General features: G+C 71.1%; 44 protein-coding genes and 1 pseudogene. 26 read left to right on the plus strand and 19 right to left on the minus strand.

From position 1 onward, the window contains the following. Together C1A38_RS20155 and C1A38_RS20160 are read right to left on the minus strand one after the other, a co-directional pair. Positions 1-2,318: S8 family peptidase (locus C1A38_RS20155; RefSeq protein WP_233196918.1), on the minus strand; the 2,318-nt coding region annotated here is incomplete at its 3' end. Between the two features lie 285 nt (positions 2,319-2,603). Beyond that, the gene (locus C1A38_RS20160) at positions 2,604-3,620 is read right to left on the minus strand and encodes a helix-turn-helix transcriptional regulator (RefSeq protein WP_102659315.1); all 1,017 of its coding nucleotides are present in this window, start codon (positions 3,618-3,620) and stop codon (positions 2,604-2,606) included. A 106-nt stretch (positions 3,621-3,726) separates the two neighbouring features. Here C1A38_RS20160 and C1A38_RS20165 point away from each other — a divergent pair, with 106 nt between their 5' ends. Further along, positions 3,727-4,194 carry a VOC family protein gene (locus tag C1A38_RS20165; protein ID WP_102659316.1) on the plus strand — a complete coding sequence of 156 codons (468 nt, stop codon included), beginning with the start codon at positions 3,727-3,729 and terminating at the stop codon, positions 4,192-4,194. Between the two features lie 284 nt (positions 4,195-4,478). Continuing rightward, the gene (locus tag C1A38_RS20170; RefSeq protein ID WP_102659317.1) at positions 4,479-4,703 is read left to right on the plus strand and encodes a hypothetical protein; all 225 of its coding nucleotides are present in this window, start codon (positions 4,479-4,481) and stop codon (positions 4,701-4,703) included. Between the two features lie 119 nt (positions 4,704-4,822). On the opposite strand, the gene C1A38_RS20175 is transcribed toward C1A38_RS20170, so the two are convergent. From C1A38_RS20175 to C1A38_RS20190, 4 genes are all read right to left on the minus strand, one after another. Continuing rightward, positions 4,823-5,479, minus strand: a complete 657-nt coding sequence (locus C1A38_RS20175) for a helix-turn-helix transcriptional regulator (protein ID WP_158244917.1) — start codon at positions 5,477-5,479, stop codon at positions 4,823-4,825. Positions 5,480-5,874: 395 nt separating this feature from the next. Continuing rightward, a complete protein-coding gene (locus tag C1A38_RS20180; RefSeq protein ID WP_102659319.1) occupies positions 5,875-6,591 on the minus strand; it encodes a cyclase family protein in 717 nt (238 codons plus the stop codon). A gap of 5 nt (positions 6,592-6,596) precedes the next feature. Next, on the minus strand, positions 6,597-7,826 hold the full coding sequence (locus C1A38_RS20185; RefSeq protein WP_102659320.1) for an argininosuccinate synthase domain-containing protein: 1,230 nt from the start codon (positions 7,824-7,826) through the stop codon (positions 6,597-6,599). Between the two features lie 9 nt (positions 7,827-7,835). Beyond that, positions 7,836-8,912 (minus strand): TauD/TfdA family dioxygenase, encoded by a 1,077-nt coding sequence (locus tag C1A38_RS20190; RefSeq protein WP_102659321.1) that lies wholly within the window; start codon positions 8,910-8,912, stop codon positions 7,836-7,838. A gap of 283 nt (positions 8,913-9,195) precedes the next feature. Between C1A38_RS20190 and C1A38_RS20195 the strand changes: the two genes are divergently transcribed. Continuing rightward, positions 9,196-10,041 carry a phytanoyl-CoA dioxygenase family protein gene (locus tag C1A38_RS20195; RefSeq protein WP_146017586.1) on the plus strand — a complete coding sequence of 282 codons (846 nt, stop codon included), beginning with the start codon at positions 9,196-9,198 and terminating at the stop codon, positions 10,039-10,041. A gap of 107 nt (positions 10,042-10,148) precedes the next feature. Here the strand turns inward: C1A38_RS20195 and C1A38_RS20200 are convergent, their stop codons facing one another. Beyond that, entirely contained in the window at positions 10,149-11,255 is a 1,107-nt protein-coding gene (locus C1A38_RS20200; protein ID WP_102659323.1) for an alcohol dehydrogenase catalytic domain-containing protein, read from the minus strand. A gap of 321 nt (positions 11,256-11,576) precedes the next feature. Here C1A38_RS20200 and C1A38_RS20205 point away from each other — a divergent pair, with 321 nt between their 5' ends. Next, a complete protein-coding gene (locus C1A38_RS20205; protein ID WP_158244918.1) occupies positions 11,577-13,055 on the plus strand; it encodes an amidase family protein in 1,479 nt (492 codons plus the stop codon). A gap of 14 nt (positions 13,056-13,069) precedes the next feature. Beyond that, positions 13,070-14,428 carry a preATP grasp domain-containing protein gene (locus C1A38_RS20210; protein WP_102659325.1) on the plus strand — a complete coding sequence of 453 codons (1,359 nt, stop codon included), beginning with the start codon at positions 13,070-13,072 and terminating at the stop codon, positions 14,426-14,428. Between the two features lie 51 nt (positions 14,429-14,479). Here the strand turns inward: C1A38_RS20210 and C1A38_RS20215 are convergent, their stop codons facing one another. Both C1A38_RS20215 and C1A38_RS20220 read right to left on the minus strand, forming a co-directional pair. Next, positions 14,480-16,399 carry a PhoX family protein gene (locus C1A38_RS20215; RefSeq protein ID WP_199180266.1) on the minus strand — a complete coding sequence of 640 codons (1,920 nt, stop codon included), beginning with the start codon at positions 16,397-16,399 and terminating at the stop codon, positions 14,480-14,482. A gap of 44 nt (positions 16,400-16,443) precedes the next feature. Continuing rightward, entirely contained in the window at positions 16,444-17,850 is a 1,407-nt protein-coding gene (locus tag C1A38_RS20220; protein WP_233196919.1) for an aldehyde dehydrogenase family protein, read from the minus strand. Between the two features lie 233 nt (positions 17,851-18,083). On the opposite strand from C1A38_RS20220, the gene C1A38_RS20225 reads away from it, so the two are divergent. The 7 genes from C1A38_RS20225 to C1A38_RS20255 all read left to right on the plus strand — a co-directional run bounded on the left by C1A38_RS20225 (position 18,084) and on the right by C1A38_RS20255 (position 24,381). Beyond that, a complete protein-coding gene (locus C1A38_RS20225) occupies positions 18,084-19,019 on the plus strand; it encodes a 3-oxoacyl-[acyl-carrier-protein] synthase III C-terminal domain-containing protein (RefSeq protein ID WP_102659326.1) in 936 nt (311 codons plus the stop codon). Between the two features lie 25 nt (positions 19,020-19,044). Beyond that, a complete protein-coding gene (locus tag C1A38_RS20230) occupies positions 19,045-20,430 on the plus strand; it encodes a preATP grasp domain-containing protein (protein WP_102659327.1) in 1,386 nt (461 codons plus the stop codon). Positions 20,431-20,551: 121 nt separating this feature from the next. Beyond that, the gene (locus C1A38_RS20235; RefSeq protein ID WP_102659328.1) at positions 20,552-20,842 is read left to right on the plus strand and encodes an acyl carrier protein; all 291 of its coding nucleotides are present in this window, start codon (positions 20,552-20,554) and stop codon (positions 20,840-20,842) included. Beyond that, complete coding sequence (locus C1A38_RS20240; RefSeq protein ID WP_102659329.1) at positions 20,842-21,720, plus strand: hypothetical protein; 879 nt, start codon at positions 20,842-20,844, stop codon at positions 21,718-21,720. Before C1A38_RS20235 ends, C1A38_RS20240 begins: the two co-directional genes overlap by 1 nt. Then, positions 21,717-22,427 (plus strand): acyl-CoA dehydrogenase family protein, encoded by a 711-nt coding sequence (locus C1A38_RS20245; protein WP_102659330.1) that lies wholly within the window; start codon positions 21,717-21,719, stop codon positions 22,425-22,427. The genes C1A38_RS20240 and C1A38_RS20245 overlap by 4 nt, the downstream gene beginning before the upstream one ends. Positions 22,428-22,441: 14 nt before the next feature. Then, positions 22,442-23,638, plus strand: coding sequence for an acyl-CoA dehydrogenase family protein (locus tag C1A38_RS20250; protein WP_102659331.1), 1,197 nt, complete (start codon positions 22,442-22,444; stop codon positions 23,636-23,638). Continuing rightward, complete coding sequence (locus C1A38_RS20255; RefSeq protein WP_102659332.1) at positions 23,635-24,381, plus strand: 4'-phosphopantetheinyl transferase family protein; 747 nt, start codon at positions 23,635-23,637, stop codon at positions 24,379-24,381. Before C1A38_RS20250 ends, C1A38_RS20255 begins: the two co-directional genes overlap by 4 nt. A gap of 74 nt (positions 24,382-24,455) precedes the next feature. Here the strand turns inward: C1A38_RS20255 and C1A38_RS20260 are convergent, their stop codons facing one another. Continuing rightward, positions 24,456-25,748: a type III PLP-dependent enzyme gene (locus tag C1A38_RS20260; protein WP_102659333.1), complete on the minus strand. Its 1,293-nt coding sequence runs from the start codon at positions 25,746-25,748 to the stop codon at positions 24,456-24,458. Positions 25,749-26,097: 349 nt separating this feature from the next. On the opposite strand from C1A38_RS20260, the gene C1A38_RS20265 reads away from it, so the two are divergent. Genes C1A38_RS20265 through C1A38_RS20300 form a run of 8 tightly spaced genes read left to right on the plus strand, consistent with a single transcriptional unit; the run spans position 26,098 to position 34,604 of the window. Next, positions 26,098-26,355: an acyl carrier protein gene (locus tag C1A38_RS20265; RefSeq protein WP_233196920.1), complete on the plus strand. Its 258-nt coding sequence runs from the start codon at positions 26,098-26,100 to the stop codon at positions 26,353-26,355. 37 nt (positions 26,356-26,392) lie between these two features. Continuing rightward, positions 26,393-27,838 carry a class I adenylate-forming enzyme family protein gene (locus C1A38_RS20270; RefSeq protein WP_286047531.1) on the plus strand — a complete coding sequence of 482 codons (1,446 nt, stop codon included), beginning with the start codon at positions 26,393-26,395 and terminating at the stop codon, positions 27,836-27,838. A 1-nt stretch (position 27,839) separates the two neighbouring features. Continuing rightward, positions 27,840-29,183 (plus strand): nucleotide sugar dehydrogenase, encoded by a 1,344-nt coding sequence (locus tag C1A38_RS20275; RefSeq protein WP_102659336.1) that lies wholly within the window; start codon positions 27,840-27,842, stop codon positions 29,181-29,183. Continuing rightward, entirely contained in the window at positions 29,176-30,183 is a 1,008-nt protein-coding gene (locus C1A38_RS20280; RefSeq protein WP_102659337.1) for an NAD-dependent epimerase/dehydratase family protein, read from the plus strand. The genes C1A38_RS20275 and C1A38_RS20280 overlap by 8 nt, the downstream gene beginning before the upstream one ends. Further along, entirely contained in the window at positions 30,180-32,060 is a 1,881-nt protein-coding gene (locus C1A38_RS20285; RefSeq protein WP_102659338.1) for a beta-galactosidase trimerization domain-containing protein, read from the plus strand. Before C1A38_RS20280 ends, C1A38_RS20285 begins: the two co-directional genes overlap by 4 nt. Before the next feature lie 47 nt (positions 32,061-32,107). Beyond that, a complete protein-coding gene (locus tag C1A38_RS20290) occupies positions 32,108-33,148 on the plus strand; it encodes a methyltransferase (RefSeq protein ID WP_158244919.1) in 1,041 nt (346 codons plus the stop codon). 52 nt (positions 33,149-33,200) lie between these two features. Next, positions 33,201-34,100: a hypothetical protein gene (locus C1A38_RS20295; protein ID WP_146017587.1), complete on the plus strand. Its 900-nt coding sequence runs from the start codon at positions 33,201-33,203 to the stop codon at positions 34,098-34,100. A gap of 48 nt (positions 34,101-34,148) precedes the next feature. Then, the gene (locus C1A38_RS20300) at positions 34,149-34,604 is read left to right on the plus strand and encodes a MaoC family dehydratase (protein WP_102659341.1); all 456 of its coding nucleotides are present in this window, start codon (positions 34,149-34,151) and stop codon (positions 34,602-34,604) included. A 49-nt stretch (positions 34,605-34,653) separates the two neighbouring features. Here C1A38_RS20300 and C1A38_RS20305 read toward each other — a convergent pair whose 3' ends face one another. From C1A38_RS20305 to C1A38_RS20330, 6 genes are all read right to left on the minus strand, one after another. Continuing rightward, positions 34,654-34,929, minus strand: a complete 276-nt coding sequence (locus C1A38_RS20305; protein WP_102659342.1) for an acyl carrier protein — start codon at positions 34,927-34,929, stop codon at positions 34,654-34,656. An 85-nt stretch (positions 34,930-35,014) separates the two neighbouring features. Continuing rightward, positions 35,015-36,175: a DegT/DnrJ/EryC1/StrS family aminotransferase gene (locus C1A38_RS20310; protein WP_102659343.1), complete on the minus strand. Its 1,161-nt coding sequence runs from the start codon at positions 36,173-36,175 to the stop codon at positions 35,015-35,017. A 41-nt stretch (positions 36,176-36,216) separates the two neighbouring features. After that, a complete protein-coding gene (locus C1A38_RS20315) occupies positions 36,217-37,320 on the minus strand; it encodes a glycosyltransferase family 4 protein (RefSeq protein ID WP_102659344.1) in 1,104 nt (367 codons plus the stop codon). After that, on the minus strand, positions 37,311-38,114 hold the full coding sequence (locus C1A38_RS20320) for a nucleotidyltransferase family protein (protein ID WP_102659345.1): 804 nt from the start codon (positions 38,112-38,114) through the stop codon (positions 37,311-37,313). Before C1A38_RS20320 ends, C1A38_RS20315 begins: the two co-directional genes overlap by 10 nt. A 70-nt stretch (positions 38,115-38,184) precedes the next feature. Then, on the minus strand, positions 38,185-39,087 hold the full coding sequence (locus C1A38_RS20325) for a YobF C-terminal domain-containing protein (RefSeq protein WP_146017588.1): 903 nt from the start codon (positions 39,085-39,087) through the stop codon (positions 38,185-38,187). 17 nt (positions 39,088-39,104) lie between these two features. Beyond that, positions 39,105-40,016: a class I SAM-dependent methyltransferase gene (locus tag C1A38_RS20330; protein ID WP_158244921.1), complete on the minus strand. Its 912-nt coding sequence runs from the start codon at positions 40,014-40,016 to the stop codon at positions 39,105-39,107. 139 nt (positions 40,017-40,155) lie between these two features. Between C1A38_RS20330 and C1A38_RS20335 the strand changes: the two genes are divergently transcribed. The 4 genes from C1A38_RS20335 to C1A38_RS20350 all read left to right on the plus strand — a co-directional run bounded on the left by C1A38_RS20335 (position 40,156) and on the right by C1A38_RS20350 (position 46,504). Next, the gene (locus tag C1A38_RS20335) at positions 40,156-40,956 is read left to right on the plus strand and encodes a phosphotransferase (protein ID WP_102659348.1); all 801 of its coding nucleotides are present in this window, start codon (positions 40,156-40,158) and stop codon (positions 40,954-40,956) included. A 309-nt stretch (positions 40,957-41,265) separates the two neighbouring features. Next, the gene (locus C1A38_RS20340; RefSeq protein WP_102659356.1) at positions 41,266-43,149 is read left to right on the plus strand and encodes an ABC transporter ATP-binding protein; all 1,884 of its coding nucleotides are present in this window, start codon (positions 41,266-41,268) and stop codon (positions 43,147-43,149) included. Next, positions 43,146-44,921: an ABC transporter ATP-binding protein gene (locus C1A38_RS20345; protein WP_233196921.1), complete on the plus strand. Its 1,776-nt coding sequence runs from the start codon at positions 43,146-43,148 to the stop codon at positions 44,919-44,921. Before C1A38_RS20340 ends, C1A38_RS20345 begins: the two co-directional genes overlap by 4 nt. A gap of 83 nt (positions 44,922-45,004) precedes the next feature. Further along, positions 45,005-46,504: an alpha/beta fold hydrolase gene (locus C1A38_RS20350; RefSeq protein WP_158244922.1), complete on the plus strand. Its 1,500-nt coding sequence runs from the start codon at positions 45,005-45,007 to the stop codon at positions 46,502-46,504. 396 nt (positions 46,505-46,900) lie between these two features. On the opposite strand, the pseudogene C1A38_RS31935 reads toward C1A38_RS20350, so the two are convergent. Then, positions 46,901-47,161 (minus strand): annotated as a pseudogene (locus C1A38_RS31935) (IS110 family transposase); the annotation flags it as partial. Positions 47,162-47,323: 162 nt separating this feature from the next. On the opposite strand from C1A38_RS31935, the gene C1A38_RS31940 reads away from it, so the two are divergent. Then, the gene (locus C1A38_RS31940; protein ID WP_233196922.1) at positions 47,324-48,655 is read left to right on the plus strand and encodes an IS110 family RNA-guided transposase; all 1,332 of its coding nucleotides are present in this window, start codon (positions 47,324-47,326) and stop codon (positions 48,653-48,655) included. A gap of 51 nt (positions 48,656-48,706) precedes the next feature. On the opposite strand, the gene C1A38_RS20365 is transcribed toward C1A38_RS31940, so the two are convergent. Beyond that, positions 48,707-49,579: a glycosyltransferase gene (locus C1A38_RS20365; RefSeq protein ID WP_102659351.1), complete on the minus strand. Its 873-nt coding sequence runs from the start codon at positions 49,577-49,579 to the stop codon at positions 48,707-48,709. Between the two features lie 397 nt (positions 49,580-49,976). Here C1A38_RS20365 and C1A38_RS20370 point away from each other — a divergent pair, with 397 nt between their 5' ends. Next, positions 49,977-50,447, plus strand: a complete 471-nt coding sequence (locus C1A38_RS20370) for a GyrI-like domain-containing protein (RefSeq protein WP_102659352.1) — start codon at positions 49,977-49,979, stop codon at positions 50,445-50,447. Positions 50,448-50,458: 11 nt separating this feature from the next. Here the strand turns inward: C1A38_RS20370 and C1A38_RS20375 are convergent. After that, positions 50,459-50,808 (minus strand): galactosyltransferase-related protein (locus C1A38_RS20375; protein WP_286047529.1); only part of this gene is annotated, 350 nt, incomplete at its 5' end.

Below are 50,808 nucleotides of genomic sequence, written 5' to 3' on the forward strand. Positions count from 1 at the left end.
GTGGTGGGCGGTGGGGTGGTCGGGGGCGGGGTGGTCGGCGGAGGCGTGGTCGGAGGTGGCGTGGTGGGCGGAGGCGTGGTCGGGGGAGGCGTGGTGGGCGGCGGGGTGGTGGCCGGCGGACCGCCGTCGAGTGTCAGCTTCCAGCCGTCAAGCATGCCTGCGTACGGGGCGACATTCTCGACCCGTAGCTTCCAGGTGCCGGGTGTCGGTTTGCTCGACAGATCGAGGATGAAGGCTTCGCGGGAGTGTGCCCGATACGACCCGACGAGGCTTTCCTTGAGCAGGAAGGCCTGTCCGTCCGGCGCGATGAGGGAGAGTCGGAGGTCCCGGTTGTACTGGTGAGTGATGTTGGTTTCGACGTAGCTGGTGGTGGACGGTGCCCGGCCGCAGTCGGTCACGCTGATCGGCGATTCGATCGTGCCGTTCTCCGGGATCCGTACGTCGGCGGTGGCGATACCGCCGCAGGCCGGCGGCGGGAGGTCGACGCCCGCCAGGTTGAGTGTCCACGAGTCGAGGAACCCGGTGCCCTGGTTCATGTTGTCGCTGACGTAGAGCTGCCAGGTGCCGTTCGCCGTCTCCGACGACAGGTCGTTGGTGAACGTGTAGTCGACGCGCGTGGCGTCTCCGCCGGTGTGATCCAACAGGTAGTACCAGTCGCCGCTGGGTGAGATCAGCCGCACGTCGAGTTGACTGATGTTGGCGTGGGCGATGTGCACCTCGATCGTGCTGTTGCGGGCGGCGGCACCGGGACAGCCGGTGATGGTGATGGGGGCGCGCAGGTTGTAGCTCTCGCTGATCACGCGGTCGGTGCCGTCCGATGCGACGCAGCCGGGCGTATTGTCGATGCGCAACTGGTAGGCCAGCGGCCGGATCGCGCTGGTTCCGGTGCCGATCACCGAGATGGTGTAGCTGCCGGCCAGCATGGTCGCTGCGGTGCTGATCGTGAGTGTGGTGCTTCCGTTCGACGAGATGTTCGGTGGGTCGAAGGTGGCCGTCACACCGTCGGGCAGGCCGCTGACCGCCAGTGAGACCGGTTGGGCGGCGCCCCGGGTGACAGTGCCGGTGATCGTGGTCGAGACGGTGCCACCGGGCGTGACGGCGCCCTCGGCCGGGGTGGCGGTCAGGGTGAAGTCGTCAGCCGGGACTGTGGCGCTGACGTGGAGCAGCCGGTTCGGTGAGCCGATGCCCGCGTCGGTCACCACGCCGGGGGTGGCGTCGTCCAGGAGCGCCTGGGTCACCTGCGCCGGGGTGTAGGTGGGGTTGTTGGCCAGGACGAGCGCGGCGGCTCCGGCGACGTGCGGGGCAGCCATCGACGTTCCGGAGGCGGTCCGGGTGGAGGTGTTGCCGTCGATGTAGGCCGAGGTGATGTCGACCCCCGGCGCGAACAGGTCCACGCAGGTACCGATGTTGGAGAAGGCTGCGCGTGCATCGTTGGGGCCGGTGGCGGCCACGGTGATCGCCTCGGGGACAGAGGCCGGGGTGGTTGTGCACGCGTCGGCGCCGTCCTCGTTGCCCGCCGACACCACGTAGGTCACGCCGTCGGCGATCGACCGTTGCACGGCGTCGACCATGGGCTGGTACGCCACGCCGCCGAGGCTCATGTTCGCCACCGCCAGTTCGCCCGGGTCGTGGTCGCCGGTCACCCAGTCGACCCCGGCGATCACCTGTGCGGAGGTGCCCCGGCCGATGCAGTTGAACACCCGTACGGCCACCAGTTGCACGTCCTTGGCCACCCCGTAGGTGGTGCCGCCGAGTGTGCCGGCCACGTGGGTGCCGTGGCCGTAGCAGTCGTTGGCCTCGGCATCGTTGTCGACGAAGTCCCAGCCGGACACGGCCCGCCCACCGAAGTCGGTGTGGGTCGCGTTGATGCCGGAGTCGATGACGTACGCCCGTACGGCCGGTGTGACCCGGGGGTAGGTGAACGAGTTGTCCAGCGGCAACGCGCGCTGGTCGATGCGGTCCAGACCCCAGGACGGGGTGGGGCTCTGCACGTCCGCCACGGAGACCGTGTGGTTCTGCGTCACCGAGGCCACCGCCGGGTTGGCGGCGAGCCGGCGGGCACCGCGTTCGGAGAGTCGGGCCTCGAAGCCCCGCAGGGCGTGCCGGTAGACCTGGCCGACGTTGCCGCCCTGCCGTTCGGCGAGGGTACGGGCGGTGGTGTCCACGGCCTTGGCTCCGACGGCGGCATCCCGCAACACGACGATGTAGGAGCCGGTCACGGCGCTCGGGCCGCCGGCGGCGAGGATCTGCCCCTCGGCCGGGGCGGTCACCGCGGGCGCGGCGGCTGCGGTGAGGGCCAGCACGATCGCTGCGGCCACGATGCCTGAGCGGAGCAGGGAGCGACTACGTTGTCCAGCCGGTGTCATGTCTACCTTCCCTGGCGAGGGCCACGCGCCCAGAACCGACCGCGTGGGGATCGCCCGGCGCTCGTCGGCGAACGACCACCGGAGACGTTGGTCGGTGGGCCCCGGTGTGAGAGGGAGTGCCCCTTCGGCCGACTGTGGCTCAGCACGTCGCGAAGTGACCTGCGTCGATATCACAATCCTTCATGATTGTTTCGCTGTCAACGAAAGATTCTGTGGGTGAGACCAACGACGAAGCGGTCAGAGGCGACGAGCGCGAACCTGATCGAGAGGCCCCACCGAGGGTGGACCGGTGGCCGTCCTGGCGAAGCGGCGGGCCAGGTGGCCGAAGGCATCGGTGAGCTCGGCGGGGCCGACGACCTCGATCTCGGTGTCGAAGCGGGCGAGGGCGGCGGCGAGGCTGGGCCAGGACCAGGAGCCGAGCGTGAGCCGGCAGCGGCCCGGGCCGACCTCCTCGACAACCCCCTCGCGGGTGTAGCGGGCCACTGCGGCCGCGGGCAGGTCGAGGATCGCGGTGCCCTGGCAGGGCCAACCGGTGACGCCGTCGGCTGCGCCGCGGAACCTGCCGGTGACGAAGGTGCCCACATCACCTCCGGGTAGCTGCCTGGGCGTGAAGCGGGGCCCGTTGGGGGTGCGCAGGCTGATCCCGTCGACGCGAAAGGTGCGCCAATCCGACCGGCCGAGGTCCCACGCGACGAGGTACCACCGCCCGTCCCAGGTGACGACGTGGTGTGGCTCGACGCGGCGCGGTGGCTGCTCGGCGGCCTCGGGGCCGTAGTCGAAGCGGAGGATCTCGCGCGCGTGCACGGCGGAGCTGATCGCCAGGAGCGCGCCGGTGTCGGGCAGGGCGGCTGGTCGGGTGGCAGGTCGGTCGACGGCGGTGATCTGAAGAGCTTTGACGCGGTGCCGCAGCCGCGACGGCATGACCTGCCGGACGGTGGTCAACGCCCGGACTGCCGCTTCCCCGGTGCGGTCGCCCAGCGTCGTGGCGGCGATCTGCAACGCGACGGTGAGGGCGACGGCCTGCTCGTCGTCGAAGAGCAGCGGCGGGAGTTCGGTGCCGGCTCTGAGTCGGTAGCCGCCGTCGGGGCCCCTGACCGCGGCGATGGGGTAGCCGAGCTCACGCAGCCGATCGATGTCACGGCGCACCGTTCGCAGGCTGACGTCGAGCCGCTCGGCCAGTAGCGCACCCGGCCACTCTCGGCGCGTCTGCAGCAGCGACAGCAGCGCCAGCAGTCGCGCGGAGGTCTTCGGCATGGGTGCGAACCTAACCGCAGTAGGTGACACAACCTGTCACCACAGTCGTCGAGTCTTGGGGCGATGCCGGCCGGACGCTCCGGCCGGGATTCTCACCAGGAGTCTCATGAGCATCACCACTACCGCCCACCTCAACTTCCGGGGCAACGCCCTGGAGGCGTTGGAGTTCTACCAGTCGGTGTTCGGCGGCGAGATCATGGTCATCACGTACGGCGATTTCGGGATGCCGAAGGGACTGCCCGACGCCGGCAAGGTCGTGTGGGGTCAGGTCGCGGCCGCCGACGGCTTCCGCGTCATGGCCTACGACGTGCCCGGCCAGACTGTCGCCGGCGGCGCGTCGCAGCACTCGACCCGGCGCGAGAACGGTATGACGCTGACCGGCGAGCCATTCTTCCTGTCCGTTCGCGGGGAGACCGTCGAGGAGGTCGGCGCGCTGTGGGAGAAGTTGGCGGACGGCGCCACGGTCGTCGAGGCCTACGGCCCGGCGCAGTGGGCGCCGGCGTTCGGGATGCTGACCGACCGCTTCGGCATCACCTGGATCCTCGACGTCGCCACCGCGTACGCCGGCGCCTGATCCTCATCCTGGCAACGGGACGAAACGACGCCCAGCCCGACACCCTCGTCCCGTTGCCAGCAGCGGCGCAGGCTCGGCACGCCGACACCTCGGAGATCATCGCCACCAGGCTCCGCCGGTAGCACCCTGACGAGAGAGTGGGTGATCCAGGAACTCTCGGCGAGGGCCGGCATCACCGGCCACCCATAGCCGTCCCGGCTATCCCAGCCGGACGCACGGGCTGGTGATCGGGGAGCTCGAGCTCTGCGCCGTGCGGGAGTGCCCGCCCGCCGCGTTATAGGTGGATGATAGTCCGCAGGAAGCGTCAGGAGGAGAAGCGGATAGGACGACTCCGGCTCGGCGGCATCCTGCTCGGCACGGCCGACGCGGAACGGTTGCGCGCCTGGTACGTCGCCGCCTTCGCCCCGGTGGAGACACCGTCAGGATCTCCCGACTTCGGCGGGTTTGAGATGCTGGTGGATGGCCGCGGCGAGGCGTCTCTCGCGGCGAGGCAGGGCGACCGGCAGTGAGGTGCTCGTGTATCCCAGGGAGGATCACCAACCAGCCACATACGCGGTGCTCAACTTCCCTGTCGACGACATCGAGCAGTGATCGGGCGCGGTTTTCGGCAGGCGTGCGGTGGCGCTGGTCAGTCGTAGTCCACCAGACCGGCCCGGATGGCGTTGATCGCAGCGGTCGTGCGGTTGGGTGAGTCCAACTTGAGCATGATGCTCGCGACCAGGCGCTTCGCGCCGTGGCTGGAGATAGCGAGTCGCCGTGCGATCTGCTTGTTGCTCAACCCCTTCACCAGCAGGTTGAGCGCCTCGGTCTCACGAGCAGTCAGGTTCACCGTGCGCGTACGGGTGCTCGGCCCCGGCTCGTCGGCGCGGGCGAGCAGGGCACGGGTCAGCGTGGGTGGCATCGGCAGCTCGCCGCGACGAATCCGTTGCAAGGTGTCGCTGAGCAGGTTGGCGGTGAGGCGCTGCTGGGACACGAAGCCGTCCACCGGCATCGAGGCCAGCTGAGTGACGTCGGTGATAGCCGCCTCATCGACGAGCAGGATGACGTGGGTGCTGCCGCGTACCGCCCGACCATCCTTCTCGAGCCAGTGCGCCTCGGGTAGCGCCACGATGAGGAAGTCGACGCCGCCGAACTGCGACAGCATCTCGTACTCCTCTCGCGAGCCGCAGCGGTGCACGGTCGAGACCTCCGGCACGCTACCGAGCACCGCCTCGATGCCCCGGCCGAACACTTCGTTGTCCACCAGGACCGCAACGGTAAGTGTGCCGCGGTCAATCTCGAGCATGCTGTGCATGTCACTACCTCCGCTGTGTTGCTGGGTTGTGCGGTGTCAGCTCGTGGACGTCGTACCCTCGTCGATCGGCTAGGCCCGATGGATGAGGCGGCGCCGCGCAGGTGCCTGGGCTAGGGTGGTAACCGCGTCGCCGCGGAGAGTCCGCCTTCGGCCTCGGTGGCCGTTGTCGTGAGACGAGGCGTCGTCCGGATCGTCTGTCACGTCGACCGCTTGACGGCGTGTGCCGTCTCCGCCGACCTCCATCGGCTACAGGCTCATGGTGCTATTGGTGACCGCGGCGGTCCATCTCCTGACGTGCGCAGTGGCTGAACAGCCTCTTTCTCCGCAATAGCCGGTGGGCCGCCATCGCTCGAGAATGGCGGCCCACCGGCTGGTGACGGTATGGGTCAGACGGGGTCGATCAGCCCGTACGCCCGGATCGGGAAGGTGCCCATGCCCGCGACGGCGACCGGCGCGGCGTGGAAGCGGAAGCCTGCGGCCGGCAGCCCGTCGAGTCTGCACAGATGCTCGACGATCGGGATGCCCGCGGCCAGCAGTCCGGTGTGCGCCGGCCGGTGCAGGTCGGCCATGTCGTCGATGTTGACCGAGTCGATGCCGACCACCGCCGGGGCCTGTGACACCAGCCAGGAGACTGCCTCGGCGGTGAGGAACGGATGGCCCGCCGCGCCGTAGTCCGCGGTGCCCCAGTGCCGGTCCCAGCCGGTGCGGATGAGCACCGCCCTGCCGCTGACGGCCAGGCCGTCGAAGACATCCGCGCCGATAGCCGGCGTCGACGAGGCGCTGACGTCGACGAGCACACCCGGGACGTCCACCAGCCGCGACAGCGGCACCTGGGACAGGTCGTCACCGTCGGCGAAACGATGGAACGGCGCGTCCAGATAGGTGCCGGTGTTGGCGACCAGGGTCACCCGGCCAATCTGGAACTCGGTGCCCGGCGCGTACCGGGCGCGGGACTCCTCCCGCGACAGGTGATCCTCGATGTACGGGCCGGGTAGACCCGGGTACGTCGTCATGCCGTGCTGTATGACGTGCGACAAGTCGACCAGACGGGCACCTGACCCGGATCCGGTGGGGTGGGGCTGCGGTGCCACCGCTCTGTTCATCGAGGTTACCTCCGATGTGGTGGGTCGCCGTCGACCGCAGTGCGGACGGTGTCGGCGAGGGTCATCAGGTGGTGCCAAGAGGCGTACCCGTAGTCGTCCATCCAGTCGTGGAAGTCGACGCCGAGCCGGGCGTAATGCAGCCCGTGTGGCGTGTCCAGCCTCAGCACCGACACCGAACCCCGGTAAAGCCGCAGTTCGACAGTGCCGGTCAACGGCTCGTCCAGCTCGGCCAGGCACCGCTGAAGCGTACGTCCGAGGTGGCTGAACCAGCCGCCCTGCACCGCCGTGGTGGTCCACTCAGTCGAGAGCAGCGTCCGTACGGTGTGTTCGCGCGGGTCGAGGACGGCGTTGGCCAGCGCGCGGTGGGCGGTCGTGATGACCGCTGCCGCCGGCGACTCCCGGACCTCGTGGTTCTTCACCCCGAACGCGGTGTCCTCCAGCCCGGCGTAGCGGCCGACGCCGTGTCGGCCGGCCAACTCGTTCAGCCCGGTCACCATCTCGTGCAGTGGCAGCGCGGTGCCGTCCAGAGCAACGGGCAACCCTGCCGCGAAGGTCAGGCTCAGCTCGGCCGGTTCGGCGGGGCAGTCGACCGGGTGCCGGGTGAGGGTGAAGACCGACTCGTCCAGGCGGTTTTCCGGACTCTCCAGGCTGCCGTTCTCGATGACCCGCGCCCACGGGTTGACGTCGATGCTGTGCACCGCATCGGGCAGGTCGACGCCGACCTCCGCCAGCCTGGCCTGCTTCTCCTCCCGGGTCACGTTGGAGCCCAGGAACGGCGCGACGACGTGCAGTGTCGGTTCCAGCGCGACGACGGAGCGACCCAGCCGGGCCGTGCTGTTCTGCATGTACGTCGCGGTGTGCCCGACGGCGTCGCCGCCGACGTCCCGGGCCACGCGGACCGCCGCCCGGGCCATCAACGGCCGGCTCAGCGTGGACCCGACCGGGAACTGTCCCTGGTAGTAGGCGTCGGCGTGGATCGCGGCGGGCACCGCCTCGGTGAAGAACTCTTCGGTCACGTCGACCACCTGGTACGACGCGCCGAACCGGACGGCCAGGTCCCCGGCCCTGCCGTCGTCCGGCGCCCCGATGCGGACGTTCAGCGCCGTCGTCCGGACCGGCGCGTCCTTGAGCAGGTGGAGCAGGTAGGTGCCGTCCAGACCGCCCGAGTACAACAGCACCAGGTGCCGGGGCGGCCGGGCGATCAACTCGTCCAGCGTGGTGATGAAACGGCGCATCGGGAGCCCTTACCGTGGGGAGACCGAGTGGGTGACGTCGGGCAGCGGCATCGACGCCGGTACGGTAGGCCGGTCGGCCAGGATGGTGGTCAGCGGCGCGAGCACCCGTGAGCCGGCCAGCCGGACCCCCCGAGAGCGCCGCAGGTCTGCCACGGCGAAGCATCGGCGCAGCCAGCGGTCGGTGCCGTCGTGGCGGGCGGTGAAGCTGGAACGTCCGTGCACGGCGCGCCAGTTGTCGACCACCAGCAGATTGCCGGTGTCCAGCACGACCGAGTCCAGCGACGGGGTGAGCACGGCCTCCAACTCATCGAGGGCCTGGCGCGCCTGGTCGGTCATCGGCTCCATCGCGTGGAAGTCCGCAGTCAGTTCCGGATCGTCCACGGGACCGGCCAGCACCGCGACCGGCTCGGAGTAGCCGCTTGAGCCGAGCTGGGCGAACGAACTGCTGAACTGGATCCGGAACAGCGGTTGGCGCAGGGTGGCCACACAGGACTTGGACAGCCGCGGGTGCACGCGCTTCACCGTGCCGGTCAACGTGCGCCCGCTGCGATCGTGGTCGGGGCGTAGGCAGAGCAGGCTCAGGAAATCCGGCTTGTACGGGTGGAACCCGTTCTCGGTGTGCAACTCGAGGTAGGCGGATCCGCTGTTCTCCTGCTGGTTCTCGGCACCGGCGATAGGGGCCACGTCCTGGACGACCCGACCGTGCTTTTCGTCGGCGTACCCGATGATGTCGCCCAGGTGGGACATGGCCATCAACTGGGCGGCCGTCGCGATGCCGACCGAACGCCAGTCGGGCAGGTAGCCGTCTGCGGGCGTGGCGGGTAGCCGTTCGTCGACCGGCACGTTGCGCACCAGCAGAGATCCAGACGAGCTGCTGTTGCAGCGGAAGGACACCAGGGCCGCGACCAGGCGCTCGGGCAGCCGGCAGCCGATCAGTTCGACAGTGGTCATCGCCGCCTGGGTGCTCAGGTCTGCCTCGCCGAGGGCTTCGACGACCTCGGCGCACAGGCTGCGCATCAGCACGGCCTCGTCATGGGTCAGGGTGACCTCATCGAGGTCGCCGGCATCGAGCTCCATCCTGCTCATCTGACTCACTCTCCGGGCGAGATTGCTCAGGCATCAGCGGACCAGCAGGCCCTGACGCGTCACGTTCCACCTTCGGCGGGTGAGCCGGCCGACGGAAGCGCAGGAGGCGCGGGCGGTCGACCTGGCCAGCTGACCAGGTCGCAATGAGGAGCAGACCCAGGCGTGGCAGTCGAGTTTGACTAGCGGGTATCCCGGGGTGGTGTCGCGTTGTGACGCTGGCCCCGACCGCTGGACCACCGTCGGACACCGGCGGGGTCCGTTCGCACACGAGAAGGGAGCGCAGATGGCCGGGATCGATGCTGCGCGAACCACCGCAGGGCCCGCGCCGCTGACCGCCGGGATGGTGGCGGACTACCACCGCGACGGGTTCCTGCTGTTGCCCGGGGACCACCTGCCCGCCGACGTACTGGCTGAACTGATCGAGGCCGCCCCGCTGATCCTGGCCCAGGAGGGGCCGCAGCGGGTACTGGAACGCGACGGGGTGACAGTGCGATCGGTGTATGGACCGCACCGTACCGATCCGGTGGTGGCCCGGGTCAGCCGGTCGCCGGAGCTTGCTGGGGCGGCCCGGCAACTGCTCGACGACGAGGTGTACGTGCACCAGTCAAAGGTCAACCTCAAGGCCGCCTTCGCGGGAGACCAGTGGGAGTGGCATCAGGACTACATCAACTGGCGGGATCGGGACGGGATTCCGCGGCCGGACCTGGTCAACGTCACGGTGTTCCTCAACGAGGTCAACGAGTTCAACGGCCCGCTGACGTTCATCCCCGGCTCCCACCGGCACGGGCTGCTCGACGGCACGGACACCGACAGCATGCCGGCCGGCTACGAGGACGAGCCGAACTGGATGGCGACCCTCACCGCCACCGAGAAGTTTCAGGTCGACCGGACCGTCATCCGTCGGCTGGCCGAGGCGGGCGGGCTGGTCAGTCCCAAGGGGCCGGCCGGATCCGTGCTGATGTTCCACCCGAACGTGCTGCATGCCTCGTCGCCCAATCTGTCGCCGTTCGACAGGGGCATGCTGTTGATGGTCTACAACGGCGTCCGCAACGCGCCCCGGCCGGTGGAGAATCCGCGCCCGGACTTTCTCGCCGAGCGTGCGGTCGTACCCATTCCGCTGGCTGTCTGAGGGCGGGTCGGCTGGTGCCCACCGCCCGCGCCCGGTAGGGCGCGGGCGGTGGGCCGACCGTGTCCGCTCGGGCGGCGCGGCGGCCCGGGCCGCCCGACGGCGGGCGGTCAGGCCGTCGGGGTGGCGCCGTCGACGCTGAGGACAACCTTGAACGCGTCCTGCCGGTCGAAGAGTCTGTACGCCGCAGCGGCCTCGCCCAGCGGCATCCGGTGCGTGACGATCCGGCTCGGATCCAGCCGGCCGGACCGGATCAGCGCCAGCACCGGGTCCCGCATCCGGATCGGGTCACCGACAGCGAACCGCACCGTCAGCTCGCGGGCGAACGCGAGCCCGGTGGGGAAGGGCATCGCGGCGGAATGGTGTGCGCCCACCGCGCAGACTGTGGCGTGTGCGGCTGCTGCCCGGATCGCACAGGCCAACGCCGCGTCGCTGCCCACCGCCTCGATGACCGCGTCTGCGCCGCGGCCACCGTCGTCGCGTACCACCTCGTCGAGCTGTTCCGGGGTGACAGCGGTGAACCCGAGGTCGGCCGCCCGCGTCCGCCGCGCCGGCGTCGGGTCGGCGATCACCACCCGCGCGGCGCCGGCCGTCACCGCGCACAGCCCGGCGAGCAGACCGAGCGGGCCCGCGCCAACCACCGCGACGAGGGCACCGGGAGCCACCTGCGCCCCGTGCACCGCGGCCAGCCCGGTCGTCAGCACGTCGCCCGCGAAGAGCGCCTGTTCGTCGGTGACATCGTCCGGGGTGGCGGCCAGCACCACGTCGGCGAAGGGCACCCGGACGAACTCGGCCTGCCCACCGGGCAGCGGCGCCCCCACCACGTCGGCGTACCCGAAGAGGGTGACCTTCGGACACTGGTAGTGCCAGCCACGCGCACACGCGTCGCAGCGCCCGCAGGCGACCACGTCGGAGGCGAAGACCCTGGTGCCGACGGCAAAGGGGGCCTGTGACCCCGCCTCGTGGACGGTGCCGGCGAACTCGTGCCCCAGCACCGTGCCGGGCGTGAATTTCGGCAGCTCTCCCCGGTACGGGTGCAGGTCGGTACCGCACACGGCGGTGCGGGTGACCCGCACGATCACGTCACGCGGATGCTGTATCCGGGGCAGTTCCACCTCGTCGACGCGTACCGAACCCGGGCCGTGATAGACGACCGCCCGCATGGTCGGGTTCCCGCGGCGTCCGGGCTCCGTGGCCCGTGTTCCTGGCATGGTCATCAGCGCACCTTCCCGACTGGGCTGGCACGGGGCACCGTACCGGCAGTTGGTGGGGGTCGCTGCGATCCTGGGCCAGGCGGCCCGCCGCCGACCAACCGCCGACGGCCGCCGATCCGCCCTGCTCCGACGGGCGGCCGATCGGCCCTGCTCCGACGGTCACCCGTGGCGCCCTGGCGCGATGGTCGGCCGGTCGGCTGCCGCCCGGGGCCCGCCTGGCCATGGCCGATCGAGGGCTGAAGAGAGGGGTACGCGGGCCGGTCTGCGACGCGAAGACTGGGCAGGCGGCGATCTGCCGACGACGACGGAATGAGGTGGCGTACGGTGCCCGATGCTGGACAGCCCGGCCCGGATCCGTGCTGGTGGTCGGCGCGGCAGGTGGCCGACGCGATCGCCGCCCGGCGGATTTCGGCCCGGGAGTACCTCGACCTCCAGCTCGCTCGGATCGAGCAGTTCAACGCCGGGTTGGGGCTGGTCGTCACTATCGACGAGCGGGCTCGGGAGTACGCCCGGCAGGCCGACGAGGCGACCGTCCGGGGGGAACGGCGAGGGCCGCTGCACGGCGTCGCCATGACCATCAAGGACTGTCTCGCCACCGCTGGCCTGCGGACCACCGGTGGCCTGGCCGACCTGCGGACGTACCAGCCCCGGGAGGACGCCACGGCGGTGGCCGCGCTGCGCGACGCCGGAGTTATCGTGTTCGGCAAGACCAACGTACCGTCGGGCTCGGGCGACCTACAGTCCTACAACGAGCTGTTCGGCGTGGCCCGCAACCCATGGCATCCGGAGTACACCACCAGCGGATCCTCCGGCGGTGCGGCCGGTGCGGTCGCCGCCGGGTTCACCCCTCTCGAACTCGGCACCGACGTGGCCGGCTCGATCCGGGTACCCGCCGGTGCCTGCGGCGTGTTCGGCCATAAACCCAGCTACCGCGCGGTGCCGATGGTCGGCCACGTGCCGCCGTACCCGTTCAAGCCCCGGGAGGCGGACATCGCGGTGGTCGGCCCGATCTCCCGCACTGTCGAGGATCTGGAGACCGCCCTGACGGCGATCGCCGTACCGCACCCGTGGGACGCGCCGGCCTGGCGGCTGTCGCTGCCGCCGCCGCGTCCGGTGCGCCGTGTGGCGACCTGGTTCGACGACCCGTACTGCCCGGTGGACGCCGAGGTCCGGGCCGCGCTGCGCGAGGCTGCGGACCGGCTCGCCGACAGCGGCGTTCAGGTCGAGGAGGCCCGCCCCTCTGGGGTACGGCTCGCCGCCAGCGACCACGTCTTCCGCCGGTTGCTGGCGTCGGTGGCGATGCCCGAACACACCGCCGACGATATCGATGACATCGCCGCCGGACGACGTCCACCCCGGGCGGTACTGGGCGGCGAGTACGTCGCCCAGCGCTACCGTGACTGGACGGAGGCCGACGACCAGCGGACCCGCCTGCGGACCCGGTGGCGGCAGTTCTTCGGCGGCTACGACGCGATCCTGCTGCCGGTGGCCCCCAACCTGGCCGCCCGGCACGACCACCGCTCCTTCGAAGACCGCACCGTCACGGTCGACGGGGTGCCGCGCCCGTACTGGGACCAGATCGTCTGGGCGGGCCTGACCGGGGTCAGTTACCTGCCGTCCACGGTGGTGCCGGTCCGCGTCGACTCGCGGGGCCTGCCGATCGGTATCGCGGTGGCCGGCGACTACCTCCAGGATCGCACGACGCTGGCGGTGGCCCGCCGACTCGCCACGGTCCTGCCACCCATCGGCCACCCCGAGCTGACCGTGGTGACCGCCGACGAGCTGCCGGCAGGGCAGCACTGACTGGGAAGGTCCGCATGACAGAGCCGATCGACGTCGTCGTGCCCAATGTGGCCGAGTTCAACACCCGCAACCCGGCCGTCTCCCTGGGCCCGGCCGTCACCGACGTCGTCACCCGCCTGGCCGGGCATCTCGGCGACTACGCGGTCTACTGGAGCAGCCGGCGACGGGTGCTGGTGCTGCCCGAGGGGTATGACCGGCACTGGTACGCCGACGTACACCGGCTGCTGGACGAGCCGGCGCCGCCGGTCGTCTCGCCGGCCCCCGTCAGCGGAATGGTGGCCCGGGACCTGCTCGCCGACGGCGCCGCGCTGGCCCGTCTCCGCTCGCTGTTGACCGGCCACGACGAGGCGCGGCTGGTCACCTGGGGGGCGACCGCGGAGGTCTACCTGCTCGCGGCGACCCTGCGGGGGTGGGGGCTGGCGGTACGCCTCGACGGGGTGCCGGAACGCGACTACTGGGTCAGCCGGTACCTGGATTCGAAGCTGAGCTGCCTCGACCTGGCCCGTGAGGTGTCCGAGGTGCGGGTGCCGCCCGGCCTGTTGGTGGTCGACAACACGGAGCTGCGGGGCGCGGTTGAGCACCTGTTGACCCGGCACGGGCGGGTCATCGTGCGCAGCCCGTACGGCGTCGGCGGCGACGGCTCGGTGGTGTTGCAGCACGACGCCCGGGGCGTCGGGGCGCTGTGGAGCGCCGTGGAGCGGGACCCTTTCCTGCGGACCTTCCCGCTGCTGGTGCAGCAGTTCGTGGCGCACCGGCCCGGCGTCGGCTGCCCCGCGGTGGACCTGCGGATCGACGACGACGGGGTCCGGGAGATCGTGCCCACCGCGATGGCGGTGGACGTCTCCCGGGTCCGGGGCGTACACGTCGGAACCGCCTCGGTGCCCGCGGCCGAGGCGGACCGGATGACCCGGATCGGCCGCGACATCGGGGCCGCCGCGCACGCCCGGGGCTTCCGCGGCTGGATGTGCGTGGACTTCGTCCTCGCCGACGACGGCACCTACTACGTGACCGAGATCAACGCCCGGCGCAGCGGTGCCATGGCGGCGATCGCCATGCTGCGGCGGTGGGGCGCCACCGACCAGGTGGTCTTCTCCCACGACGCGGTCACGCTCGGCACCCGCGGGCCACTGTCCTATCTCGGCGACGTGCGGCCGGTGCTCGCCCGGCTCTGGGATGCCGGAGTGCGGATCCATCCGACGTCGGTGCGCGGGCTGGGCTTTCGGCAGCCGGTGCTGTCCCTGATGGCTCCGGGAACCGATGCGGCGCAGGCGCGGCAGGTCGTCGAGGACGCCGCGCGGGAGTTGACCGCCGCGGTCGGCGGCGGGGAGCGGGTCCGCCGGCCGACCGCCGCCGCGGTGCCATCGGCCGGGTGACCGCAGCGGGCCGCGGGAGTGGTGTCCCCCGGCCCGCTGCGGTGTGCGGGATCAGCGGCCGATCACGCCGCCGTCGCGGCGCCGGATCGCCACGGTCGCCGAGCGGGGACGCCCCTTCGGGTCACGGTCGGGCCAGCTGCTCACCGACTGGGGGTTCGCCGGCGAGGGCCGTTCCAGGGTGGGCACCGCCTCACCCGGGTGCTGCACATTGATGAACATGGTCCGGTGGTCCGGGGTGAAGGCGATGCCGGACAGCTCGCAGCCGCGCGGACCGACCGCGAAGCGGCGGACCTCGCCGGTGACCGGGTCGGCCGCCAACAGCGCGTTGTTGCCCAGGTAGACGTAGTACGTCTGGGGATTGCTCAGCGACGAGTTGGAGATGTCGCTCTGGATCCACATCCGTCCGTCGCGGTCGATGGCCAGGCCGTCCGGCGAGCCGAACTTGCTCGTCGCGTCGAGCGGCACGCTCGGGTCGAATTCGGGATCGCCCGCCAGGAGGAAGATGTCCCACTCGAAGGAGGTGGCGGTGGCGTCCGCGTGCCGCTCCCGCCACCGGACGATGTGACCGAACGGGTTGGGCCGCCGGGGATTGGCCGCGTTCGGGAACCCGGTGCCGTTGCTCAGCGTGACGTACACGTCGTTGGTGTTCGGGTGTACCGCGATCCACTCCGGCCGGTCCATTGGCGTGGCACCGACCGCGTCGGCGGCCTGCCGGGTTCGCAGCAGCACGTCGGCCTGGTCGCGCCAGCCGTTGGCCGTGGTCAGCGGGCCGGTGCCGTGCTTGAGCGGCAACCAGCGACCGGTGCCGTCGTCGTCGAAGCGGGCCACGTAGAGGGTGCCGTGGTCCAGCGGGTGCCGGCCGGTCGCCCGCATGGTCCGCCACCGGCCGGAGCTGACGAACTTGTAGATGTACTCGCCGACCTGGTCGTCGCCGGTGTAGACCACCACCCGGCCCCGGGACTCCGTCACCGTGGCTGTCTCGTGCTTGATCCGTCCCAGCGCGGTGCGCTTCACCGGCTTGCTGTTCGGGTCGCGCGGGTCGATCTCTACCACCCAGCCAAATCGGTTCGGCTCGTTGGGGGTCGCCGCGAGGTCGAAGCGCGGATTCCCGTGGTGCCACCGGTACCCGTAGCCCCACCGGGTCACGCCGTACCGGGCCTGCTCCGGCGTGGGCTCCCAGGTCGGGTCCTCGGTGGCGAAGTACTCGTTGAAGTTCTCCTCGCAGGTCAGGTAGGTGCCCCACGGGGTGGCGCCGCACGAGCAGTTGTTCAGCGTGCCGCGCGGCTCGGCCCCGGTCTGCAAGGCGGGGTGATTGCCCGAGAGCGGGCCGGAGAAACGTACCGGGGTGTCCGTGGTGATCCGCCGGTTGTACCGGGAGTCCACCAGTTGCCACCGTCCCCGGCGCAGCGCGATCTCCACCACGCTGACGCCGTGCGCCGCCAGCGACTTGGCCACCTTCTCCGGGGTCATGACCGCGTCGCCGTCGGGGAAGAGCAGCACCTGGTCGGCGTACTCGTGGTTGAGGACCAGCAGGCCACGGTCGGGGCCCAACGGGAAGTACTGCATGCCGTCGTGGCCCATGCCGATCTGCCTGGCCTGGTCGGCCGCGGAGTTCGAGGCGTCTCGGCGCCAGGCCGGCCCGTTCGCCCGGATCGGGGTGCCCCAGGGGATGAGGACCTCCGCGGTGTATCCGTCGGCGACGGTGAGGGTGTCCGCGGAGCTGATCGGGACCGCCGGGAAGTTCAGCAGCCGTCGGCGGTGCCGCGCCCCGGCGGCGGCCGCCGTACCGGGGCCGGCTACGCCCGCGCCCAGGAAGCCGGCGGCCGCCACGACGCCGCCGGTCAGCGCGGTACGGCGGGACAGCCGGGTGGCGACCACCTCCTGGAAGAGCCGGTTACTGGACGGGTTGGAGCTGATGTCGTCCGACTCCGGATACGGCTGGGGATCTGACGAGGTGACTGCGCTGGACAAGGTTGACCTCCAGGAGGGATGGGCCGGCGGCGGGTTCCCGCTGTTCAGGGCCGTCGCACGGCATGGGTGATCTTGATGTTGGTGTACTCCAACAGCCCCCAGAGGCCGTACTCCACGCCGCTGCCGGATTCCCGGAGACCGCCGAAGGGGACGTCGTGGCGCAGGTCACCGTGGGTGTTGACCCAGGCGGTGCCGCACTCGAGGCGGGCGGCCAGGGCCCGGGCCACGGCCGGCTCGCCCCAGACCGAACCACCCAGGGCGAAACGGGTGCCGTTGGCCCGGGCCAACGCCTCGTCGAGGTCGTGGTAGCCGATGACCGGCACCACCGGCCCGAACTGCTCGTCCTGCTCCAGGTCGGTGCCCGGGGGCAGGTCGCTCACCACGGTCGGCGGATAGAAGTGTCCGGCACGGGGCAGTGCCCCGCCGCCGGTCACCACCCGGGCGCCGGCTCCCGCCGCCGACTCCACCAACCGGTGTACGTGCGCGAGCTGGGCCTGGCTGACCAGCGGACCGAGGTCGGTGCGCGGATCACGACCGTCGCCGACCACCGCCGCCTTCGCCTCGGCGTGCAGCGCCTCGGTCAGCTCGGCCGCCTGCCCGGCCGACACGTACACCCGCTTGATCGCTGCGCAGAACTGACCACTGTTGACGGTGGCGCGCCGGAAGATCTCCCCGGCGACCCGGTCGATCCGAGTGCCGGGCAGCACGATGCACGGGTCGTTCCCGCCCAGCTCCAGGACCACCCGCTTGAATGAGTCGGCGGCGCGGCGCGCGATGGCCCGCCCGGAGCGGACCGAACCGGTGAAGGAGATCATCCGGATCGCCGGGTGCTCCACCAACGCCGGTCCGAGGGCACCGTCTCCGCTGATCGTGTTCAGTACGCCCGGCGGCAGCGCCTCGGCCAGCAACTGTCCCATCCGCAGGCTGGACAGCGGGGTGACCGGTGACGGTTTGAGTACCACCGTGTTGCCGGCCAACAGCGCCGGTGCGATCTTGGTGACGGCCAGGATGATCGGATAGTTGCTGGGGGCGATCGCCGCGACTGGTCCCACCGGCGTCCGGTCCATCGTGGCCTCGACGGTCTCCTCGGCGACCAGCTCCTGCCGGGGTAACGACAGCTCGGCGGTGTGGCCGAACCAGTCGGCGGCGAGCGTCACCTCCGCCCGGGCCTGCCGTAACGGCTTGCCCTGTTCGGCGGTGAGCAGCTCGGCCACCTCGTCGCCCGCCCGCGCCAACGCCGCGCCGCAGGCCAGCAGCGCCGCCCGCCGCGAGTCGGCGTCGGTACGGGACCAGTGGCCAAAGGCGGCGGTGGCACCCAGGACCGCGTCGTCGAGCTGTGTGGCCGTGCACCGTGGCGCCTCGGTGAAAACCTCGGTGGTGGCTGGGTTCTCCACCGGCATCCGATCGGGGGAGTGCGCCGAACGTCCCGCGATGGTCATCGGAATGATCACGGACACTCTCCCCACTGGCCTGGCCGGCCCGGTCGGCGGACCAGGCCAGTCTTCGCGTCGATCACCGCGCCCAGGAACCCCGCTTGCGGGCATGCTCGTCCGGCTAGGGGTTTGGAGCGCCCGTCGGCGGCTTTCCGGTGCACCCGGTGCGCGGGAGGGTCAGTGGCGTACGGCGGTCCCGGCCCGGCGCCGCCGCTACCTCGAACGGGCCGGCATCGGCGGAAGGGGGCCAGGTGACGTCCATCGAGGCAGTGCACACGTACCTGCCACCGAATCGGGTGCCGGTGGGCGACTGCCTGGCCGACTACGGGTTCTCGGCGGCGCAGATCCGGATGCACGAGCGGTTCTACGGCTTCCGCGAGGTGCGACTCGACCCGCAGGGCAGCCTGGCCGACCTGCTGGTCGGCGGGGGCGCCGGGATGGCCGAGCTGGCCGGCCGGGAGCACCTGGTCCGCTACGTACTGCACGCCCGGACCATGCCGGTGGTGGCGCCGTACCCGGTCAACCCGGTACGGGAGGCCGCCCGCCGGCTGGGCCTGGCCCACGCCACCACGTTCACCGTCAGCCAGCATGCCTGCGCGTCCGGCCTGCTCGCCGTCGACCTCGCCGGCACGCTGCTGGCCGACGACCCCGACCCCGCGGCACTGGCGCTGGTGCTCACCGGAGAGAAGGCCTTCACCGCCTCCGCCCAGGTCATCTCCGGCACCGGCGTGATGGGGGAGGGCTGTTCGGCGGTGCTGGTCAGCGCGCACGGCCGGCGGGACCGGGTGCTCTCCTACGCGGCCGGCACCTACGGCCGGTTTTCCGCCGGACCGTGGATGTCGGAGCCGGACGCGGCGGCCTTCCGGGACGACTACCCGGTCATGGTCGCCGAGGTGGTGCGGGCCGCGGTGGAGGAGTCCGGTCTGGACCTCGACCAGATCGGGACGATCCTGCCGCACAACGTCAACCGGCTGTCCTGGCTGCGGGTGCTCCGGCTGCTGAACATCCGCAGCGCCGAGCGGCTGGTTCTGGACAACCTCCCGAGCACCGGGCACTGCTTCGCCGCGGACTCCTTCGCCGCCTACCAGCTGGCCTGCGAACAGGGCCGGCTCGCGCCCGGCGACCCGTACCTGATGACGTCGGTGGGGCTCGGCGCCACCGTCTCCGCCATGGTCCTCGTCCACTGAACCCCCCGAGCCTGGAGAGCGACACGTGCATACGCACACACTCAGCGGTGATGTCCTCGCGCTGTTGCGTACCGCGCTGACCGGCGCCGCCGACCGTCCCCTCGTGCTGCTCGGTAACTTCGAGGTCGAGGACCACTGGGCGAAGGGCGAAGCGGGCCTGCCTGGGATCGTGATGCCCGCCAGCCGGGTCATCGTGAACCGGATGGACGAATGCGCGCTGTTGCTCGCCGGCCCGGACGACCACGTCGTGCTCAAGGCCGCGCCCGACGAGGAGTACCTGCGCTACCTCGGCGGCCTGGGACTGGCGCTGCCCCGGATCCTGACCGTCGCCACCGGGCAGCCGCAGCGCACGGTGAGCGAGGACGCAGTGGCCGATCCGCGGCTGGTGGCCACGCTCGGCGGGTTGGTCGCTACCGGTGCGCACCTGTGGCCGCACGGCGTGTCGGTGGTCGAGGAACGCCTGGCGGAACTCGCCGGGCTGCCGCTGGCGGCACCGACGGCCGCCGTCTGCAAGCGGGTCAACAGCAAGATCTATAGCCGGTTGCTCGCCGACGAGGTGGGGCTGCCGCAGCCGGAGGGCACGGTCTGCCGCGACCTCGACGAGCTGGACCGGGCGATCCGACGCGCCGGCAGCTGGTTGGACGCCGGACGGCCGGTCGTCCTCAAGGACGCCTTCGGTGTCTCCGGCCGGGGCATCATGGTGGTCCGCGACACCCGGCGACTCGCGCAACTGCACGCGCTGATCGCCCGCCGGGCCCGCCGCGACGCCGGCCGGGTCGGCCTGGTCATGGAGGAATGGCTGCCCAAGCGCCACGACCTCAACTACCAGCTGACCGTCGACCGCGCCGGTGACGTGCACTTCGACGTGATCAAGGAGGCGATCACCAGCGACGGCGTGCACCAGGGGCATCGCATGCCGGCGCCCCTGACGGAACCGCAGCACCGGCAGGTACGTTCCGCCGCCGCGGCGATCGGCCGCCGCCTGGCCGCCGACGGGTACTTCGGGGTGGTCGGGGTGGACGCCCTGACCACCACCGACGGCCGGCTCTACCCGATGATCGAGATCAACGCGCGCAACAACATGTCCACCTACCAGGAGCGGCTGCGGCGGACCTGGTTCGGCCCGGACACGGTCGCGTTGGCCCGGCAGTACCCCCTGCGGCTGACCAGAGCGCTGCCCTTCGGCGAGCTGCGGGCACTGCTGGACGGCGTACTCGCCGACCGGCCGGACCGGCCCGGCCTGGTGATCAACAATTTCGCCACCGTGAACGCCGCCAGCGGTGCGGGTACCGACTTCGGCGGTCGGCTCTACGGCGTGGTGGCCGCCGACTCCGCCCAGCAGGTCGCCGCCCTCGACCGGGAGGTCACCGAACGGTTGCGGAACTGCTCCGCGACCGTCGCGCAATCCTAGCCACCAGCCGATCGGCGTCGGCCGATCAGCTCCGCCGTACCCCGGGCCGATGCGCCCCGCATCGGCCCACCCCACCGGTCCCGTCCGCTCGGCGGGGACCGCGACCAGACAGGGAGACGACATGAGTGACGCGACCATCGGTGCTGCTCCGCAGGCTGTCGCCGGTGACATCACTAACGTGGTGGTCGGTGCCCTCGGGCAGATGTTGAGCCGCGACCCGGCGAGCATCTCCACCCAGCTACGGCTCTTCGAAGACCTCTCCTTCGACTCCACCAGCGTGCTGGAACTGCTCATCCAACTGGAGGCGGAGCTGGACGTCGAGTTCGACACCGACACCCTGGAACCGGCCGACTTCGAGACCGTCGGCGCGCTCGTCGCCTACGTCGCCGGCCAGGTTGAGGAGAACGCCTGATGTACGTCACCGCGCCGGGGCGTCGGTCGCAGACCGGCACCCCGGTGGGGCATGCCGCACCACTCGGCCTCGCCCGGGCGGTGCACCAGGTGTTCGGTCCCGGTGGGCCGTTCGGCAACGACGACCACATCTACTACCCGGACCTGATGCGTTCCTACGGCACGACCTGCCCGCCCGACGCGTTCGAGGGGCGACGCAACTCCTTCACCGACATGCTCACCGCGGTCCTGCCCCGGCTGCGTCCGTACGCCGACGGGTTCGACCTGGCCGTCCTCGCCGCCGCCACCCCCGACTCGCAGCCGGGCTTCCCGATGTGCCACCTGAGCAACCTGGTGCCCGACGCCGGGCTCGCCTTCGCCGTACTCGACCAGGGCCTGGTCACCGCGTTCACGGCGCTACAGGTGCTGGCCAACCGGTCCCGCCGCGACGGTGCTGGCCGGCTGCTACTCGTCGTGGTCGATCAGTCTGTGTTGCTGCACGACCTGCCGGTGCCGCAGCGGCTGCGCGTCGCGCGCGACGCGGTGGTCGTGCTGGCGTTCGACCCCGTGGCCGACGGCGGCCGGCTGTACCCGCCGAGCAGTGCGCCGACGGTGTCCCGGACGCCGCAGGCGGCCCTCGCCGAGGCGCTGGCCGAACAGAAACCGCAGGTACTCGTAACGGGGGCGGGCCTGGCCGGGCGACTGCCCACGGTGCCGGACGACACCCTGGTGCTGCCGGCGCCGCTCGGGCAACCGGTCACCGGAGTCTGGCAGGAGGTGGCCGCCCGGCTGCCACAGTGGCAGGTCGACGGGGCGCGCGTCCTGATCGCCGACCACGACGCCGACCAGGAGCGGCTCGCCACCTGCCTGCTTGACGTCCCGGCCGGGGGAAAGGGATGACTGTCGATGCCGTGGCCCAGTGGACCCGACCGTACGACCGGGCCCGGTCGTACGGTGTCGAGGCCGCTCTCGCCGACCTCTACGACCGGATCGCCGGGGGTTCGCTGGTCGCCGGACCCACCGGTCAGGCACTGGCACCAGGTCCGGTCGGCCGCGCCGCCGAGCGGGTGTGGCCCGGCGGGACACCGCTGCGCGGGCTCGCCGGTGTCACCACCGTCGCCCTGCCCGCGCCGGTGCGCGACGCCGACCTGACGGCCTTGCGCGGACTGCCCGGCCCGGACCGGTCCGGGTGGGCGTCGTACCGGATCTGGCTGCTCGGCCTGGCTTGGCTGCGGCTGGGCAGCTCGGCGGGGCTGCTGGACAGGATCCGCGCCCACCTGGCCGGCCGGCGGGCCGCCGACGGTCCCCTGCTGCGCCAGCAGCTCGTGCAGGCCGCCCTCGCCGAGGCGGTCACCGACCAGCTCACCGTCCAGGCGCTGCTGACCGACGCGGACCGGCCCGCCGAATCCGACCCGGACCCGTCCGCCGAATCGGTCGCCGACCTGGTGCAGGCGCACCACCAGCTGACCGCCGCGGACCACGCGCTGCTGCCGGTACTCGGCGCCGCCGGGTTCACCCAGGACGGCCCCGGACGGGCCGTGTACCTGTCCCACCTGCTCGCCGACGTGTACCTGCCGGCCCACCACGACGTGCGGCCGCCGACGTGAGGAGGTGACCACCCGTGCCCCAGCTCGACGACCGGCTGCGGCTGCTGCGCCGGCACGCCCGTGGTTGGGCCGCCGAGTTGCGCCCGTACGCCCTGGACCTGGACGGCGATCCCGACGTGGTGCTGCGGCTGCTCGACGCGCCCGCGTTCCACCACGCGGCCCACCTGCAGATCCCGGCCGCGTTCAACCCGGCGCCGCTGGTCCTGGCGGGTGAACGCTTCCTGCTCACCTCGGCGCTGGAGCGGGTGGTGTTCTGCGAGGAGATCGCCCGCGGCGACCTGGGCATGATGCTGGCGCTACCCGGCGCGTCGATGTCCGGCGTACTCGTCGCCGCCATCGGCGACCGCAGCCAGCAGGAATGGTTCTACGGCCGGCTCCTGGCCCGACCCACCTGGACCTTCTTCGCCCTCACCGAGCCTGACGGCGGCACCGACGCCGCCGGTCTGCGTACCCGTGCCACCGAGTCTACCGACGGTTCCGGTTGGCGCCTGACCGGGCGCAAGCGCTACATCAGCAACGCCCTGCGCGCGTCCATGGGAGTGGTGTTCCACCGCACCGGCGATGGGCCCCTCGGCCTCGGCGCGGCGCTGGTCGACACCACCGCCGCCGGCTTCACCGCCACCGCCGTGCCCACCCTCGGGGTGCGTGGCGCCCAGCTCGGCGCGCTGCACCTCGACGCGGTGCCGATCGCCGCCGAGCAGTTGCTCGGGCGGCACCTCTCACCGATGCGCCGGGGCAGTTGGGGCTGGCAGCGGACGTTCAACCTGCTGCGTCCCACGGTGGCGGCGATGGCCGTGGGACTGGCACAGGCCGCCTGCGACTACGTCCGCGAACACCGCCGCGTGCTGCGCCCGGACGAACGCGACGTGCTGGCGCGGGTCGCGGGGGAGATCGAGGGGGTACGCCGGCTGACCCGCCGGGCGGCCGTGGCGGTCGACGCCGACAGCGGCAGCGGGCACCTCGCCTCGGCCGCGAAGCTGCGGGCCACCCGGTTGGCCATCGGTGTGACCAGGTGGGCGCTGGGCAGCTTTGGGCCGGGCGCCCGACTCGACCAGCCGCTGCTGGACAAGTTCGCGCGGGACGCCGGGGCGCTGGAGTACATGGAGGGCACCGGCAACGTGCAACGGCTGGCGGTGGCGGCCGCACTGGACCGTGGCGCCTTCGACGGGTACCCGTCCGCCGGCGCCGCCGCCACGACGGGTGGCCGGTGACCGCACCCGGCGTGGTACACGTCTGGCGGCTCGGGCTGGAACTGCCCGCGTCGCAGGCCCGGGTCTTCGATGAACTGCTGAGCCCGGCCGAGCGGGCCCGCCGGGACGGCTACGCCGACCGGGCCTTACGGCGCCGCTTCCTGGCCGTGTACGGGTCGCTGCGGGTCATCCTCGGCGCCTACCGGACAGAACCGGCCGCGCGGGTGCCGCTGCGTACCGGGCGATGGGGCAAGCCGTTGCTTGACGACGACGGGCCGCGCTTCAACATTTCGCACTCCGGACGGTGCGCGCTGCTGGCGGTGAGCGCCGAACGCGACGTCGGCGTCGACGTCGAACAGGCCCGTCCCGGCCGACTGGTCGAGCCGTTCGCCCGCCGCTACTTTCCGCCGGCCGAGGCGCGGTTGGTCGCCACGGCCGCACCGGCCGAGCGGACCGCGCTGCACCTGACGCTCTGGACCCGCAAGGAGGCGTGCGTCAAGGCCGCTGGGGACCGCCTGTTGAACGGGCTCGACCTACCGGTGGCGGGCCCCGACGGGCTGCTCGTGCAGCAGCCCGGCGGACGGCTCCCGGGCCCGTGGCGGGTACGCGACCTGCGGGTGCCACCCGGCTACCGGGGCAGCGTCGCGCTGGCCGGCACCGAGCCGTTCGACATCGAGTACCGGCACTGCCGCCCGGTGGACCTCGCCCGGGTGTCGACCGGCGCGATGCTCGCGTCGCCAAACAACGACGCGTTCGGCGGGTGACCCCAGGTCACCCGCCGATGTCCGCCGTGACCGGCCGCCCGCTGGCGAGGCCGATCACCCGGCCGACCCCGCCGTCAGCGCACCGGCACGGCCGGTCGGGCCCGCAGCGCGCCCGGCAGGTGCTGGCGGCGCATCATGTCCTCGGGGCGGTCGCGCTCGCGCACCAGGTAGGGCCGTCCATCGTGGACCAGGACCTCCGCGGGGTAGCCGTGGCTGAGGAACTGCACTGGTGAGGCGGTCGGCCCGTACGCTCCGGACCGGAGCACACCGAGCAGATCGCCGGTACGCAGCGGCGGAAGCATGACGTTCTTGCCGAGCGTGTCGTTGGGCGTACACAGCGGCCCGGTCACCTGCCACGGCTCCGCCGCTCCGGTGGCCGTGCCCAGCAACCGGATCGGGAAGTTGCGCTTGACGTAGGAGCCGATGCCGACCGCCGCCATGTGGTGGTGGGTGCCGCCGTCGGTGACCGCGAACCGTTGACCGAGCGAACTCTTGAGGTAGCGGACCCGGACCACGTAGATGCCGCTCGGTGCGGTCAGGTAGCGCCCCAGTTCCATCACCAACCGGGTACCGGGGTGCCGGGCCCGGAACTCGCCGAGCACCGGGTTGAGCAGACCGGCGAGGGTGTCGACGTCGAGGTCCTGTTCGTTGTCGAAGTACGCGACCCCCAGACCGCCGCCGACGTCGACCAGTTCCAGCGGGAAGTCGAGCCGCGCGGAGAGCCGCTCGGCCAGCTCGAAGATGCGCCGGCTGTTGTCCGCGACCACCCCTGGGTCGAGGATGCGGGTTCCCATGTAGACGTGTACGCCCATCAGCCGGACACCGGGGTAGCGGCTGCTCAGCCCGTTCTGCCGCATCAGCTCGTCCTCGTCGATGCCGAACTGCCGGGGCCGTCCGCCCATGGTCAGGCCCGAACCCTTGACGCTGAAGTTCGGATTGACCCGTAGCGCCACCGGAGCGATCGTGCCCGCCGCCCGGGCCAGGCTGTCGATGAGCCGCAGCTCACCGAGGGACTCGCAGACGATCGCGTGGATCCGCTGGGCCAGGCAGGCCTGCAACTCCTCGGCGCTCTTACCCGGGCCGAGGAAGATGATGTTCTCCGGGCGCACCCCGGCCCGGCGGGCGGTGAGCAGTTCGGTGAGGGACGAGACCTCGGCGTGCGCGCCGAGGCCGGCGAGCCGGGCGCAGATCGCCACATTGGGGTTTGCCTTCAGGGAGAAGAAGAAGTCTAGTCGGGGATCCAGCGCCGCCCGCAGCTGGCTGAACTGGGCATCCAGCACCGCCGAGTCGTATACATACAGCGGGGTGCCGTACCGCGCCGCGAGTTCCTCGTACCGCACTCCCTGCACGTCGACATCGTCTGCCATGCCACCGCCTCCCGGGTTCTGCCGTCCCTGGCCATTCTTGGCGCTGTACCGCCCAGGACAAGCCGCCAACGGGCGCTCGGACGGTCAGGGCGGGCAGCTACCGGAACACCGGTCGACGCCCCTGCGCCATACCCGTTCGCGCAGGGCAGTGGCGCGCTCAGTCGCGTCTTCTGCCCTAGCCCGGCGCGGGCGAACCTTGGTGGCACGGCGCCCGGGGAGGCCGGGCACGCATACGGCGTCGGGGCGCGCCCACCCGGCCACCGGCGCCGAGTGCACCCACCACCACGAACTGATCGGGGACGATATGCGCAACGGACAACCCGATGTCAGCGCCACGATTGGTGAGCTGATGGGCGAGGCGCTGCTGCGCGACCCGCTCGCCCCCGACGAGGACTTCTTCGACTGCGGCGGCGACTCCGTCCGAGCCGTCGACGTGCTGCAACGACTCGTCGACGTCTGCCGGCCGGCCGGGCCGGAGGCCGCCGAGGCGCTGCGATCCACTCTGTTGGAGACCATCTTCGAGGACGCGACCCCGGCCGGGTTGGCGGCGGTCTGCGCCGCCCACGCGACAGTGCCGGGGCCGGTCGGCGGAGGGCAGCGTCATTGACGGCACCGGTGCGGCCCCGGGCGAGCTGCTGACCGAGCTGCGCCGACGCAGCGACGAGCGCGCCGATGCGGCGGCCCTGCGGACCGCGACGGCGACCGGCGGCCACCTCGCCACCTGGGCGCAGCTGCACGACGCCGCGTCCGCCGTGCGGGGCTTCGCCGCGACGCTGGAGCCGGCCGCCCCGGTGCTGCTGATCGTGGACAACACCCCGGCCAGCGCGGCGACCCTGATCGGGCTGACCGCCGCCGGTGTGGACGTACTGCCGGTCGAGGAGGTCAGCTCCCACCTGGCCGACCTGCTCGCGCCCAGCCGCAACCCGGGCGTACGGACCGTGGTCGGCCCGGCCCGCGCCGCCGGCACCCAGCCCGCGGGGATCGCCTTCCTCAGCTACGAGCGCTGCCGGGCCCAGCCCGACGAAGCCAGCGCACCCCGGGCCCGCCGCCTCGGCGAGGTGCTCCAGCTGACCTCCGGTTCGGCCGGCGAACCCAAGATCGTTCGTCATTCGCTGGCCAACGTGTGGCAGGGCGGGCACACCTACCGCCAGATCCTCGACCTGACCCCGGCCGACGTGGTCGTCGCCGCGGTGCCGTTGGCGCACTCGTTCGGCCTGGTCGGCGCGCTCACCGCGGCGATCGTCTCCGGCGCCGAACTGCGTACCACGCAGCGGTTCCAGCCGGGTCGGCTCGCCGACATGCTCGCCGCCGAGGCGACCGTGCTGTTCGGCACCCCGCAGGTGTACCGGCTGCTCACCCCGGTCATGCACCGCCGCCCCACGCCGGCCCGGCTGCGGGCCGCGGTGTCGTCGGGCGGACCACTTTCCGCCGACCTCGGCGTCCGGGCGCGCGCGGTGCTCGGTGTACCGGTGCGCCAGTTCTACGGCAGCACCGAAACCGGCCTGATCAGCTACCAGCCGGACCTCGACGGCGAGCTGCCCGACCCGTCGGTCGGCGTACCGGTGCCCGGGGTACGGCTGCGGCTGACCCGCGCGGAGCCGGACGACCCGACCGGCGCCGGCCAGCTGTCGGTGTACACGCCGACGCTGTTCCACGGCTATCTCGGCGGGTCCGGTCCGGTGTGCACACCGGACGGGTTCTACGACACCGGTGACCTGGCCCGCCTCGACGCCGACGGCCGGCTGCACCTGCTCGGCCGCAAGGACACCTTCGTCAACGTCGGCGGCCGCAAGGTCAACCCGACGCGGGTGGCGCGGATCCTCGGCGAGCACCCCGAGGTGCGGGAGGCCTTCGTCTTCGGCCTGACCGACGCCGACGGGGAGCAGCGGGTGCACGCGGCGGTGGTGCTCGGACCCGGCACCGACCGGGCGGACCTCGCCGAACACTGCCGGGCGCGTGGTCTGGCCCCGTACGAGGTGCCGCACGAACTCCATCCGCTGGACCGGCTGCCCCGGACCGCGATGGGCAAGGTCGACCGGCAGGCCGTCATCGCGGCCGTGACCGCCGTACCGATCGGAAGCGAGGTTTGAGATGACCCACCCCACGTTCCCACGACCGTGGACTCCCGCCGACGGGCCGGACGGCCCCGTCGCCGTCATCGGCCTCGGGTACGTCGGCCTGACCCTGGCGGTGAGCCTGGCCCGGGCGGGCGTGTCCGTCGTCGGCGTGGAGGCCGACCCGAGGACCCGGGCGGCGTTGCGGGCCGGAACACCGGCACTGTTCGAGCCCGGTGTCGACGAACTGCTGCGCAGCCTGCCGGCGGACCGGCTGACCGTCACCGACACGTTGGCCGGCGTCACGCCGTCCGCGATCGTCATCTGTGTCGGCACCCCGCTCGACACCGGCACCGGCCGGCCGGACCTGCGCCACTTCACCGCCGCCGCTGAGACCGCCGCCGCCGCCACCACCGCGGACACCCTCGTCGTGGTGCGCAGCACCGTCCCGGTCGGGACGACCCGGCGCGTCCTGCTGCCGCTGCTGCGCGCCCGGGTCGACGAGCCGCTGCTCGCCTTCTGCCCCGAACGCACCATCCAGGGCCGCGCGCTGGCCGAACTGGCCAGCCTTCCGCAGGTCGTCGGCGGTTTGGACGACCGCTCCGCCGACCGTGCCCGGCGGCTGTTCGCCCGGCTCACTCCCGAACAGGTCGGCACCGCCGATCTGGAGACGGCCGAGCTGGTCAAGCTGGCCTGCAACGCCCACACCGACCTGCTGTACGGCTTCGGCAACGAGCTGGCGATGATCGCCGAGGCGCTCGGCGTGGACGCCACCGAGGTCATCGCCGCCGCGAACCTGAACTATCCCCGGCCCGACCTGGCCCGGCCCGGGTTCGTCGGTGGCAGCTGCCTGACCAAGGACCCGTACCTGCTGATGTACTCGGCCGGAACCGCCGGATACCACCCGACGCTGGTGGCCGCCGCCCGCGCCGTCAACGAGCAGGTGCCGCACCTGGTGACCGAACGGGTTCTCAAGGCCCTGGCCGCCACCGGCCGGGTGCCGGCCGACGCGAAGGTCCTGGTCTGCGGGATGGCCTACAAGGGCCGGCCGGAGACCGACGACGTGCGGGGCTCGGCCGCCACGGTCGTCGCGGACGGCCTGCGCGAGCGGGTGCGGCTGCTGGCCGGCCACGACTACCTGGTCTCCGACACCGTCACCGCCGGGCTCGGGTACATCCCGATGTCCCTCGCCGACGGTTTGGCCGGCGCAGACGCCCTGGTGCTCCTGGTGGACCACCCGCGCTACCGCGCCGAGATCGACGCCGCGCTGCTGCGTCGCACCATGAACCGTCCCGCGCTGGTGGTCGACGTCTGGGGCGACCTGGCGTCGTCGCTGTCCGGGGTGGCCGGGGTGGACTACCGGGGGCTGGGCCGTGGCTGACCGGATCCTGATCACCGGCGGAGCCGGTTTCGTCGGCCTGCACCTCGCCCGCCGTCTGCTGCGCGACGGAGCGGACGTGACCCTACTCGACGACCTGTCCCGTGGCCGGGCCGACCGGGACCTCGACCAGGTCCGCGCCGACGCCCGCCTGGTCCGGCACGACCTGACCACCCCGATCCCCGCGGACCTGCTGATCGACGACTTCGACGAGGTCTACCACCTGGCCGCGGTCGTCGGGGTACGGCAGAACAGCGAGAACCCGTCGCTGGCACTCAACGTGAACCTGCGGGCCGTGCTGAACCTGATCGACTGGTGCCGGCGCCGCCCACCCGGGCGGGTCTACCTCAGCTCCACGAGCGAGGTCGCCGACGGCGCCGCCCGCCTCGGCTTGGCGCCGTTCCCGGTGCCGGAGGACGTGCCCTTCGTACTGCCCGACCCGTCGCTGCCCCGGGCCTCCTACGGGCTCAGCAAGATCGTCGCCGAGACGCTGCTGCGCCAGTGCGCCGACCTGTTTCCGGTAAGGATCGGCCGCTACCACAACATCTACGGTCCCCGGATGGGGCACGACCACGTGATACCCCACTTCGTGGCCCGGGCACTGGCCCGCAAGGATCCCTTCCCCATCTACGGGGCGACCCAGACCCGCGCCTTCTGTCACATCGACGACGCCGTCGACGCGACTATCGGCCTGACCCGCCTGCCCGGCTCCGAACCGGTCGTGGCCAACATCGGCAACGACACCGAGGAGATCGTGATCCGGGAACTGGCCGAGCGTGTCAGCCGACTGGCCGGCTATACCCCCACCTTCGAGGTCTTCGACCCCCCGCCCGGCTCCCCGGACCGGCGGCTACCCGACCTCGGCCGGCTGCGAGGCACCCTCGGGTACGCACCTCGCGTCAACCTGGACCGAGGGCTGCGGCAGACCTTCGACTGGTACGCGGCCACCCTCACCGCCGACCCGACCCCCGCCGCGCCGGCGCTCGTCAGGGACCACTCATGAGCTTCGAGATCCGCGACGGTGAGCTGTGGCGCGACGGCGCCCCGTTCTCCGTCGCCGGGGTCGACTACCACCCGTCGGCGGCCGGCTGCCGGATCTGGACCGACTGGGATCCATCGGCCCTGCGCCGCGACTTCCGGGCGATGGCCGACGCGGGACTGAACACCGTACGGCTCTTCCTGTTCTGGCGGGACTTCGAACCGGCGCCCGGCCGGCACGACCCGGTCGTCCTCGACCGGCTGCGTACCGCCGTCGACCTGGCCGCCGAAGCCGGGTTGGCCTGTGTGCTCTCCCTGTTGACGATCTGGATGAATGGGCAGCGCCTGGAGTTGTCCTGGCGGCCGGGCCGTGGCTTTTTCGACGACGCGCAACTGCTGGAGCGGCAACGGGCCTACGCCCGGCGGGTAGCCCTCGCGTTACGCGGGGCCGGCAACGTGCTGGCCGTGGACCTCGGTGACGAGATCGCCAACGTCGACCCCGGTGCCGCCCGGCTGCCCCGGGAAACCGTCGCCGCATGGCAGACCGGGCTGGCCGAGACGTTGCGCGCGGAGCTTCCCGGGTTGCTGGTGACACAGGCCAACGACGCCTCCGGGGTGCTCGGCGCCGCGCCGTTCGGTCCGGACAACGCCACCGGGCTGGACCTGATCGCGCTGCACGGCTTCCCCACCTGGGCGCCGGTGTCGATCGAGTCGACCAGCTGCTACAAGGCGACCAGCCTGGTGCCGTTCCTGGTCCGCTACGCGCGGGCGTTCGGGGTGCCGCTCGTCGACGAGCTGACCAGCTACGGCACCGACGAGGCCACCACGGCGGCCTACCTGCGTGCCGCCACGGCCTCCGCCCTGGGCAACGGCGCTGCCGGCGTGCTGGCCTGGTGCTGGCAGGACATCGCCTCCACTGCGGAGCCCTACCAGCAGCGACCCGGTGAGCGCTTCGTGGGTCTGCACCGGCTCGACGGGACACCCCGGCCGGCGATGGCCGGGCTACGCCGGGCGCTGCGGGCGGCTTCCCGGCTGCGACCCGGCCCGCGCCGGGCTCCGGTCGCGCTCTACCTGCCGGAACGGGCCCGCGTCGACGGCGGGTCGTACCTGGACACGGGGGTCGGCACGGTGGCCACCTTCTACGCCTACCTCCTGCTCAAACGGGCACACCTGGACGTCGACATCGTCGCCGGTGACCTGACCGGCTACCGGCTGGTGGTTTGCCCGTCGGTCGGTCACGTCACCCTGACCGACCTGGACCGGCTGGCCGGCGCGGCCCGCCACGGCGCGACCGTGTACTACTCGATGGCCGACCACCTGCACGGGTTTCCGGGGTCCGACCTGGCCGGTGCCGAACCGGTCGACTACACCCTGCTCGCGGCCGGACGCGAGTACGTCGAGTGGGACGCCGATCGGTGGGCGATCGACTGGGCCGGTGCCGGAGTCCGGCCGTCGGTGCTTTCGGTGACCACCGGGCAGGTGCTCGGTCGCTACCCGGACGGCACCCCGGCCCTGGTACGCAACGCGGTCGGCGCCGGTCAGGTGGTGTTCTGCGCGGCTCCGTTCGAGCGCCAGCTCGACGTGCCCGGTCGGCTCACCGCCGCCGCCTGGGAGGGCCTGTACCGGCAGGTCGCCACGCTGGCGGGGCTGGCGCCCGAGGTCGACTGCGCCGATCCGGACGTGGAAATCCTGCCCGGGCGGGCCGGCGACCCGCACGAGGTGCTGTTGGTCAACCACGCGCCGACCGTGCGCCGCGTCCAACTGCGTTGGCAGCCGCCCACCGGCCGCCCGGTGTGCCAGGAGGTGGTCCTCGACGGCAAGGACTGGCGGCTGCTCGCCGGGCCGCGCGAGCTGCGACCCGACGACGTTGCGTCCGTCCACGAACAGCCAGCCCCACACTGACCCGCGTCCGCCGCCGAGCGGGGATGCTTCATCGATTGGAGACCACCATGCCCATCACTGTCCCCGGCGAGCGGTCCCTGGCCGGAGCCGAGAACGCGGTGCCCGCCTTCATGTTCGACATGCTCTCGGCCTGGGGTTTCCGGGCCGTCACCCTGGCCTTCCGCACCGGTGTGCTGGCGGCGCTCGCCGACGAGGAGCTGACCGCCGAGCAGGTGGCCGACCGGGCGGGCCTCGATCCCCGCGGCACGGCGTTCCTGCTCGACTGTCTCGACTGCCTGGGCTACGTCTCCCAGGTCGGTGACCGGTACGCGGCCACCGACACCACCAACGAGTTACTGCCGATGATCAGCATGGGCATCCCGTACTTCGAGAAGATCGTCTTCACTGACTGGGCGAACCTTGAGAGCCGCCTGCGCGGCGACCTGACCCTTGCGTTCGAGCCGGAGCAGCCGCGTACGCCGCGCTGGCTGGCCAAGGAGTGGCGGGTGTTCCAGGACGGCATGGTGGCCCTCACCAACATGAACATCGACGAGGTGCTGGAGCGGATACCGGTGCCGGATCCGGCGGGGCACCTGCTGGATCTCGGTGGCGGCTACGGGCTCTACAGCATCGCGATCTGCCGCCGGCACCCACAGCTGCGCGCGACCATCTTCGAGATCCCGGAGATGCAACGGCTCGCCAACCGGGCCATCGTCGAGAACGACATGGCCGACCGGATCGACTTCCGGGCCGGCGACTTCTTCACCGACGACCTGGGCAGCACCTCCATGGCGCTGCTGTTCAACGTCATCCACTCCAAGAGCCACCGCCAGAATCGGGAACTGGTCGCCCGCACCGCCGCCGCCCTGCAGCCCGGCGGCCTGCTGGTGCTTCTCGACCAGTTCCCCGCCCCGGAACTGGGTCCGATCGGACGTAGCTTCGGCGCCATGATGGCGCTGAGCATGTTCAACAGCGTCGGCCAGCAGACGTACCCGCTCGACGAGGTACGCGACTGGCTCACCGCCGCCGGGCTGGTCGACGTGGAGTTCCACGCGGTGCGCAGCGCACCCGGCAACGGACTGTTCCTCGCCCGCAAGCCCGCCCGGTAGGGCGCCGATGTCCACCCCCGAACAGGCCGTTACCTCGACGACGCTCGAGTCCGTGGTGCGACAGGCCAGCCGGGTACCCGACGAGCATCGGGCCTTTGAGACGTCGCTGGAGCACGCGGCCCAGTTCCACCGGCTGCCCCGGGCCTGCCTGGAGCAGCTGGTCGAGTTGGGTTTCCCGCACTCGTTGAACGCCGACGGCCTGCTCTTCGACCGGTACGACCTGCGTAACGCGGCACTTCAGCTGGGTGTGCGGTCACCACAGCGGTCCACGTACGAGGCGATGGCGGCGGCTCTGCGGGCCAACGGGGCCGCGGCCACCACGCGCCGTACGGTGATCGTGCGCGCGTACTGCCCGGCACGGGAGCACTGCACCGGCTGTTCTTTCCACCTGGACCCGGCGGTGACGTCCGCGCCGCAGGTCGTCGCGACCCGGCGACCCGAGGCGGCCCGGTTCGAGGTCGACCTCGACCTCGCCCCGGCCGCCGCACCCACGGTGCCCACTCCCGGGCAACGGCGCCTCTTCGCCGAGGCGGCGCAGCTGCGGTTCCACCTGCTGCCACCGGGACTCACCACCGATCTCGGATTCGTGCGGGAGACCGGCCTGGCCGACTGCACCCTCGCAGTGCGCCACCTGGTTTCCCGGGGTGGCGAACTCGGCGTGCCGGTCCGGGCGGCCACCGGACTGTGCCTGTCGCGCCCTTTCGCCAACCGGCACCACTGGCTGGAGCTGCGGGACGCCGAGGGCCGCTGGTGGCCGGCGGACCCGTTCTTCCTCCACACGCTGGTGGGCTGGGGACTGCTCGGCGACGACTGGCCCGCCCACCGCAGCCCCGGCGACGCGTACTGGCGGGTGGACCTGGGCCTGGACGTCCCGTTCCTGCGCCATGTGGGCGCGACCGGCGGTGCGTCGGCGCCTGAGCGGCTGGGGCCGGCCTACTTCCTCGTCCAGTGACCCGGTGACCCCTGGCCGTCCGATCACCCGACCCGAGGAGAGGGCAACATGATCATTGTCGGTAGCGAGGCCGAGCCCCTGCGCGATCTGGTGGGGCAGCATCTCGGCTTCAGCGAGTGGATGTCGATCGACCAGGAACAGGTGGACCGCTTCGCCGAGGCGATCGGCGACCACCAGTGGATTCACGTCGATCCGAAGCGGGCCGCCGACGGCCCGTTCGGCGGCACCGTCGTCCACGGGTTCCTCATCCTCGCCCTGACCTCCCGGGTACTGGAGCAGGTACTCGTCCCCGAGGGCGTACGCATGAAGGTGAACTACGGCTGTGACCGGGTCCGCTTCCTGTCGCCCGTGCTCGTCGGCTCCCGGATCCGGGCGGGGGTCCGGCTGCGTGAGGTCCGGCCGCTGCGCAGCGGCGTCCGGCTGGCCCTGAGCCTGACCTTCGAGACGGATCGGCGCCGGGTACCGGTCTGCGTCGCGCAGGTGCTGGTGCACAACTACGCCTGAGGATCCGCGGTGGTGCCGGCCCCGACAGCCGGAGCTGGCACCACCCGGTTCAGGACCGGGACGCGCCGTCGTCCTGCCGTCCGGCGACGAACCCCGCCAGGTCGGCGACGGTCTCCATGTGCAACCAGTCCACCTGGCCGACCATCGGCCGGCCGAGGTCTTCCTCCAGCCGCATCAACAGTTCGAGGATCATGGCCGAGTTCAGGCCGAGCTCCATGAAGATCCTGGTGTCGCCGGTCAGCCTCGCCGCATCGATCCGTGTCATCTCGATCAGCAGCCGGATGATGGTCGCCTCGACCGAGGCGGCAGTGGGTGGGGAGATCATGATGTGCTCCGTCCAGTCGATGGGGGATCGGTTGGTCGGGCTGGGACCGGCAGCGCGGAGGTGTCCCGGGTGCGGGCGGCGCCATTCAGCGCTCCCGCAGACAACTCAGCAGCGCCCGCCCGGCCAGTACGGCGTCGTCGTCGGACATCCGGCTGTGCAACGGCAGCGACAGCAGCCGCGGCGCCACCGCGTCGGTCACGGTCAGCGCCGAACGACCCGCGCCCGCGCTGTCCCGGTAGGCCGACAGGTGGTGCACCGGCGGATAGTGCACCGAGGTCTGGATGCCGGCGGCGGCGAGTCCCTCGCGTACCGCGCCCCGGTCGGTCCCCTCGGGCAGCACGACCGGCATCAGGTGCAGCGCGGAGTCGCCGGTCCGCCCGGCGAACGGCAGCACCAGCTCGGGTGCCGCCGCGAGCACCTCCCGGTACGTCGCGACCAGTTCCCGGCGCCGCTGCCGGTCCCGGTCGAGCCGGCCCAACTGGACTCGCCCCAACGCGGCCGAGACCTCCGTCGGCCGGTAGTTCAGCCCGATCCCGGCGACGTCGTAGCTGGCGTCGCCCGTGCTGAGCCGGTCCCAGGTGGAGGTGGTCAGGTGGTGTGAGCGGGCCAGCCGGATCCGGTCCCGGACCGCCTGGTCGCGGGCGAGCACCATGCCACCCTCGCCGCTGGTGACGTTCTTGGTGGCGAAGAAGCTGAAGCAGCCGATGTCACCGTGCGTCCCGAGCATCCGCCCGTCGTACTCGACGACCGGGGCGTGTGCGGCGTCCTCGATCAGGACCGCGCCGTGCCGGTCGCAGACCATCCGCAGCGCGGCCAGGTCCGCCGGGTAGCCGGCGTAGTGCATCGCGACGACGGCTCGGGTCCGTGCGGTGATTAGCCGCGCCACGTCCACCGGATCCACGGTGAGGTCGTCCGGGGCGCACACGTCGGCGAGAACCGGGGTGGCGCCGGCCAGCGCCACCACCGCGGCGGAGGCCACGAACGTCAACGCCGGCATGATCACCTCATCGGCCGGTCCCAGGTCGAGGGCCATCACCGCCAGGTGCAGCGCGGCCGTACCACTGCTGACCGCGACCGCGTCGTCGGCGCCGATCCGGTCGGCGAACTCCCGCTCGAAGGCAGCGGTCTGCGCGCCGGCCGAGAGCCAGCGCGAGCGCAGAACCTCGGTGACCGCGGCGATCTCCTGCTCGTCGACGGTGTTGTCGGCCAGGGTGACCCGCCAACGCGGGGCGGTCGGTGCGCTCATCGGTGCGTCCTTTCAGGCGGTGGGCAGGTGGTTGGTGCCGCTCACCGTGGTAGCGCAGTCGGTGCGGCCGGGCTGGGCGGGGGAGCGTAGCTCGACTCGTATGCGTCGATGACCCGATCCCAGCCGAACGACCGCTCGGCGCGCCGCCGGCCCGCGGCCCCGAGCCGCCTGCGTCGAACGTCGTTGGCGAGCAGCTCGATCAGCGCGGCGGCCACGCTCTCTGGACCTGGCGGTACGACGAGCCCGTCCACACCCTCACGCACCACCTGGTGCGCGCCGGCGAACGCTCCGCTGACCACCGGCCGGCCGCACGTCCAGGCCTCGACGAAGACCAGCGGAAACACGTCCGCGACGCTGGGCAGGCAGAGTAGTTCGCAGGCCGCGATCGCGTCGTGTTTGGTCTGCTCGTCGACCGTTCCCAGGTCGTGCAGGCGCGGATCGGCGTGGGCGGCGAAGTGGGCGGACGCGTCGGGATCGACGTCCGGACCGATGAAGACGAACCGGGTAGCGGGCAACCGGTGCCACACCGTGGCCATCGCCTCCAGCAGTGTCCGGTACCCCTTGCTGACCATCCGCCGCCCGACGAAGAGTACGAACGGCCCGTCGATGCCGTGGCGGCGTCGAAACTCTGCGGTGTCGACCGGCCCGGTGAGATCCGAGGCGGACGGCAGCCGGCGGAGCTGATCGCCCCGCACACCCAGATCGCTCAGCGCGGTCATCTCCGTGACCGTCAGGGCGAAGACCACGTCGGCGGCCCGACAGACCTCGCCGGCCAGGACAGGGTCGGGCCACACCTGTGGTGCCGAACAGGGGGTCAGGACCAGTCGGGCGCCGTACCGGCGCGCCAGCCGCACCGCCTCGGCCGGTGCGTCGGGGCGGGCCAGGTCGAAGGCGTGCACCACCGACGGGGCGAAGTCTGGACGGTCCTGGAGCAGTTGGGCGGCGTCGTTGTAAAGCGGCACACCGGCCGTGCGCAGACTGGCCACGCTCTCCGAATGGGCGGCGGACGCCAGCGCCGTCACCCGCCGCGATCGTGCGGCCAGGCCCGCCGCCGCGCGCACCGCCATCCGCTCCGCTCCTGCCCGTGCTTGCCCGTAGCCGTCGAAGACCACGAGGACCTCGCCGGTGCCGCCGCTCACGTCCACGTCTCGATCGTGGCGCCGCCTGTCACCGGCTCGTCAAGAAAGACGACATCGAGTTCGGGGCGAGACCGGTCCGCCGTTGGCGCGGACGGCGTCAACCGCAGGTAGCGGTCGGGATCCGCCAGGAAGTCCGCTCGCGCCTGCTCATAGCGGGCGGGCGTGCCCACATCGTGCCAGGACTCGTTGAAGGCATAGCCGTTTACCGGTCTGCCGGCGCCGGTCAGCGCGTTGATGAGGGCGGGCATGTCGGTCGGCTCGCCGGCACGGATGTACGACCGGACGTCCGGGTCGGCCACGTAGATTCCGCAGCAGACGCTCCACTCGAAGGTCGGCTTCTCGTGCACCCGTCGGATCCGGTCACCGTCGGTGCGCAGCAGCCCGACCCCGGTGGAGACCCAGTAGCGTTGGTACGCCACAGTGAATCCGGCGCCGCTGGCCACGTGTCGCCGATGCAGGTCCCCGAAGTCGAGTGAGGTCAGCAGGTCGCCGTTCATCACCACGGCGGGCTCGGTCCAGTCCGGCACGAGCAGCAGCGGTGCTGCGGTCCCCAACGGTCGTTCGTCGGTGCAGTAGTCCACCCGCAGGCCGAGCTGGGATCCGTCGCCGATCGCGGACCGGATCATCGAGCCCAGGTGCGAGACGCACAGCGTCGCCCGGGTGAACCCGCAGGCGTGCAGCCGGCGCAGGCTGATCTCCAGCAGGGAGTGCTGTCCCATCGGCATCAGTGCCTTGGGGCGGTTGCTGGTGTGTGGCATGAGGCGGGTGCCTCGGCCCCCCACGAGCAGGATCGCGTGCATCGTCAGCCTCCCGTTCCTCGGACGAGGGTCCCGTCCGGGTGCGGACGTGCCCCTGCCGCTGTGCCGTGCCTCACGCCCGGACCGCCGCCCGCAGTTCGGTCTCCAATGCGATGAATGTGGGCGCGAGCTCGCGCATCGTCTTCGCGGCGACGGCGTAGTCCCCGGCCACCAGTGGGTACTCCATCGAACCGATGAGCCGGGCCTGCTGGTCCAACACCTCCGCGACTCGGGTGTAGCCGTGCCGGCCGAACATCACGGCCGCGTCGTTGCGTCGTCGTGCGCCAGCGCACACCATGAAGTCGGCCAGATGGAAGAAGAGTGGGGTGCTCAGGCCGCCGTCGAGCACCTTCGCCGCGCCCTCGGCCGCCTCCGCGGAGGCATCCGGTGCGACCAGGTCGGCGGCGATCGGCAGCAGTCGGCGCAACGCCTCGGCAGTGTCGACCTCGCGTACCCGCCGGAATGCGGTGCGCAGATTGAAGTCCGGGACGGTGTAGGACAGCGTCTTGGTGCGCCAAGCGTCGAGCAGCTTCTGCACCGGCAGCACGGTGTACGGGTGAGCGCGCGGGTCGTGGATCACGACGTTCTCCCCGTCGAAGCCGACGACCACCAGATAGTGGTCGACCCCGATGGGCTGACCCAGCCCCGGATGGTGCGGAAGCAGTCCCATCTCCACCGGGCCGGCCATCGCCCGGTGCTGGTCGTCCACCTTCTCCAGCGCCCGGAGCACCTCGTCCGGAGAGCCTACGATCCGCTCGCACGTCCAACCGAGCAGGTCCAGCACGTTGGCGATGCCCTTCTCCGGGTTCCAGCCGCCCGGGGCGAAGAAGGGACGTCCGTCGTGGTGTAGGTACATGCCGAAGGCCGACCCGGTCAGCACCTCGATCACGGCCTCGCCGGGACCCTCGTCGCCGAGGGCCATCTGGAGCGAGTCGGAGTAACAGCCATGCGTCTCTCCGGAGAACTGGACGGGCATCGGGACCAACTCCTGTCTCAGCGATGGACGTCCGACGGCGCAGCGGCACCGGCGGATGTGGGGCCAGGACCGTCGGGGCGACGGCTGGCGGTGACGAGATAGCTGCGCGGCAGGTTCGGGAAGTCCACCGGCGGTGCGCCCTGCGGCCAGCGTCCGTAGTCGGTTCCAGCCGTGCCGGGCTCGGTAACCTGTTCAACGTTCCAACCGGCCTGCCGGAGGAACTCGGCTGGGGCGTCCGTGCCGAATAGCCACGGGCTGCCGGAGTCGGCCAGCTTGTCGAGGAACGGTCGCATGTAGCGCATCCGGAAGATCCCCGTACCGATGAGGTCCACCGCGATTCGGCTGCCACCAGTGGAGAGGTCGGCAGCCTGGGTCGCCACCGCGGCGGCCACCGGCGCCGGCAGGTAGAACAACAGCCCCTCGGCGAACCACACGGTCGGCGCCGTCGGGTCGAAACCGGCGTCGAGCAGCGCCGACCCCCACTCACCCGTGAAGTCGGCCGCGACGGTCCGGCGCTCGCACCGCGGCACGTCGACGGCCTGGGAGAGCCGCTGTCGCTTGTACCTCAGTACCGTTCCCTGGTCCACCTCGAACACCACGACACCCGGTGGCCAGTTCAGCCGGTATGCGCGGGTGTCCAGGCCGGCGCCCAGACCGACCACCTGGCACTGGGGGGTGACGCTGGCGCGCAGGAAGTCGTCGAACCACCGGGTACGGATCGGCAGCACCGGGTTGCCATCGGGAGCGGATCGCTCGGTGTGGAAGTGTCGCAGCAGGGTGTCCCCGTCGGTGCCGGCGAGCAGAGCGGCGAACGGGTCGTCGAAGAGTCGGTCCGGGCGCGCCGATTCCCGCGCCCGCGCTGCCGCGGTCCAACGGGCGGTCCGGGCGACGCCGAACAGCTCCGTGTCTGGAGCCGCCTCGATACTCATGCCTCTCAGTGTTTCCATCGATGCGGGCAAGTGACATCTGCCCGTGCGGGCGTACCCATGCGGGCAGCACGAGGGTTGCCCCAACCGGCGGGGTCGCGGCCCGGCCCCGTCCGATCCTGCTCGGTTAGCGTGGGCCGTCATGACTGACGACGAGGGAGGCAATGTGGACGACTCTGCGCCCGGCGAGGGATGGAGCGGGCTTGCGGCGTGGGCAGGCGTTAAGCTTCTCCGCCCACTGCCCGGCGGGCACCGCAACGTGGTGATGCTCGCCGAGCGGGCCGGGGTTCCGCTGGTGGTCCGCCGCTCGATCCGGTCCCGCGCCGCCCTGGATTGGGAGCTGGACCTGCTGGAGCATCTGCGTGACCGCGGGGTGGCGGCACCGGAGCTGGTACCCACCGACGACGGCCGTCGGCACGTCGACGGGATGCTGGTCAGCGAATTCGTCCCCGGCCGGCATCCGGCCGGACCCGCCGACTGGCGGCGGGTCGTCGACCAGCTCGCGGTGCTGCATACGGCGACGACCGGCTGGCCGCAGCGCCCCGGGTTCGCCGCCAGCGGGATGCTGCTCGACGCGGGACGGGGTGGAGACGTGCGGCTGGACGCGATGCCTGCTTCGGTGGCCCGGCTGGTGCGGTCAGCCTGGCTGCCGGTGCAGCAGGGACCGCGTTGCGTGGTGCACGGCGACGTCGGCCCCACCAACGTGCTGGTCGACGGCGCCCGGGTTACGCTGCTGGATTGGGACGAGGCACGGGTGGACGTGCCCTGGTTCGACTACGCCCTCCTGCCCGACGAGGTGACGACGCCGTGGCCGGGCGACCGGGCGCAGTTGCGTGCCGCCGGCCTCGCGTGGGAGACGGCGACGTGCTGGCGGGCCGAGCCGGTGTACGCCCGCCGCCGGCTGGCCGAGCTGCACCGCCACCGTCGGCACTCCGGCGCCTGACCGCTGGCCCAAACGCATGTTGAAAGATGCGGGCTCTGTCCCCTGCCCTCCAGCATGGACGCTAGGCCCGTCCTACCCGCTCCGTACGCCGTTCGCCGGCGGTCAGGGTCGCCGGGCTGGAGGTGATGTCGGCCCCGGCGACGACGGCTGACCGGACTCGCGTCCGGTCGGCGGGTTCGCTGCCCGTCCGGCGCACCACCGCACCCGCGCCTCCGGCGCGTGGGCGGACCAGGGCGAGCTGGAGGTGTGGTGCGCGATCACAGGCTGGATCTCCCGGTCGAGGTGCCCTTGCATGAGAGCCCCGACACGATGGCCAGCAATCCAGCGAACCTGCTGCGTGCCCGTTGGCAGACCGTGCGCCTGCTGCGTCGGGGTGGTGCCGTCCTGGTTACCGTCCTGGTCCTGACCAACCTGCTGCTGGGTGTGCTGCCCGTGCTGTTCATCGTGGCGACCAGCATCCTGCTCGGGCAGGTTCCGGCGGCCGTCAGCGGCGGCCTAAACTCCGCGGCCTGGGACTCGCTGGTGACGGTCTTCCTCGGAGCGGCCCTGGCCTTCGTCGCGCAGCAGGTGATCACCCCCCTGCGGACCTCGCTCGGGGATCTGTTGAGCCGCCGGGTCGATCAGCAGGTGCACGACGAGTTGATGGCGGCGGCGCTGTCCCCGGTGGGCATCGCGCCTCTGGAGGACGAGCAGAACCAGGACCGGCTGCGGGTGGCGGCGCTGAAACTGCAGTTCGCCGTGCAGACGCCGGGCGATGCGTGCGCGGGTCTGCTCGCCCTGCTGGCCCGGTACACACAGTTGCTTGCGTACGCCGTGGTGATCGGTGTGGCGTTCTCCTGGCTCGCGGCGGCGGGTCTGATCCTGTCGGTGCTGCTGGTGCGACACAGCACCCGGGGCGGGCTGAGTCGCTATGCCGAGGCGCGGCAGCGGTTGAGCCGCGCCGAGCGCCGGGTGCACTACCTGCGAGGGCTTGCTGTCGAACCCCTCGCAGGCAAGGAAATCCGGGTGTTCGGCCTCGTCGGCTGGCTGACCGCGACGTACCGCCGGGTGTACCTGATGTGGCTGCGACCGCTGTGGGCCTACCGTCGGCGGATCCTGCTTTGGCGGTACCTGATCTTCGCCGGGCCGAGCCTCGCGGTAGGCGTCGCGGTGTTTGCGGCGGTGGGCGTGGCCGCCCCCGCGACGCTGACGCTCACGCAGTTCGCCCTCGTGGTGCAGGCGACGCTGGGCGCGATCGCGCTCGGCAGCTACTACGCCGAGGCCGACGTGCAGACCGCCGTCGGTATCTCCGCCTACGACGACGTACGCCGCTTCGTGGGTCGTCTGGCGGCGACCGGGCCCGCCACCCCGCCGGTGCCAACGCGTCCGCTGCCGTCGCTACGCGGGGAACTGCACTTCGACCGGGTGAGCTTCCGCTACCCCGGCCAGGACCGCGCGGTCCTTGATGAACTGGACCTGCGGATCCCGGTCGGGAAGTGTACGGCGATCGTCGGCGTCAACGGTGCCGGCAAGACCACGCTGGTCAAGCTTCTGGCCCGGCTCTACGAGCCGACCGGTGGCGTGATCCGGGCCGATGGGGTGGACATCCGCTCGTTTCCCGTCTCCGAGTGGCGTGCCGCGATCGGCGTCATCTTCCAGGACTTCCTGCGATACGAGACCTCGGTCGCCGACAACATCGCCTTCGGCGCGGTCCATCACCGTGACGACCGGGCCGGGGTGCGTAGGGCCGTCGCGTCCGTGGGACTGACCGACGATCTGGACCGGCTTCCCGCCGGCCTGGACACCCCGCTGGCGCGACACATCGCCGACGGAGCGGAGCTCTCCGGCGGTCAATGGCAGCGGGTGGCGTTGGCCCGGGCGATCTTCGCCGTCCAGCACGGCGCGCCGATCGTGGTCCTTGACGAACCCACCGCGAACCTCGACGTGCGCGCCGAGGCACGCTTCTTCGACCAGTTCGCCGAGTTGACCCGAGGCGTCACCAGCCTGCTGATCTCCCATCGGTTCTCCACCGTCCGACATGCCGACGTGATCGTCGTCCTCGAACACGGGCGGGTGGTCGAGCGGGGCAGCCACGAGGAGTTGATGGCAACCGGCGGCCGGTACGCGCGGCTGTTCCGGATGCAGTCCGACCGGGTGCTGGGTCCGGAGGAGGCTCCCTCGGACGACGTCGATGCCCGGGAGGTGCTCAGGTGAGCGCGACGTTCGCCGGTAGCTGGCGGATGCTCGCCACGGCGTGGCGGATGCACCGCGGCAAGACGGTTACCGCGATCTTCTTCGTCGTGGCGGGCGCGTCGGCGGCGCCACTGCTCGCGCTGGTGCTGGGCTCGATGACCGACGCGGTGGTCGCCGGGAACACACGTGTGGTGCTGCTGGCCGGGCTGCTTGCCGGCGTCCTGGCGTTTGCCACCGTCACCTTCGGCCACTTCGCCCACCTTGCCTACGTCGAACTGGCCGAACAGGCCGAACTCGACTTCGACGAGCAGCTCATCACCCTTTCCAACGGCTCGGTCGGGATCGCCCATCACGAGCATGCGGCGACCAGCGACACGGTGACCGTGCTGCAACGTGAGATCCGGCAGTTCGGCCGAGGGCTGGAAGCGCTGCTCAACGGCCTCGGCCTGGCGATCGCCGTGGGCATCACCGTGGTGCTGCTGGTACGGATGCACCCGCTTCTTCTGCTGCTGCCGCTGGCGGCGGTTCCGTCGCTCTACCTGAGTCGGCGGGCTGAGTACCTTGTGGACAAGGCGAAGACGGACACGGCGGAGACCACCCGCACGGCGCTGCACCTGTTCAACCTGACCACTCAACTGCCCTCGGCCAGCGAGCTGCGGGTGTTCGGGCTCGCCGACGAGTTGCGCCGCCGGCACGCCGGCCATTGGTCGGACGTGACCGCCCGGCTGTTTCGGGCCGACCTGCGAGCGGTCGTGCTACGTACCGCCGGTCAGGTGACGTTCGCGCTGGCCTACGTCGGCTCCGTACTGCTGCTCGTCCGGGCCGCCGTTGACGGGCGGCGCGGCGTCGGCGACGTCATCCTGGTCGTGGTCCTCGCCGCCCAGATCAACCAGCAGGTGACCGCCACCGTCACCCTCCTACGCGATCTGCAACGGATGGCGGCGCTCTACGGTCGGATGGCGCAGCTGCGCGCCGCCGTGCGCGACGCTGACCCCGGCGACCTGCCTGCGCCGGACCGGCTGCGGCACGGCATCGCCCTGCAGGACGTCTCGTTCAGTTACCCCGGAACCGGCAGGACGGTGCTGCGCGACGTCACGGTGACGCTGCCGGCCGGCAGCACGGTGGCGGTGGTGGGGGAGAACGGCGCCGGCAAGTCGACCCTGGTGAAGCTGCTCTGCGGGTTGTACCGCCCGAGTGGCGGCCGCATCCTCCTCGACCATGAGGACCTGCACCGGCTCCGGCCCGACGGGTGGCGCGAGCGCATCTCCGTCGCCTTCCAGGACGCGGTGCGCTACGAGTTTCGGACCCGTCACGCCGTCGGTATAGGCGATCTGGACAGCGGTTTCGCCGATCAGCCGGTACGCGACGCGCTGCGGCTGGCCCGGGCCGACGACGTGCTGCGCCAACTACCCGACGGCCTCGACACGGTGCTCGGCAAGGGTGGCAGCGGCGCAGAACTGTCCGGCGGCCAGTGGCAGAAGGTGGCCCTGGCCCGCGCGCTGGCCCGTCCGGCGCCGTTGCTGCTGGTGCTCGACGAGCCCACCACGGCAATGGACCCGGAAGCCGAGCTAGCCATGTTCGAGCACTACGCCGAGCAGGCAAGCCGGGTCAGCCAGGAAACCGGGGCGATCACCCTGTTGGTCTCCCATCGGTTCTCCACCGTCCGGACGGCAGACCTCATCATCGTGGTGCGGGACGGACGGGTCGTCGAGACCGGCGACCACGCGACTCTCAGCGCCGGGTCCGGTCCTTACGCCGAACTCGTCGCCATCAACGCTTGGGCCTACCGGTGACCGGTAGCCGGATGTCCGGCCCAGATGACTCCGTGAGGTCGCGGCGCCGCCGCTGACTGATGGATCCAGACAGGAGGAACCAAATGACCCGTTGGAGATCCGTGCTCGGCGCCGCGTTGGCCGCGGTGCTGTTGGGCGCATCCCTGATCGCACCGGCATCGGCCGCGCCGGGTGCTGCCCAGCCGCCGGCGCAGCGACTGAAGTGGGGCGCCTGCGCCGGCAGCAGCACCACCGAGCTGCGCTGCGCTCGTGTGAAGGTACCGCTGGACCACCGCAACCCGCGGGGACGCAAGATCGAGGTGATGATCTCGCGGCTGCCTGCCACCGACCCGGCCAAGCGGCGCGGCGTGCTGCTCAGTGCCCGTGGCGGACCAGGCCAGGGCGGCGGGATTTACCTGCCCGAGGACTATGCGGTCCTCATGGCGCCCGAGGTGCGGGCGCGCTACGACCTCATCGGGTTCGACGTGCGCTTCCTGGAGCAGAGCACCCCGATCACCTGTGGGTATCCGAGCGAGGAGCCGGAGGGGTTCTGGAATCGGGGCGCCCAGTCCCGGTCCGAGTTCGAGCTGCATGTGGTCGAGGCACGCCAGTACGCCCGGGACTGCCAGAAGCACGCCGGCTGGGCGCTGCCGCACGCCACCCTGGAGAACATCGCCCGAGACATGGACGTCATCCGGACCGCCCTTGGCGAACGGCGGATCAGCTTCCTCGGTGCGGATGCCCTGGGCACTGTCGGTGCCATCTACGCCACCCTCTTCCCGCGCCAGACCGACCGGTTCGTGCTGGACAATCCGCTCGACCCGACCAAGCTGTGGCAGTCGTCGAGGCTTGAGCGAATCGCGTTGATGGAGGACGGTCTCGATGAGTTCTCCGCCTGGATTGCCGACCGTGACGACGAGTTCGGTCTGGGCGACACGGCGGCGCAGGTCGAGCGGAATGTGGCGGAGATGTGGGAAAACGCTCCATGGTACGCCGGTGGCCGTTGGTGGACGGGTGATGAACTGGTCTACTACACGATCCTCGGCGTCTTCTTCGAGGCGTTCGAGTGGCGGATGGCGGCCAATCTGTCCGCGATCCGCCGCGGCGATGCGCCACCCGTGCAGTGGGGGCTCTACCCCACCGTCCGCCCCGGCGTGTTGGGTGTGCCAATCGACAACCACACTGCCGTGAGCACCGCGTACATGTGCGCCGAGAGCCCCTGGCGGAGCAATGTCGAGTCGTACTGGCGGGACCTGCAGAGGTACGTGCCGCCGTTCCCGAACTTCGGCGTCGCCGCCGCCAACATCTTCCCCTGCGCGTTCTGGTCGTCGCGCAAGGACAACCGGGTGACGCTGGGCAGTCGGCACACTCCGCCTGTACTGGTTCTCGGTGCGACCCGCAACTCGATCGTCCCACTGTCGAACGTCCGTGCGGTCGCCACCGCGCTGCGCGGATCCCGCCTCGTTGTCGAGGACTCCCGCGGTCACGAGCTGTATCCGTTCTTCGGCGGCGACTGTCTCAAGGACCGGGCAAACCGCTACCTGACCAGCGGTGATCTGCCGCGCGCCGACGTATGGTGCCCGGCGCCGGCGCAGACCGGCTGACGGTGGATCGCGCAGGGCCAGGCACCGTCGGGACTGTGTCTGGCATGCGCGGTCGGCAGTAGCAGCGTTGCTGCCGGTGGCGGCACGACGGGCATGACCCGCTCGGACGGTCAGCTTGGTTGCCATCCCAGGCTGGCCGTCCGATGTGGCTTTATGCCTCTGCCGCCTGCCACCGCTGCTGTGCCGCGATCGCCGCGTGGGGGCGTCGGGAAGGGTGGCCGCCGATTGCGCTGTGTCTCGTTCGTCGCCACGCTTGCCGGGATGGCCGGGCGCATCGCCTTGCGCCTCGGTCGACCGACACCACACGAGGCGGATGAGGGCGGCGTTGTGGCGTTTGCCTTCGGCGCGTTTGCAGTCGTAGTAGGCGCGGATGAACGCGGCGAGGAAGAGGGCGCGACCGCACGCCCGGGCCACTGCGACCGGCAGGGCACCGATCGAGGACGGCTGGTCGACCACCACCGGAATCCCGGCCGTGGCGGCCGAGCTCGTCGAGCAGCTGCTCAGCCTGACCTCAGTGTTCGGCGACGCCGCGTCGTGCAGCCGTCTGCCGTCCGAGGTTGACCCGACCGCGTGGTGACCGTCCTTGCCGACGTCCGACCCGAGGAACACGCCGTAGTCGCCGTGCACCCCACGCCTCCCACACCCTGTCACCTGCATCGGCCGCCGGGTCTGAGCGTCGGACTGCCGGCACCCACATTACGAAGAGACCGACCCCAACAGCACGGGTGGCCGTGTCCCTGACTTGTTGACTCGGGGGCAGACGCGAGGGCCTGCAGCCATAGCGTCCAGTGCGCCGGTCGGCTCAGATCCGCATGTTCCTTGGCGCTGATCGGGGCATCCCAGTCGATTGCCGCCCCTCTTGGGTTGGGGTTGGCCGCCGCCGGCGCGAACGTCGTCGACGTCCCCGCAACCCTCGCCGCCCGGGCACGGCTACTGACCACCGGCGGCGGCCGCAAGACCGACGCCACCGACGCTGCCAGCGTCGCCCGAGTCGCCCTGCACCACCACCGGCTCAATCCCGTGCAACCCGAGGATCAGAGCACCATCTTGCGGCTGCTGACCGAGCACCGCGACGACCTCACCCACGAACGCACCCGCATCCTCAACCGCCTGCACGGGCTCCTGCGGGACCTGGTCCCTGGCGGCGCGCCCACCGGCCTGTCCGCCGACAAAGCCGCCACAGCCCTACGAGGCGTGCGTCCGGCAAACGCAACCGACGCCTGCCGACGTGACATCGCCCGGCACCTTTTGGCCGCGCTCCGACGAATCGACGCCCAGCTCAAGAACTGCGAGACCGAGCTGAGCCAGGCGGTAACCGCAACCGGAAGCAGCCTGACCGAACTACCGGGCGTCGGCGTGATCATGGCGGCGAAGATCCTCGGCTACGTCGGCGACGTGGTCCGATTCCCCAACGCCGACCATTTCGCCAGCTACACCGGCGCCGCGCCCACTGATGCCTCCAGCGGACCCCGTAAACGCCACCGCCTCAACACCGGTGGCAACCGCCAACTCAACTCAGCCCTGCACATCATCGCCGTCGTCCAAGCCCACCACACACACCTCGGACGCGCCTACTACCAGCGCATACTCGGCGAAGGCAAGACACCAGCCGAAGCCCGACGCGCCCTGAAACGCCGTCTCGCCAACATCATCTACCGACGGATCCTCAAGATCAGAAACAACGACTTCTCAGCGACCTTCTTGGCAGACAGAGGCGCTATCAGCGGTCCACCGACGCCACCCGACCCGGCGACAACAGCCCCCGGATCATCCAAACGACAGGGGCAGGAAGTCATACCGGGCCGAGCGACCGAGAGGGCCCGACCAACTCCATCTCAAACACGCTTTGAGCGTCGGGAAGCTCGCGTACTCATGGCGGACATGCGTCGCGCGAAGATCGAACTGACGGTCATGCCGTCGGCCGGCGACATCGTCACAGCCTGTCTGGACGCGATCCCCATCAGTCTGAACGACGTGACCACGCTCGTCGAGCAGGGCTGTCCAGGTGGTCTCGAACTCACGCAGATGCGCCAGTGCCGGCTGGCGAAGAACCTGTTCACCGCAGTCCTGGGGCACCTGGACGACGTCCGCGACACGCGCCTCGCCGCTCACCTACGCGACTGGATCGACACCAAGCCGCGTCTCGGGTAGGGCGAGGCGGTGCCGGGGGTGGGACGGAAGCGACTGTATATTAACGACTGCTCATATCGCCGCAGCGACCAGATCGTTGAAGTCGAGGAACTGCCGCGGCTTCAGCTCAGCGAGGATCCGCATCACTGGCGAGTCGTACTTCTCGGCCATGTATCGGTAGTTGAGCGTGGCGGAGTGCATCAACTTCTCGAAGGGCCGCTCGTGCGGTATGTGGATTGCTTTGGCCTGTCGGTTGAAGATGAACTGGGCGCCGTCGCGGTGGAGTCGGTAGCCGAGGTCGAGGTCTTCGCCGCCCCAGGTGCGGAATTGTTCGTCGAATCCGCCGACGGCGCGTAGTTGGGCGGTGTCGGCGGAGATGTTGCAGGTCCAGAAGATCTGCCAGGGTGCGGGGATGCGGGTGAGGTCTTCGCCGTAGCGGTCGTAGAAGAGTTCGCGGATGTCGCGGCACTCTCGTTTGGCCTGCAGCCGTTCGATGCTGCCGTCGAGGTCGTTCACGTCGAGACGCTCCCCGACTACCTTGAAGTTGGAGTCATCGCCGGAGAAGCCGTAGATGTAGGGCAGCACGACGGTCGGGCCGGGGGTGGCCTCGTGGCTGGCGACGTGCTGGTTGAGGTTGTCGGCCTGCAGCATGACGCCGTCGTCGGTGAAGACGCAGATGGGGGAGCGGGCGTCGGCGATGCCGACGTTGCGGGCTGTGCCGGCGCGGAATCCTTCGTCGGGTTGGTAGTGGTAGCGCAGGTCCAGGCGGTCCTGGAAGCTTGCGGCGATCTTTGCGGTGTTGTCGGTGGAGCCGTCGTCGACGACGATGACCTCGAACTCGTCGGCGGGCATGTGCTGCCGGGTCAGGGAGTCCAGGGTGTGCCACAGCAGCGCCGAACGGTTGTAGGTCGGAATGACGACGGTGCATTTCAGCCCACTGGACACGGCCTCTCCCTGTGGACTCGGGGCATCGTGCGCGGCTCACGTCACGACGTTCGACGCATGGAACAGGCCGCGGGGATACCGGGCGTGCGACGGCCGGTCGTCCGACCGTGCTGTAGGCATCCTGGCACCGGATCAATCAGCCGGGCATCTCGTTGATTGCGCTCTAGGGCCTGCCTCTTGGCCAGCTATTTTCCACATCGAAGGCGTTGATCCCGAGGCTGGGAAGACGCCTTCTGACCTTCGTGGTGCTGGCGGCGAGGTTCACCTGCTGCTTGGCGCGGAGGCGGCTGGTGCCGCCACCAACGGCAGGGGCCTACCTCCGGTCGCATGCTCTATAGTTGTCGATGGCCCGTTATGCTCTGCGCGGGAATCTCGTACCAACCCACCGGAGGTTCGGATGTTTCTGATTCAACGGCGTGAGGTGGCGGAACAACTGGTTCTCTGCGAACTTCACGAGCGGTTGAGTCAGCGGGAGTTGGCCGACCAGCTGCGCGCGACGATGGATCGGTTGACCGACCTCGCCGAACAGCACGGTGGGGTGGCGGGCCCGATTTTCACGATTTACCGGGATGAGGAGTTCGACCCGGAGAACATCGCGGTGGAGACCTGCGTGCCGATCCGGCAGGAGCCGACCGGACCGGTGGCCGCGACGGTACGCCGGGAGCCGGCACACCAGGAGGTGTTCGTACGGCTGACGAAGTCGCAGGCAGTGCCGCCGCAGGTCGGTGAGGCCTTCGCAGCGGTGGCGGATTACGTCGAACAGCAGGGCCTGGTGGAGGTGGACGCGGCCCGCGAGGTGTACTTCACCGACTTCATCGCGGCCGACCCGGACGACCTGGTGATGGATGTCGCGTTCGTCGTCAAGTAGGTGTCGGGGCGCTACGCAGGGGCGTCCTGCGCTTGCTGCGTCGGCAGGTCGGCGACGAGCTGGTTGAAGTCGAAGTATCGCTCCATCGGCAGTTCGGCGAGCAGCTCGGTGACCGGCGTCCGGTACTTCTCGGCCATGTAGCGCTGGCTGCGTTCCCCACGATCGATCAGGACGTGCAGCGCCCGCTCGTGCGGTATGTGGATTGCTTTGGCCTGTCGGTTGAAGATGAAGTGGGCGCCGTCGCGGTGGAGTCGGTAGCCGAGGTCGAGGTCTTCGCCGCCCCAGGTGCGGAATTGTTCGTCGAATCCGCCGACGGCGCGTAGTTGGGCGGTGTCGGCGGAGATGTTGCAGGTCCAGAAGA

This window comes from Verrucosispora sp. ts21 (assembly GCF_002879555.1).
GTDB classification, from domain to species: Bacteria; Actinomycetota; Actinomycetes; order Mycobacteriales; family Micromonosporaceae; genus Micromonospora; species Micromonospora gifhornensis.

Excerpts from the sequence above, each read along its gene's own strand:
- C1A38_RS20285 (WP_102659338.1), top strand. The coding sequence starts at position 30,180 with ATGAGCTTCGAGATCCGCGACGGTGAGCTGTGGCGCGACGGCGCCCCG.
- C1A38_RS20185 (WP_102659320.1), bottom strand. The coding sequence starts at position 7,826 with ATGCGCCGTTTCATCACCACGCTGGACGAGTTGATCGCCCGGCCGCCC.
- C1A38_RS20320 (WP_102659345.1), bottom strand. The coding sequence starts at position 38,114 with ATGCACGCGATCCTGCTCGTGGGGGGCCGAGGCACCCGCCTCATGCCA.
- C1A38_RS20325 (WP_146017588.1), bottom strand. The coding sequence starts at position 39,087 with ATGCCCGTCCAGTTCTCCGGAGAGACGCATGGCTGTTACTCCGACTCG.
- C1A38_RS20170 (WP_102659317.1), top strand. The coding sequence starts at position 4,479 with ATGATAGTCCGCAGGAAGCGTCAGGAGGAGAAGCGGATAGGACGACTC.
- C1A38_RS20190 (WP_102659321.1), bottom strand. The coding sequence starts at position 8,912 with ATGAGCAGGATGGAGCTCGATGCCGGCGACCTCGATGAGGTCACCCTG.
- C1A38_RS20235 (WP_102659328.1), top strand. The coding sequence starts at position 20,552 with ATGAGTGACGCGACCATCGGTGCTGCTCCGCAGGCTGTCGCCGGTGAC.
- C1A38_RS20195 (WP_146017586.1), top strand. The coding sequence starts at position 9,196 with ATGGCCGGGATCGATGCTGCGCGAACCACCGCAGGGCCCGCGCCGCTG.
- C1A38_RS20260 (WP_102659333.1), bottom strand. The coding sequence starts at position 25,748 with ATGGCAGACGATGTCGACGTGCAGGGAGTGCGGTACGAGGAACTCGCG.
- C1A38_RS20330 (WP_158244921.1), bottom strand. The coding sequence starts at position 40,016 with ATGAGTATCGAGGCGGCTCCAGACACGGAGCTGTTCGGCGTCGCCCGG.
- C1A38_RS20210 (WP_102659325.1), top strand. The coding sequence starts at position 13,070 with ATGACAGAGCCGATCGACGTCGTCGTGCCCAATGTGGCCGAGTTCAAC.
- C1A38_RS20265 (WP_233196920.1), top strand. The coding sequence starts at position 26,098 with ATGGGCGAGGCGCTGCTGCGCGACCCGCTCGCCCCCGACGAGGACTTC.
- C1A38_RS20240 (WP_102659329.1), top strand. The coding sequence starts at position 20,842 with ATGTACGTCACCGCGCCGGGGCGTCGGTCGCAGACCGGCACCCCGGTG.
- C1A38_RS20200 (WP_102659323.1), bottom strand. The coding sequence starts at position 11,255 with ATGACCATGCCAGGAACACGGGCCACGGAGCCCGGACGCCGCGGGAAC.
- C1A38_RS20165 (WP_102659316.1), top strand. The coding sequence starts at position 3,727 with ATGAGCATCACCACTACCGCCCACCTCAACTTCCGGGGCAACGCCCTG.
- C1A38_RS20160 (WP_102659315.1), bottom strand. The coding sequence starts at position 3,620 with ATGCCGAAGACCTCCGCGCGACTGCTGGCGCTGCTGTCGCTGCTGCAG.
- C1A38_RS20300 (WP_102659341.1), top strand. The coding sequence starts at position 34,149 with ATGATCATTGTCGGTAGCGAGGCCGAGCCCCTGCGCGATCTGGTGGGG.
- C1A38_RS20310 (WP_102659343.1), bottom strand. The coding sequence starts at position 36,175 with ATGAGCGCACCGACCGCCCCGCGTTGGCGGGTCACCCTGGCCGACAAC.
- C1A38_RS20305 (WP_102659342.1), bottom strand. The coding sequence starts at position 34,929 with ATGATCTCCCCACCCACTGCCGCCTCGGTCGAGGCGACCATCATCCGG.
- C1A38_RS20175 (WP_158244917.1), bottom strand. The coding sequence starts at position 5,479 with ATGCTCGAGATTGACCGCGGCACACTTACCGTTGCGGTCCTGGTGGAC.
- C1A38_RS20290 (WP_158244919.1), top strand. The coding sequence starts at position 32,108 with ATGCCCATCACTGTCCCCGGCGAGCGGTCCCTGGCCGGAGCCGAGAAC.
- C1A38_RS20335 (WP_102659348.1), top strand. The coding sequence starts at position 40,156 with ATGACTGACGACGAGGGAGGCAATGTGGACGACTCTGCGCCCGGCGAG.
- C1A38_RS20180 (WP_102659319.1), bottom strand. The coding sequence starts at position 6,591 with ATGAACAGAGCGGTGGCACCGCAGCCCCACCCCACCGGATCCGGGTCA.
- C1A38_RS20245 (WP_102659330.1), top strand. The coding sequence starts at position 21,717 with ATGACTGTCGATGCCGTGGCCCAGTGGACCCGACCGTACGACCGGGCC.
- C1A38_RS20340 (WP_102659356.1), top strand. The coding sequence starts at position 41,266 with ATGGCCAGCAATCCAGCGAACCTGCTGCGTGCCCGTTGGCAGACCGTG.
- C1A38_RS20275 (WP_102659336.1), top strand. The coding sequence starts at position 27,840 with ATGACCCACCCCACGTTCCCACGACCGTGGACTCCCGCCGACGGGCCG.
- C1A38_RS20370 (WP_102659352.1), top strand. The coding sequence starts at position 49,977 with ATGTTTCTGATTCAACGGCGTGAGGTGGCGGAACAACTGGTTCTCTGC.
- C1A38_RS20350 (WP_158244922.1), top strand. The coding sequence starts at position 45,005 with ATGACCCGTTGGAGATCCGTGCTCGGCGCCGCGTTGGCCGCGGTGCTG.